The 56242-nt window shown below is 48.1% G+C and carries 54 protein-coding genes and 3 tRNA genes; 38 read left to right on the top strand and 19 right to left on the bottom strand.

Going from position 1 to position 56242, the window contains the following annotated elements; genetic code table 11:
• Window positions 1-160 precede the first annotated feature (160 nt).
• Window positions 161-727, bottom strand: coding sequence for a 2'-5' RNA ligase family protein (locus HZF10_RS17090; RefSeq protein ID WP_176007458.1), 567 nt, complete (start codon window positions 725-727; stop codon window positions 161-163).
• A gap of 137 nt (window positions 728-864) precedes the next feature.
• Between HZF10_RS17090 and HZF10_RS17095 the strand changes: the two genes are divergently transcribed.
• The 8 genes from HZF10_RS17095 to HZF10_RS17130 all read left to right on the top strand — a co-directional run bounded on the left by HZF10_RS17095 (window position 865) and on the right by HZF10_RS17130 (window position 7720).
• Complete coding sequence (locus tag HZF10_RS17095) at window positions 865-1428, top strand: RNA polymerase sigma factor (protein WP_176007459.1); 564 nt, start codon at window positions 865-867, stop codon at window positions 1426-1428.
• Window positions 1412-2083: a hypothetical protein gene (locus HZF10_RS17100; protein ID WP_176007460.1), complete on the top strand. Its 672-nt coding sequence runs from the start codon at window positions 1412-1414 to the stop codon at window positions 2081-2083. Before HZF10_RS17095 ends, HZF10_RS17100 begins: the two co-directional genes overlap by 17 nt.
• Window positions 2084-2106: 23 nt before the next feature.
• Window positions 2107-3228 (top strand): hypothetical protein, encoded by a 1122-nt coding sequence (locus tag HZF10_RS17105; RefSeq protein ID WP_176007461.1) that lies wholly within the window; start codon window positions 2107-2109, stop codon window positions 3226-3228.
• Window positions 3229-3532: 304 nt separating this feature from the next.
• Window positions 3533-5488: a threonine--tRNA ligase gene (thrS, locus tag HZF10_RS17110; RefSeq protein ID WP_176007462.1), complete on the top strand. Its 1956-nt coding sequence runs from the start codon at window positions 3533-3535 to the stop codon at window positions 5486-5488.
• Window positions 5489-5524: 36 nt separating this feature from the next.
• Window positions 5525-6082, top strand: coding sequence for a translation initiation factor IF-3 (gene infC / locus HZF10_RS17115; RefSeq protein WP_176007509.1), 558 nt, complete (start codon window positions 5525-5527; stop codon window positions 6080-6082).
• Window positions 6083-6407: 325 nt separating this feature from the next.
• Window positions 6408-6605 (top strand): 50S ribosomal protein L35, encoded by a 198-nt coding sequence (rpmI, locus tag HZF10_RS17120; protein WP_176007463.1) that lies wholly within the window; start codon window positions 6408-6410, stop codon window positions 6603-6605.
• Window positions 6606-6724: 119 nt separating this feature from the next.
• Window positions 6725-7069: a 50S ribosomal protein L20 gene (rplT, locus tag HZF10_RS17125; RefSeq protein WP_176007464.1), complete on the top strand. Its 345-nt coding sequence runs from the start codon at window positions 6725-6727 to the stop codon at window positions 7067-7069.
• Window positions 7070-7144: 75 nt separating this feature from the next.
• Entirely contained in the window at window positions 7145-7720 is a 576-nt protein-coding gene (locus HZF10_RS17130; protein ID WP_176007465.1) for a 5'-methylthioadenosine/S-adenosylhomocysteine nucleosidase family protein, read from the top strand.
• Here HZF10_RS17130 and HZF10_RS17135 read toward each other — a convergent pair.
• Window positions 7717-8088, bottom strand: a complete 372-nt coding sequence (locus tag HZF10_RS17135) for a winged helix-turn-helix transcriptional regulator (RefSeq protein WP_176007466.1) — start codon at window positions 8086-8088, stop codon at window positions 7717-7719. The two genes, HZF10_RS17130 and HZF10_RS17135, sit on opposite strands and share 4 nt — an antisense overlap.
• A 127-nt stretch (window positions 8089-8215) precedes the next feature.
• Between HZF10_RS17135 and HZF10_RS17140 the strand changes: the two genes are divergently transcribed.
• On the top strand, window positions 8216-9154 hold the full coding sequence (locus HZF10_RS17140) for an NADP-dependent oxidoreductase (RefSeq protein WP_176007467.1): 939 nt from the start codon (window positions 8216-8218) through the stop codon (window positions 9152-9154).
• Window positions 9155-9197: 43 nt separating this feature from the next.
• Window positions 9198-9767: a Crp/Fnr family transcriptional regulator gene (locus tag HZF10_RS17145; protein WP_176007468.1), complete on the top strand. Its 570-nt coding sequence runs from the start codon at window positions 9198-9200 to the stop codon at window positions 9765-9767.
• Between the two features lie 37 nt (window positions 9768-9804).
• Here HZF10_RS17145 and HZF10_RS17150 read toward each other — a convergent pair whose 3' ends face one another.
• The 3 genes from HZF10_RS17150 to HZF10_RS17160 all read right to left on the bottom strand — a co-directional run bounded on the left by HZF10_RS17150 (window position 9805) and on the right by HZF10_RS17160 (window position 11137).
• Window positions 9805-10218 carry an arsenate reductase ArsC gene (locus HZF10_RS17150; RefSeq protein WP_176007469.1) on the bottom strand — a complete coding sequence of 138 codons (414 nt, stop codon included), beginning with the start codon at window positions 10216-10218 and terminating at the stop codon, window positions 9805-9807.
• A 126-nt stretch (window positions 10219-10344) separates the two neighbouring features.
• Window positions 10345-10803, bottom strand: coding sequence for a DUF6428 family protein (locus tag HZF10_RS17155; protein WP_176007470.1), 459 nt, complete (start codon window positions 10801-10803; stop codon window positions 10345-10347).
• Window position 10804: 1 nt separating this feature from the next.
• Window positions 10805-11137 carry an ArsR/SmtB family transcription factor gene (locus HZF10_RS17160; RefSeq protein ID WP_176007471.1) on the bottom strand — a complete coding sequence of 111 codons (333 nt, stop codon included), beginning with the start codon at window positions 11135-11137 and terminating at the stop codon, window positions 10805-10807.
• A gap of 142 nt (window positions 11138-11279) precedes the next feature.
• On the opposite strand from HZF10_RS17160, the gene HZF10_RS17165 reads away from it, so the two are divergent.
• From HZF10_RS17165 to HZF10_RS17190, 6 genes are all read left to right on the top strand, one after another.
• The gene (locus HZF10_RS17165) at window positions 11280-11717 is read left to right on the top strand and encodes a carboxymuconolactone decarboxylase family protein (RefSeq protein WP_176007472.1); all 438 of its coding nucleotides are present in this window, start codon (window positions 11280-11282) and stop codon (window positions 11715-11717) included.
• 65 nt (window positions 11718-11782) lie between these two features.
• The gene (locus HZF10_RS17170) at window positions 11783-12175 is read left to right on the top strand and encodes a helix-turn-helix domain-containing protein (protein ID WP_176007473.1); all 393 of its coding nucleotides are present in this window, start codon (window positions 11783-11785) and stop codon (window positions 12173-12175) included.
• A 283-nt stretch (window positions 12176-12458) separates the two neighbouring features.
• Complete coding sequence (locus HZF10_RS17175; RefSeq protein ID WP_217703402.1) at window positions 12459-13220, top strand: SDR family NAD(P)-dependent oxidoreductase; 762 nt, start codon at window positions 12459-12461, stop codon at window positions 13218-13220.
• A 114-nt stretch (window positions 13221-13334) separates the two neighbouring features.
• Window positions 13335-14237, top strand: coding sequence for a helix-turn-helix domain-containing protein (locus tag HZF10_RS17180; protein WP_176007474.1), 903 nt, complete (start codon window positions 13335-13337; stop codon window positions 14235-14237).
• Between the two features lie 79 nt (window positions 14238-14316).
• On the top strand, window positions 14317-15156 hold the full coding sequence (locus HZF10_RS17185; protein ID WP_176007475.1) for an SDR family oxidoreductase: 840 nt from the start codon (window positions 14317-14319) through the stop codon (window positions 15154-15156).
• Between the two features lie 152 nt (window positions 15157-15308).
• Window positions 15309-16139: an SDR family NAD(P)-dependent oxidoreductase gene (locus tag HZF10_RS17190; protein ID WP_176007476.1), complete on the top strand. Its 831-nt coding sequence runs from the start codon at window positions 15309-15311 to the stop codon at window positions 16137-16139.
• 98 nt (window positions 16140-16237) lie between these two features.
• Here the strand turns inward: HZF10_RS17190 and HZF10_RS17195 are convergent, their stop codons facing one another.
• Both HZF10_RS17195 and HZF10_RS17200 read right to left on the bottom strand, forming a co-directional pair.
• Window positions 16238-17080: an isoaspartyl peptidase/L-asparaginase gene (locus HZF10_RS17195; protein ID WP_176007477.1), complete on the bottom strand. Its 843-nt coding sequence runs from the start codon at window positions 17078-17080 to the stop codon at window positions 16238-16240.
• Between the two features lie 83 nt (window positions 17081-17163).
• Entirely contained in the window at window positions 17164-18060 is an 897-nt protein-coding gene (locus tag HZF10_RS17200; RefSeq protein WP_176007478.1) for a cyanophycinase, read from the bottom strand.
• Between the two features lie 319 nt (window positions 18061-18379).
• Here HZF10_RS17200 and cphA point away from each other — a divergent pair, with 319 nt between their 5' ends.
• Window positions 18380-21004 (top strand): cyanophycin synthetase, encoded by a 2625-nt coding sequence (gene cphA, locus HZF10_RS17205; RefSeq protein ID WP_176007479.1) that lies wholly within the window; start codon window positions 18380-18382, stop codon window positions 21002-21004.
• A gap of 161 nt (window positions 21005-21165) precedes the next feature.
• Window positions 21166-23295, top strand: a complete 2130-nt coding sequence (locus HZF10_RS17210; protein ID WP_176007480.1) for a S9 family peptidase — start codon at window positions 21166-21168, stop codon at window positions 23293-23295.
• Between the two features lie 109 nt (window positions 23296-23404).
• On the opposite strand, the gene HZF10_RS17215 is transcribed toward HZF10_RS17210, so the two are convergent.
• On the bottom strand, window positions 23405-24589 hold the full coding sequence (locus HZF10_RS17215; RefSeq protein ID WP_371315665.1) for an asparagine synthetase B: 1185 nt from the start codon (window positions 24587-24589) through the stop codon (window positions 23405-23407).
• A gap of 181 nt (window positions 24590-24770) precedes the next feature.
• On the opposite strand from HZF10_RS17215, the gene HZF10_RS17220 reads away from it, so the two are divergent.
• Window positions 24771-26468, top strand: coding sequence for a sensor histidine kinase (locus HZF10_RS17220; RefSeq protein ID WP_176007482.1), 1698 nt, complete (start codon window positions 24771-24773; stop codon window positions 26466-26468).
• Between the two features lie 75 nt (window positions 26469-26543).
• Here the strand turns inward: HZF10_RS17220 and dnaB are convergent, their stop codons facing one another.
• The 5 genes from dnaB to tgt form a co-directional block, all read right to left on the bottom strand.
• Entirely contained in the window at window positions 26544-28085 is a 1542-nt protein-coding gene (gene dnaB / locus HZF10_RS17225) for a replicative DNA helicase (protein ID WP_176007483.1), read from the bottom strand.
• 141 nt (window positions 28086-28226) lie between these two features.
• Complete coding sequence (locus HZF10_RS17230; RefSeq protein ID WP_176007484.1) at window positions 28227-29180, bottom strand: acetyl-CoA carboxylase carboxyltransferase subunit alpha; 954 nt, start codon at window positions 29178-29180, stop codon at window positions 28227-28229.
• 141 nt (window positions 29181-29321) lie between these two features.
• A complete protein-coding gene (locus HZF10_RS17235; RefSeq protein WP_176007485.1) occupies window positions 29322-30209 on the bottom strand; it encodes a DMT family transporter in 888 nt (295 codons plus the stop codon).
• Window positions 30196-31281 (bottom strand): LptF/LptG family permease, encoded by a 1086-nt coding sequence (locus HZF10_RS17240; protein WP_176007486.1) that lies wholly within the window; start codon window positions 31279-31281, stop codon window positions 30196-30198. Before HZF10_RS17240 ends, HZF10_RS17235 begins: the two co-directional genes overlap by 14 nt.
• A 28-nt stretch (window positions 31282-31309) precedes the next feature.
• The gene (gene tgt, locus HZF10_RS17245; protein ID WP_176007487.1) at window positions 31310-32440 is read right to left on the bottom strand and encodes a tRNA guanosine(34) transglycosylase Tgt; all 1131 of its coding nucleotides are present in this window, start codon (window positions 32438-32440) and stop codon (window positions 31310-31312) included.
• 232 nt (window positions 32441-32672) lie between these two features.
• Between tgt and HZF10_RS17250 the strand changes: the two genes are divergently transcribed.
• The 5 genes from HZF10_RS17250 (at window position 32673) to HZF10_RS17270 (ending at window position 37460) form a co-directional block, all read left to right on the top strand.
• Complete coding sequence (locus tag HZF10_RS17250) at window positions 32673-33167, top strand: VOC family protein (RefSeq protein WP_176007488.1); 495 nt, start codon at window positions 32673-32675, stop codon at window positions 33165-33167.
• Window positions 33168-33526: 359 nt separating this feature from the next.
• A complete protein-coding gene (locus HZF10_RS17255; protein ID WP_176007489.1) occupies window positions 33527-33973 on the top strand; it encodes an SRPBCC family protein in 447 nt (148 codons plus the stop codon).
• A gap of 161 nt (window positions 33974-34134) precedes the next feature.
• Window positions 34135-35547, top strand: coding sequence for a glycoside hydrolase family 30 protein (locus HZF10_RS17260; protein ID WP_176007490.1), 1413 nt, complete (start codon window positions 34135-34137; stop codon window positions 35545-35547).
• Window positions 35547-36473 (top strand): transglutaminase domain-containing protein, encoded by a 927-nt coding sequence (locus HZF10_RS18120; protein ID WP_371315663.1) that lies wholly within the window; start codon window positions 35547-35549, stop codon window positions 36471-36473. Before HZF10_RS17260 ends, HZF10_RS18120 begins: the two co-directional genes overlap by 1 nt.
• 144 nt (window positions 36474-36617) lie before the next feature.
• Window positions 36618-37460, top strand: a complete 843-nt coding sequence (locus HZF10_RS17270) for a T9SS type A sorting domain-containing protein (protein WP_176007491.1) — start codon at window positions 36618-36620, stop codon at window positions 37458-37460.
• 6 nt (window positions 37461-37466) lie between these two features.
• On the opposite strand, the gene HZF10_RS17275 is transcribed toward HZF10_RS17270, so the two are convergent.
• Window positions 37467-38819 (bottom strand): hypothetical protein, encoded by a 1353-nt coding sequence (locus HZF10_RS17275; protein WP_176007492.1) that lies wholly within the window; start codon window positions 38817-38819, stop codon window positions 37467-37469.
• A gap of 88 nt (window positions 38820-38907) precedes the next feature.
• Window positions 38908-42309, bottom strand: a complete 3402-nt coding sequence (galA, locus tag HZF10_RS17280) for a beta-galactosidase GalA (protein WP_176007493.1) — start codon at window positions 42307-42309, stop codon at window positions 38908-38910.
• Window positions 42310-42574: 265 nt separating this feature from the next.
• Between galA and HZF10_RS17285 the strand changes: the two genes are divergently transcribed.
• From HZF10_RS17285 to HZF10_RS17320, 8 genes are all read left to right on the top strand, one after another.
• A complete protein-coding gene (locus tag HZF10_RS17285) occupies window positions 42575-43369 on the top strand; it encodes an N-formylglutamate amidohydrolase (RefSeq protein ID WP_176007494.1) in 795 nt (264 codons plus the stop codon).
• Entirely contained in the window at window positions 43366-44736 is a 1371-nt protein-coding gene (gene hutF, locus HZF10_RS17290; RefSeq protein ID WP_176007495.1) for a formimidoylglutamate deiminase, read from the top strand. Before HZF10_RS17285 ends, hutF begins: the two co-directional genes overlap by 4 nt.
• 33 nt (window positions 44737-44769) lie before the next feature.
• Entirely contained in the window at window positions 44770-45249 is a 480-nt protein-coding gene (locus tag HZF10_RS17295; protein WP_176007496.1) for a carboxypeptidase-like regulatory domain-containing protein, read from the top strand.
• A gap of 718 nt (window positions 45250-45967) precedes the next feature.
• Window positions 45968-46288, top strand: a complete 321-nt coding sequence (locus HZF10_RS17300; protein WP_176007497.1) for a hypothetical protein — start codon at window positions 45968-45970, stop codon at window positions 46286-46288.
• 121 nt (window positions 46289-46409) lie between these two features.
• Window positions 46410-46967 carry a hypothetical protein gene (locus tag HZF10_RS17305; RefSeq protein WP_176007498.1) on the top strand — a complete coding sequence of 186 codons (558 nt, stop codon included), beginning with the start codon at window positions 46410-46412 and terminating at the stop codon, window positions 46965-46967.
• Between the two features lie 198 nt (window positions 46968-47165).
• Entirely contained in the window at window positions 47166-48017 is an 852-nt protein-coding gene (locus HZF10_RS17310; protein ID WP_176007499.1) for a transketolase, read from the top strand.
• A complete protein-coding gene (locus HZF10_RS17315) occupies window positions 48017-48667 on the top strand; it encodes a hypothetical protein (RefSeq protein WP_176007500.1) in 651 nt (216 codons plus the stop codon). The genes HZF10_RS17310 and HZF10_RS17315 overlap by 1 nt, the downstream gene beginning before the upstream one ends.
• A gap of 1 nt (window position 48668) precedes the next feature.
• Complete coding sequence (locus HZF10_RS17320) at window positions 48669-49622, top strand: transketolase family protein (RefSeq protein ID WP_176007501.1); 954 nt, start codon at window positions 48669-48671, stop codon at window positions 49620-49622.
• A 74-nt stretch (window positions 49623-49696) separates the two neighbouring features.
• On the opposite strand, the gene HZF10_RS17325 is transcribed toward HZF10_RS17320, so the two are convergent.
• Window positions 49697-50740, bottom strand: coding sequence for an FKBP-type peptidyl-prolyl cis-trans isomerase (locus HZF10_RS17325; protein ID WP_176007502.1), 1044 nt, complete (start codon window positions 50738-50740; stop codon window positions 49697-49699).
• A gap of 78 nt (window positions 50741-50818) precedes the next feature.
• On the opposite strand from HZF10_RS17325, the gene HZF10_RS17330 reads away from it, so the two are divergent.
• Together HZF10_RS17330 and HZF10_RS17335 are read left to right on the top strand one after the other, a co-directional pair.
• Window positions 50819-51211 (top strand): RNA-binding S4 domain-containing protein, encoded by a 393-nt coding sequence (locus tag HZF10_RS17330; protein ID WP_176007503.1) that lies wholly within the window; start codon window positions 50819-50821, stop codon window positions 51209-51211.
• A 36-nt stretch (window positions 51212-51247) separates the two neighbouring features.
• The gene (locus tag HZF10_RS17335) at window positions 51248-51745 is read left to right on the top strand and encodes a phosphoribosyltransferase domain-containing protein (protein WP_176007504.1); all 498 of its coding nucleotides are present in this window, start codon (window positions 51248-51250) and stop codon (window positions 51743-51745) included.
• Here HZF10_RS17335 and HZF10_RS17340 read toward each other — a convergent pair.
• On the bottom strand, window positions 51737-52255 hold the full coding sequence (locus tag HZF10_RS17340) for a shikimate kinase (protein WP_176007505.1): 519 nt from the start codon (window positions 52253-52255) through the stop codon (window positions 51737-51739). The genes HZF10_RS17335 and HZF10_RS17340 overlap by 9 nt on opposite strands.
• A gap of 126 nt (window positions 52256-52381) precedes the next feature.
• Between HZF10_RS17340 and HZF10_RS17345 the strand changes: the two genes are divergently transcribed.
• The 4 genes from HZF10_RS17345 (at window position 52382) to HZF10_RS17360 (ending at window position 54357) form a co-directional block, all read left to right on the top strand.
• Window positions 52382-52454, top strand: a tRNA-Lys gene (locus tag HZF10_RS17345).
• A gap of 33 nt (window positions 52455-52487) precedes the next feature.
• Window positions 52488-52560, top strand: a tRNA-Lys gene (locus HZF10_RS17350).
• A gap of 37 nt (window positions 52561-52597) precedes the next feature.
• Window positions 52598-52679 (top strand) — tRNA-Leu (locus HZF10_RS17355).
• 919 nt (window positions 52680-53598) lie between these two features.
• Window positions 53599-54357, top strand: coding sequence for a hypothetical protein (locus tag HZF10_RS17360; RefSeq protein ID WP_176007506.1), 759 nt, complete (start codon window positions 53599-53601; stop codon window positions 54355-54357).
• 467 nt (window positions 54358-54824) lie between these two features.
• On the opposite strand, the gene HZF10_RS17365 is transcribed toward HZF10_RS17360, so the two are convergent.
• Together HZF10_RS17365 and HZF10_RS17370 are read right to left on the bottom strand one after the other, a co-directional pair.
• The gene (locus tag HZF10_RS17365) at window positions 54825-55193 is read right to left on the bottom strand and encodes a hypothetical protein (RefSeq protein ID WP_176007507.1); all 369 of its coding nucleotides are present in this window, start codon (window positions 55191-55193) and stop codon (window positions 54825-54827) included.
• Window positions 55190-56029: a hypothetical protein gene (locus HZF10_RS17370; RefSeq protein WP_176007508.1), complete on the bottom strand. Its 840-nt coding sequence runs from the start codon at window positions 56027-56029 to the stop codon at window positions 55190-55192. Before HZF10_RS17370 ends, HZF10_RS17365 begins: the two co-directional genes overlap by 4 nt.
• Between the last annotated feature and the right edge of the window lie 213 nt (window positions 56030-56242).

Here is a 56242-nt window from a genome sequence, read left to right on the forward strand (position 1 = left end):
TCGCTGATTGCGGGTGCAAAAGTAGCCACTTTTTCCGCTCCCGCAAGTTTTTGAGGCAAGTTTTTTTGAGGTTTTTTTGAAAATATTCATAACCATTAGATAACGAAACGTTTACGATTTGAAAATTTTCAAAAGATTTTCAAGGCTATCACACCAGATGTCACAATTCCAAGCTTAGCTGCTCCTCGCCTTCTGTGCGGAAGCCCGAAAAAACAAAGTCAGCGACCACGTCATACTGCATTCTGGAATGGTTAAACCTGCGTAAACTGATACGGTCGCAATCGAAAACCAGATCGGGAACGCCAGAAAACAGCTCTTTGGCCGTTTCCAATTCACCCGAAGACAACTGGCGCGCGATGCTCATATGCGGGTCTTCGGATTTCTTGGACGCGAAAGCAGCATGCATCTTATGAAAAACCCCCATGATGTACCTTATATATATAGTAGCGTCTTTATCGGGCGAAAGAAAAAAAGCACCATTGGGATAATTGCCGTATCCGTCGAAGCGGATTTCCTTCGAACCGACCTGTCCGCAAAACAATTGTACGGCCTTAATACGGCTTTCAAGTTCCCGGGCGTCGCATCGAAAAACATTAAAGGTCACATGCGCATCGGAATTGACGCTGCCGAATCTTTTCCCGAGCGCATTCCTGAGTTGCTGTTTCATATCTTTTACCTGTCCTATTATATAAGGAGGCGGACAGATGGCGAATGAGTATTGTTCCATCGGATAAAGATAATCAGAATGCAGATGACGGAAAGCAATGTAATGGCCACCGACATATCCGAAAAAAAATAAAAATTTCAAATACGAGGCAACTTCTACATTTGCATTTCCGTCTATGCAATAGAAACACGACAAAGTTGAAGATAATCACGCTACACGAATCGGAAGAAACGCTGATCAAGAAGGCGCTCAAACGCGACCCGAAAGCCGAGGAAAAGCTGTTCAAGAAACACGCGCCCCGTATGCTTAGCGTATGCCGCAATTACATTTCCGACTTGCATTATGCCGAAGACGTGATGATCACGGGCTTCACCAAAGTATTCGACAACTTGCACCGTTTTCGGTTCGAAGGAAGTTTTGAAGGTTGGATCAGGCGCATCATGGTCCGCGAAGCCATCGATTTCCTGAGAAGCCGCAAACAGATGCAGTTCGCCGAAGTGGAAGAAGCGGCTTTCGTAAGCATCGACGCGAATCCTGACGATTTCGATACGGATGCGCTCCAACTGCTCATAGATGCCTTGCCCGACGGTTATCGCACGGTTTTGGTCATGTATGCGGTTGAAGGCTACAGCCACAAAGACATAGCCGATATGCTCGGAATTTCGGAAAGCACGTCCAAATCGCAACTTTTCAAGGCGCGCAAAGTATTGCAACAACAATTGGAAAACCAAAAAAACACGGCACATGGAAAAGGATTTTGAAAAAGAACTGAGCCACAAATTGAACCAAAGGACGATCGAACCTTCAAGCAATGCTTGGGAACGCGTGAACCTACAAAGAGGAAAAACCAAAAAAAGACCTACCTATATAAGGTATTGGATAGCGGCATTATTCGTTTTGGGATTAGGTATTTTGTGGATGCAAATCGGAAATCAGGAAACCGAAATACCGACTGAGATCGTAAAATCCGAAAACAATCCATCGAAACCTGCGCAAACAAAAGCGGGAATCGAACTTCCCGAACCTTCCGCCAAAGAGCAAATCGCGACCATAACGCCGCGAAAGACCGAGATCGCCGAACCTGCCAATACGCAAACCGCAAAACCCGAACTTCCGAAACAACAAACACTGACTCTGGCTTCGGCCGATGTAAGACGTCATGGAATCGAAGACAAGATCACATCCACTGTCGTGCTCATGATCGATTCGGGTAAAAAAGTCGACGCCGACGACGTAGACCTTCTCATAGAAAAAGCGCGCAAGGAAATCGCCGCGGGCAACGGCCTTTCCAAACGCACCGACGCGACGGCACTTTTAAAAGACAGCGAATCTGAAATCGACGAAAATTTCCGCACCGGCGTATTAGAAAACCTGTTCAAACACAAGAAAATCAAAGTGGCCCTAAGCAGCCATTGATCAAACCCACTAAAACAATCATCATGAAAAAAATCATTTTCGCCTTGCTGGCGACCGGACTTTGCATGTCTGTCGCAAACGCCCAGAACAACACCGAGAACACGATCTCGAAGGACAAAGACTCGACCGCGCTCCAATTCGAGAAAAGGAACAAGGATTATGCGCTCAAGGATCTGGAAGCCGAAAAGGAACGCATCGAAAAGCACGAAAAATTCAAGCTCAAGCAAGCGCTCAACCGTATCAACGAAAAGCTCGAGAAAAAGGAAATCACGGCTGAAGAAGCCCAAAAACTCAAAGAAGACGCCGCAAAAGAAGCCGCGCTCAACATCGACAACAAGCTTGCGATCGTCGAAAACCAAAAGCAATTGCTCGAAAGAGGCAGCCGATGGACGTTCGACTACGACGGCGGAAAAACCCTAGAACTCGGTCTCGGCAATTCATACGACGACAACGGCAGCACGCTTTTCGGGATCGGATATGAAAACCGAAGCAAAAAAGTGCAATTCGACAAGCGTACTTATACGGACGTTGTCGTGGCCGGCGGGATTTCTAACGCACTTTCGGGCGAAAGGTCGCTAAAGGAATCGCCGTATAAAATCTGGAAAAGCGGATTTGCCGAACTCGGATTCACGTTCCGCACGCGATTGCTCAAGGATTCCAATTTTTGGCGTTTGGCTTACGGAGCGTCACTTCAAGTGCATGCGTTCACGCTTTCTGGCAACAGATACGTAACCGTCGACGGCGACCAAACGAATTTCGAAACCTTTCCAGAACATCTGAAGTATCAAAAACTCCGTATCACCAACCTCGTTTTTCCGGCTTATCTCGAATTCGGGAACTCCAAAAAACTTGAATATTACGACCGCGTGCGTTATTCGACGGTCAACGACTGGAAATTCGGCATCGGAGGTTACGCTGGAATGAACCTGTGGCAAAACCAGACGTTGCGCTACCGCGAAGACGGACGCAAGATCGAAGACGTTCAAAGACGTTCGTTCAACGCGAGCAATTTCGTGTATGGAGTCGGCGCATATGTAGGATTCGGTCCGACGGCGATTTACGTAAAATACGACCTGAACCCTTTATTCAAGCACGGACCTCAGAAAGAAAACGTGATATCGGTCGCACTTCGCATCGATCTTTGATTTGGGCGTTACCCAAAAACAAAAAGCAGCTTTCAACGGGCTGCTTTTTTGTTTTCGGGTCAGGCTGTCGGCACTCGCTTTTTGGTTCCTCGACTGCGCTCGGAACCAAAAGAGCTCAAACAAAGCCGCCATCCTTAACGCACTACAGTGGAATTATCGCCAAAAAGACAAATTACCAACCACATCCTCATCTCTCATCTCACATTTCACTATTCACATTTCACCATTCACCAACACTCTCACCTCTTCCACACCTTTCACGTTACCACCAAATCACCTATATTTGCAAACCTAATTTCAAATCATGATCAAGATAACATTGCCCGACGGCTCGGTAAAAGAGTTTGAAAATGGCGCAACTCCTATGGATGTCGCCAAAAGCATAAGCGAAGGTTTGGCCAGAAACGTAATTTCTGCGTCTTTCAACGGCACGACCGTAGAAACCGAAACGCCACTCACGACCGACGGTTCTTTGGTTCTTTATACATGGAACGACAAGGACGGTAAAAAAGCGTTCTGGCATTCCACATCGCACGTTTTGGCTCAGGCGCTCCAGGAATTGTATCCGGGCGTGAAGCTGACGATCGGTCCGGCGATCGAGAACGGCTTCTATTACGACGTCGATTTCGGCGACAACAAAATTACCGATGCCGATTTCAAGGCCATCGAAGACAAGATGCTCGACATCGCACGCGGTAAATACGAATTCAGGATGCGTTCCTCGTCGAAAGCCGATGCGCTTGCTTTTTACCAGAAAGAAAACAATCCATATAAGGTAGAATTGATCGAAAACCTCGAAGACGGTACGATCACGTTCTGCGACCATTCTACGTTCACCGATCTTTGCCGAGGCGGACACATCCCGAATACTGGTATCATCAAGGCCGTGAAAATCATGTCGATTGCGGGTGCCTATTGGAGAGGAGACGAGAAGAACAAGCAGCTGACACGTGTTTACGGCATCTCGTTCCCAAAACAGAAAGACCTGACCGATTACCTCGAACTTCTCGAAGAAGCCAAACGACGCGACCACAGAAAACTCGGAAAGGAACTCGAATTGTTCGCGTTCTCCCAGAAAGTAGGTCAAGGTCTGCCCTTGTGGCTACCGAAAGGTGCCGCATTGCGCGACCGTTTGGAGCAATTTCTTAGAAAAGCCCAGAAAAAAGCGGGTTACGAGCAAGTCGTGACGCCACACATAGGACAAAAAGATTTATACGTGACTTCCGGTCACTATGCGAAATACGGCGCGGATTCTTTCCAGCCGATCCACACGCCGGCCGAAGGTGAAGAGTTCCTTTTGAAGCCGATGAACTGTCCGCACCACTGCGAGATTTACGCCGTGAAGCCTTGGTCGTACAAGGATTTGCCGAAGCGTTATGCAGAATTCGGAACGGTTTACAGATACGAACAATCGGGCGAATTGCACGGATTGACACGCGTTCGCGGATTCACTCAGGACGATGCCCACATTTTCTGTACGCCAGATCAGTTGGACGCCGAGTTCAAGAACGTGATCGACTTGGTGTTGTATGTTTTCGGATCGCTCGGATTCGAGAATTTCACGGCCCAGGTTTCGGTTCGCGACCTGGACAATCCCGATAAATACATCGGTTCGGTCGAAAATTGGGAAAAAGCCGAGCAAGCGATCATCAACGCGGCTCGCGACAAAGGTTTGAACTACGTGATCGAATCGGGCGAGGCGGCGTTTTACGGTCCGAAACTCGACTTCATGGTCAAAGATGCTTTGGGTCGCCAATGGCAACTCGGAACAATTCAGGTAGATTATAACTTGCCGGAGCGTTTCGAATTGACGTATAAAGGTTCGGACAACGAATTGCACCGTCCGGTCATGATCCACCGCGCGCCTTTCGGATCGATGGAACGCTTCATTGCGATCCTTCTCGAACACACGGCAGGAAACTTCCCACTTTGGTTGATGCCCGAGCAGGCTATCATCCTGTCTTTGAGTGAGAAGTATGAAAATTATGCGAAAAAAGTTTTGGATTTGCTCGAAAATCACGAAATTCGCGCCCTAATTGACAATCGCAACGAGACGATCGGGAAGAAAATCCGTGAAGCCGAGACCAAAAAATTCCCTTTCATGCTCATTGTCGGGGAAGAAGAGGAAAAGAACGGCACGATTTCGGTGAGACGCCACGGCCAGGAAGGCAAAGGCAATGTCACCGTGACAATCGAGGAATTCGCCAAGATGGTCAATGATGAAATCAGCACAACACTAAAGACTTTCGGGTCTAACTGACACTAAATCAAAGTATAAATTTAATTTTTTAAAGCCATAGCATTAAGAAGCAACAACAGGGGTCCGGCCCGTGTAGAAAAAAAGGATGCGCACCGCATCAACCAACATATTCGTGGGGTTCACGAAGTACGTCTCATCCGTGAAGGTGCAGAGCCGATAGTCGTCAAATTGACCGACGCTTTGCGCATGGCTGATGAGCAGGAACTGGATCTGGTAGAGATTTCTCCGAACGCAGTCCCGCCTGTCTGTAAAATCATGGACTACAAAAAGTTCGTGTACGAGCAGAAGAAACGCGACAAAGCCTTGAAAGCGAAGTCTACGCAAGTGACGATCAAGGAAATCCGTTTCGGGCCGCAGACAGACGATCACGATTACGAGTTCAAGCGCAAGAACGCCGAGAAATTCCTAAAAGAAGGCTCGAAAGTAAAAGCTTTCGTATTCTTTAAAGGACGTTCGATCATCTATAAGGACCAAGGGCAAATCCTGCTTTTGAAACTTGCAACCGACCTTGAAGAATGGGGCAAAGTAGAAGCGATGCCGGTTCTCGAAGGAAAGCGTATGATCATGTTCATCGCGCCGAAGAAGAAGAAATAAGTCGCAGCAGGCAGTAGCAGAAAGCAGTAGCTGACTGAAACGAAAACTTGCCGCAACCACTAAAGCCTAGCCCGGATGGCAGCGGTTAGCCTTTTGCAGAAAACGACCAGATTTTTCGCTTTTGCGGAAGCGACCAGCGGAAGCTCTTCGCAAATGCTGAAAAAGCGGCGGTTTTCAAGAAAGCTAAAAGCGAACAGCCGGATTAGCTCCTGAAAAGAATAGCCGTAAAGAAAACGGATTTGTCTTTTCATCGGACGTAAAGCTTACAGCATAATGCTTAAAGCTTACAGCAAAAAAGTAAGTCAAACCACAATAATTAGGAATCATGCCTAAAATGAAAACCAAATCCAGCGCCAAGAAACGCTTCAAAGTGACAGGTTCTGGAAAAATCAAAAGGAAACACGCTTTCAAAAGCCACATCCTTACCAAGAAGTCTAAAAAGCGTAAGCTCGCGTTGACTCATTCAGCTCTTGTTCACAAGACTGACGAAAAAAGCGTTAAGCAACAATTGCGTCTTATCTAAGACCAAAATGTTGTCGTCAATCGATAGTCGGTTGATCGGTTAATCATTTATAACCCTGTAACGGGCTTTAAGTTCCTTCGATTCAATTCAGGACGCCTGCTGCAAAAAACAAGAAAAGTATGCCAAGATCAGTAAACTCCGTAGCTAAAAGAGCTCGCAGAAAAAAAGTATTGAAGCAAGCCAAAGGTTTCTTTGGTCGTCGTAAAAACGTTTGGACAGTAGCCAAAAACGCTGTCGAGAAAGCAATGCAGTACGCATACCGCGACCGCAAAGCGAAAAAGAGAAATTTCCGTTCATTGTGGATCATGCGTATCAACGCCGGTGCACGTTTGGAAGGAATGTCTTACTCTCAGTTCATCGGATTGGTGAAGAAAAACAACATCGAGTTGAACCGTAAAGTTCTTGCCGATCTTGCGATGAATCACCCTGAGGCTTTCAAAGCCATCGTGAACAAAGTAAAATAAACGTTTTTTATAAACTAGGAATGACTTACTCAAATCCCGCTCACAAGGCGGGATTTTTATTTATAGAATCCACACATGCTCAAAAAACTCCTTTCCCAAAATCCCCTTTTCGTTTTCGCACTCGAAATAGAAGCCGCATCGGCATTCGAAGACAGTAACAATGCCTTCGTCGGCGTCGGAAAAGTCCTTTCCACATACAATTTGATGAAGCGCCTCGAAATTGAAAAACCAAGTATTATCGTAAACCTCGGTTCGGCCGGAAGTACAGAATTTGCCAGAGGAAGCGTGATCAACTGCACTAAATTCATCCAACGCGACATGGACGTTCAGGCGTTGGGTTATAAAAAATTCGAAACGCCTTTTTCGGGAGAAGATCCGGTTTTGGAATATGGAATTTCCGTCGAAAACCTACCTCAAGGCATTTGCGGCACAGGCGATTTTTTCGAGACTTCGCACGTCAACACAGAATACAACGTGATCGATATGGAAGCCTATCCGCTCGCGCTGATTGCCAAAAAAGAAAACATCCCGTTCCTGTGCCTCAAATATATTTCGGACGGAGCAGACGGCGCAGCAGCCGAAGATTGGCTCGTTTCCGTTCACCACGCGGCATTGGCATTGCGAAACGAAATCGACAACCTGAAAGCTTAAATTTTGGCGACGGTCGCTTTTTGGGCCGCGACACCTCTTCCCCATTCCGCGATGACTTCGAGCATCGGGACTAAAGTCTTTCCGAAATCGGTCAGTTCATATTCGACTTTGAGCGGCGGTTTTGAAGTGTAGACCGTGCGTTTTATCAAGCCGTCTTCTTCGAGCTGTTTTAATTGCAGACTTAGCGTGCGTTCCGTAACGACGGGCATGAATTTGCGCAACTCGTTATAACGCAACGCTCCGTTTCTCAGATGAAACAGGATTACGGTTTTGTATTTGCCTCCGATAAATTCCATCGTGATGCTCGTACTGCACGGAAACTGCTTTCCGTCGAGGATATACTGTTCGTTTTTACAATCGATCGTCATTTTTTTTGAACCTATCCTTTTTGATAGTTATTGCAAAGATAAAAAACTATAAATATTTTTGTTACTATAATTTTTATAGTTTAAAATTTGGAGTCGGAAAAAACCGAATCCGCAAAAACACAAAACCATGAGCAGAGCTTATCTTTTATTTGAACCCGGACCGATATCGAATCTCAAACTTACCGAAGTCGACAAACCGCAACCTTTAGCGAACGAAATCCTTATTGCGACCAAAGCCATTTCCATAAACCCTGTCGATGCGAAATCTCGAGCCGGTAAAGGGATTTTTGGCAGATTCAAAGACGAATTGCCATTGATTTTAGGTTGGGACGTTTCCGGAATCGTAGAATCGGTCGGTGCCGACGTCACCCAATTCAAACCCGGGGACGAAGTTTTCGGCATGGTCAACTTTCCGGGTCTCGGAAAAGCATATGCCGATCATGTCGTCGCACCAGCCGACCAGATCGCGTTGAAACCCAAAAACATTTCGTTCGAGAAAGCGGCAGCCGCAACGCTTGCTCCGTTGACCGCTTTACAAATCCTAGAACCAAACGTAAAGCCCGGAGATAAAGTAATCATTCAGGCTGCTGCGGGCGGTGTCGGACATTTTGCAGTACAGATCGCCAAAATACTTGGCAACGAAGTAACCGCGATCACATCTACCAAAAACATCGACTTCGTCAAATCGCTTGGCGCCGACCATGTCATCGATTATCATCAAACACCTTATGAAGACGCACGCGGATTCGATTTCGCATTGGACACGCTTTCGGGTGAAAACCTCAAAAAACTTTCGGATACCGTAAGCGATGGCGGGATAATCTACACACTTCCATCGGGCGCGAATAACGAAGACCTTTCCGAAAACCTTAAGAAACGCAATGTAACGCTTGGTTTCCACATGGTACACAGCGACGGGGAAGGCATGGAACAAATCGCCGATTGGCTCGATTCTAATCAATTGAAAGTCGAGATTTCTCAGGTATATGACTTCGAAGATCTACCAAAAGCCCACGAAAGTGTCGAATCCGGTCGCACGAGAGGAAAAATCGTAGTCCGTCTATAAACGTTAGCACATAAACGTTCAAAACGATAAACTATATTTGTGTATGCAAAACCTGCTCGCACATATAGACAAATTCGTAAGCCTTGACGACAGCGAAAAACAATTGCTGTTGTCGGGGCTTTCTGTCGTACAAGCCAAAAAAAAAGAACATCTTTTGCATGCCGGACAACCGGGTGATAAACTCTTTTTTGTACTCAAAGGCTGCTTGCGGTTGTATCTCGTCAATGAAAAAGGGAATGAGCAAACCCATCAATTCGTAATCGAAAACTGGTGGATGGGCGATTATCTGGCCTACCACAACGATACCCCAAGCGAATTCTCTGTCCAGGCCGTAGAAAACAGTGAGATTGTAGTAGTCCAGAAATCACAGTTGGAACCGATTCTTGTCCAAATCCCGAAACTCGAGCGGTATTTCAGATTGTGCTACCAAAAAGCCGTCGGAGCCGCACAAAGGCGTATCCAATACCTGTTCTCGATGTCGGCCGAGGAGCGCTATCACAACATGAGCAGCCAATTTCCCGATTTCGTGCAGCGCGTCCCGCAATACATGCTGGCTTCGTATTTGGATTTTTCGGCGGAACTTTTGAGTAAGATCCGTGCGGGCAAGGTTTAAAGATGACCGTCGATTGACCTTATTTCGAATCGGGCATTTACAAATTAGCCGAAACGAAATCGCGCGAGAACGCTTTGATCATATCGCGAACACTCACGAATCCCGACCAAATTTCCGCATCGGAACCTTGTATTTTCGCAGGATCGGAAAAGTTCTGATGGAATTTCTGCGCATGAGACGGGAAGAACGGACAACTCTCTTTCGCATTGTCGCAAACCGTAATCACGAAATCGAAGTCGATGTCGCGATATTCATCGATGTGATTCGACGTATGCGATGAAATGTCGATTCCATCGTCTTCCATAACCGCGATGGCTTTCGGGTTCACGCCATGCGTTTCCACTCCTGCGCTGTAAACCTGTGCCTTACCGTTCGCGAAATGACGCAGGTAACCTTCGGCAATCTGGCTTCGGCAACTGTTGCCCGTGCACAATACCAATATCTTTTTCATGTTCAGAATAATAACCAAATGAGGTTGATGATGCAGAATTTCGCGTCCCAACCGAAAATCAGCTGCAATACGATCACCGACGACGTAATAACGATCGATCGACGGTGTTTGATCCAAAATTGACGTTTAGCAGCAGTTTCCATCGGGCGCGCAACACACGTTTTTATCGGAAAGGCGAACTTTTTTCTTTTCGGGCGAACCGCAATTGTCTTTGGCCAGGCAAGCGGTGCGTTTTGCGAGTAACAGGAATCGCGAACCGTCGAATCCGAGATCGTATTTTCCTATCGTGTCCGATTGGTATTCCACCTCAACTTCAAGATCACCCATTTCGAGGATTCGTTCAGAAAGCGCAATGATGTGCTGCAGCTTTTGCGGCTTGAGCCTGTGCTCGTAATCGTTCGCGTCCCAAAGCTGGAAATTTGCGACTTTATCCTGCCTTACTGTTCCGCCGCAATCGATGAATTTCTTATCGAGTATCCCAATTTCGGTCACGTGGAAGTGTTCGGGAACGAAAGAGCCGTCCTCGAGCATGAAATCGACCCTTTCCAGATGGTCGAGACTTTTTTTGACTTCAGATAGTTTCATATCAGCAACAATTGTTTTTACGTTTTTCAAGATGTTCCGAAATCCCGCCGAAATAATGACGCAAGATTTCAAGTGCTTTTTCGTCTATGCAATAACAGATCGCCGTGCCTTCGACGCTGCCTTTTATAAGGCCCGCGCTTTTGAGTTCCTTTAGATGTTGGGAAACTGTCGGTTGAGCGAGCGGCAATTCGTTCACGATATCGCCGCAGATGCACGAATCGGTTTTCATAAGGAATTCCATGATTGCGATGCGCGCCGGATGTCCTAGCGCTTTGAGCATAATCGCCATTTGGTTCTGTTTCTCGGTAAAATTTTCAGACTTGGTCGCTCCCATCGCATTATTTATTTATTGCAATATTACGATAAATATGATTTCGAAGTAATTTTTTTTAATAAAAATCCTTTCTTGAAGTACTTCAAGTTTTTTACGAACGAACCGTCGGAAATTTGTCGTATAAATTTTAAAGCAAATCAAAATGAGCACTAGAGTCAACATTTCGAAAACCGCCCCGGACGCTTACAAAGCTTTTGTCGGTGTAGAAAATTACATCGCTTCGACCGCTTTGACAACTACACACAAAGAACTGATCAAGATCCGCGCTTCGCAAATCAACGGATGCGCATTCTGTATCAACATGCACACGGCCGACGCACGCAAATACGGAGAAACCGAGCAACGCATCTACATGCTTAACGCGTGGAGAGAAGCCGATATTTACACCGAAGAGGAAAAAGCGATTTTGGCCTTGACCGAACAAATCACGCTGATCAGCAACCACCATGGCCTTGAAGAAGCATATGCACGCATGAAGGAACTTTTCGACGACAAATACATAGCCGACGTCATCGTCATGATCTCTGCAATCAACAACTGGAACCGTATTGCCATTTCGAGCGGATGGCGCGTCGCCTAACTTTTCATTGGATTATCCGAAGAGAGGCTGCCTGTGGGTGGCCTTTCTTTTTTGTATATTTAAGCATGAAAACCACAACGGCGCCCATCCCGAAAAAAGTCCTGTCGCGCAAAGACGAGATCACGGCCGACTTCATGAAATTGTACCACGACCATCTCGACGTATTGTTCGCAGGTAAATCGACGCACCGCATGACCACGAGCATGTATGCCGAAAAGTTGTTCATCCATCCGAGACATCTCACCAACACGTTAAAACTCACTACCGGCAAGTCACCTTGCGAGTTCATGGAAACCGCGATTGCCGACGAAGTGTGCCGTCTTTTGCTGCAAACCGACCTTTCCGTTTCAGAAATCAGCACATTAATGGCCTGGGACGAACCTACGAACTTCGTAAAATTCTTCAAGGGCATGACCGGCGAGACACCGTTGCAGTTCCGCAAGAAGCGTTTGATGTGATTTTATTGAAGCTTATTCCTGCTGCCCGCTGCTAGTCCTCGGTCTTAAGGCTATTTTTTAAGTCGCGGCCACGGCTTCCTGCGGTCGCCGCGCCGCGCCAAAAAAATCACACCTTAATACCTGTGGGCTATCCGCTTGCATCAGGGCTAGGTGTATCTTTCCGATCCAAGCTCCTAATCCTTAAGAAGTTTCCAGAATCCGATTCGATCAAATTCTGAAGTCTACACCATTTTTCGCACGCACATCGCCTGTAATTTTGTCTTGTAATTCTAAACAATTTATCATGTCAAAATCAAAAATAGCCGTTGTAACCGGCGGCAGTCGCGGACTCGGTAAAAACATGGCGATCGCACTTGCCAAAAAAGGCCTTGACGTCATCCTTACCTACAATTCCAAATCGGACGAAGCGAACGAAGTGGTTTCCGAAATCAAAAAGCTCGGGCAAAACGCCGCCACTTTACAACTCAACGTGGCCGATAGCAGCTCTTTCGACGGCTTCTTTTCACAAATCGGCACGATCCTCAAAGAAACATTCTCGACAGACAAATTCGATTTCATCGTCAACAATGCCGGAACCGGAATGTATGTGCCATTCGCCGAAACCACCGAAGAACAGTTCGAAAGCATGTTCAACGTACATTTGAAAGCGACGTTCTTTCTTTCGCAAAAAGCGCTTAAGCTCATGAACGACGGCGGTGGTATCGTGAACATCTCATCTGGTTTGGCGCGATTCAGCTTACCGGGTTCGTCGGCATACGCCACGATGAAAGGCGGTATAGAAGTATTGACGCGCTATCAGGCCAAAGAACTCGGCAGCCGCGGCATCCGTGCCAATGTGGTCGCTCCGGGCGCCATTGAAACCGACTTCGGCGGCGGACGCGTGCGCGACAACAAAGAACTCAACGATCACGTGGCTTCGATGACGGCTTTGGGACGCGTCGGTTTGCCGGATGATATCGGAGGCGTGGTCGCATTTTTGTGTTCCGAAGATGCAAGATGGGTCAACGCACAACGTATCGAAGTTTCGGGCGGAACATTGATTTGATCCGATCCATCAACAAAGGAAAATTACGGGAATCAAACAACCCTGTGATTTTCCTTTTCTTTTTATCTAACAGAATCAAATCGTTACTCTGTTTGAAATTCATAACTTTGCAAAATGAAACCAACAGAGACGCTCGAAGATTTTTATCGGCAAAAATTCAACGGCCTTCCCGAGGATTACCAGAAAGGCATTGGCCATTTCAACGTATTCCGGACCGAGGATTGCTACCATAACGGGCAAGTCACGATTCACTACAATCGTCGCGATTTCTATAAAGTCGCCCTGGTCCGCGGAAACAACCGTTACCATTATGCCGACAGAAGCATCGATATCGACGGCTCGACGCTGATGTTTTTCAACCCGCTCGTTCCCTACACTTTCGAACCTTTGGGCGAGCGAAAAGACGGCATCTTCTGCATTTTCACCGAATCGTTCTTCAAGGAAAAAATCCGTGGAAGCTTGTCGGATTGGCCCATGTTTTCAGCAAGCGGCAAACCGGCTTACCTGCTCTCGGAAGAGGAAGACAAAGAAGTCGAGGCTATTTTCGTCAAGATGATTTCCGAAATGAATTCCGATTACGCTTACAAATTCGACTTGGTCAGGAATTATGTTTTCGAACTTTCCCATTTTGCCATGAAACGTCAACCAACGGAAAACATTTACAAACATCCGGACGCCAATTCACGGATCACATCGGTTTTCATGGAACTTCTGGAACGCCAATTCCCGATTGACAATCCTTCGCAACGGTTTACGATGCGTTCGGCCAACGATTACGCAAACCAATTGTCGGTACACGTGAACCATTTGAACCGAGCGATCAAGACCACGACGGGCAAAACAACGACAACTTTAATTTCGGAACGTCTTGCAAACGAAGCCAAAGCCTTGCTGAGACACACAAACTGGAACATTTCCGAAATCGGTTACAGTTTAGGCTTCGAGGAAGCGTCGCATTTCAACAACTTTTTTAAGAAACAGACCTCGGTTGCACCTTCAAATTTCAGAAATGTTTGAATTTCGCAATTTTTGGTTTGAAACACGCTAGATTGAACCTCGATTGCTGATGTAATTTTGCTTCATAATCTCACACATTATGAAGACAGAACATCAATCAAAAGTTTGGTTCATCACCGGTGGATCAAAAGGCCTCGGTTTATCCCTGATCGTCAAGTTGCTCGATTACGGATATAAAGTGGCCGCCACCTCAAGGAACGCCTCCGAATTGCAGAAAGCCGTCGGACGTACCGAAAATTTCCTGCCGCTTACGGTAGATCTTGCCGACGAACAAAGCGTTCAAGCGGCCATTGCCTCGACAATCGGGATGTACGGACGCATTGACGTGATCATGAACAACGCCGGCTACGGGATTGGCGGAAGTATCGAGGAACTCACCAATGCCGAAATCCAACAGGCGTTCGACATCAACATTTTCGGGACGATCAACGTGATACGCGCCGTGATGCCGCAATTGCGCAAACAGCAGTCGGGCCACATCATCAATATCTCGTCGATTGCCGGATTCGACGGCGGTACCGGATGGGCGGCCTATTCCGCAGCAAAAGCCGCCGTGATCGGACTGACCGAAGTGCTTGCATTGGACGTGAAGGAATTCGGTATCAAAGCCACTGTCGTGATGCCGGGAGGTTTCCGTACGCAATTCCTCAAACCCGAATCGCTTGTGCTTTCCGAAAACAAAATCCCGGAATATACCGCGGTACATTCGTATCACGAACGTTTGATTGCGATCGACGGCAAACAAACGGGCGATCCCGACAAAGCCGCCGAAGTATTCATCGACCTGGCCGAAAACCCGAATCCGCCGGTGCGGCTTTTCCTTGGCAGCGATGCCGTGAAACGCGCTTGGGAAAAGACCGAAGCGATACAGGAAAACATCAAGAATTGGAAAATCACATCGAAATCGAGTGACGCTTGAGTTGATTTTCGATACGTTCATTCTATAAACCTCAAAGGTTTTGAAAACCTTTGAGGTTTCAAAAATAAAACGGAAAATGCCATTACAGAAAATCCGCAAAACCTTAGAATCCGTCCTGCGACGGAAACATCAATCCATTAAATAATCACATCATGAAAAAAGTATGGTTTATCACCGGAGCCTCAAAAGGCTTCGGACTGGAACTCGTACGCCAGCTTCTGGCCAAAAACGAGAACGTTGCCGCCACGAGCCGCAACAAAAAAGAACTCGCCGAACTTGTGGGCGAACACAATAATTTCCTGCCATTACAAGTGACGCTCAACGACGAATCGGACGTGAAGAAAGCGATCGATGCGACTATAGAAAAATTCGGAAGCCTGGACGTCATCATAAACAACGCTGGTTACGGCTTGTTCGGCTCTATAGAGGAATTGTCCGATGCCGAGGCGCGACAGAACTTCGAAGTCAACGTATTCGGTTCGCTCAACGTAATCCGACAAGGATTGCCGCAGATGAGAAAACAACGTTCGGGACACATTTTCAACATTTCGTCCATTGGTGGCTATTTGGGCGATTTTCCGGGATTCGGAATCTATTGCGCGACCAAATTCGCCGTAGTCGGTTTCACGGAATCCTTGGCTATGGAAGTTCGAGATTTCAACATCAAGGCCACAGCCGTCATGCCCGGATATTTCCGCACGAGCTTCCTGACGTCGGGCTCAATTGCGACGCCAACCAACGAAATCGCCGACTACCAATCGACACGCGACAGCCAGGATTTCCACCTGAACCAAATGAACATGAACCAGAACGGCGATCCTGTGAAAGGTGCCAAAGCGATCATCGACACGGTTTATGCCGAAAACGCGCCAGTACATTTGTTCTTGGGTAGCGACGCCTACAAACTCGCGAAAGACAAGGCGAAATCGGTTATCGATGAATTGGAAAGCTGGAAAGGCGTAACCGTTTCCACGGACTTCTAACCCGAATCGAAGAATTTATTTAGCCACGAATTACACGAATGTCACTAATTTTTATTGGTGAAATTCGTGTAATCGTGGCTTTTTTCTTGGTCGATATTCTATTCAAAAACCTCAATGTTTTCCCCGTCAAACGAAGCGAAAACCATTTTCGGATGCGAATGCTGATGACACATATTGCCGTGTTTGTCGATGGCTATCGCACCCGCAAAACCATCGAAAGGCTTGAGTTCATCGAACGTTTTGGCAAAAGCGTCCTTAAGCGAAAAACCGTCGGTGACACGCGTCGCGATTTTGACGGCGACCCCTCCCGAAACGATGTCCTCGCCCACTCCGGTCAAACTAACGCCGCAAATGTCGTTGGCGTAATTGCCGGCCACGGTAGCCGAATCTGAAATACGGCCCGGAATTTCATAACCTTTTCCGCCAGTTGATGTAGCGGCAGCCAGTTTTCCGTCGGCGTCCAAAGCCACACAACCTACCGTTCCCGTTCCGGTCGCTTCGAGTTTGGCTTCGTATTCTTTTCGTCTTTGCGGAATCTCGGTAGAGAATCTTTCAAATCCGTGTTGACGAGCAAAGTTCGTCGCGCCTTCTCCACCGAGCACGCGATCATCCACTTTCATGAGTTCGAGCGCGACCTGCACCGGGTTTTTGGTCTCTTCGATATTGATCACGCCGCTGAATTTTTTGGATTCCCCATCCATGATCGACGCGCTCATACGGATTTTTCCGTCCGATTGGATTTGCGAACCGATTCCTGCGTTGAACAATTCATCGTCTTCAAGCAAAGACACCGCATACACCACGGTTTCGAGCGCAGAATTGCTTTTCAGAAATTCAAATGATTGTCTCGCAATGCGCTTCAATGCTTCCTGTTTGGCGATTTTGGTTTCCTGGCTCGTAGAAGATTCAGAGAAAAATCCGCCGTGGATGATGATTTTCATGTCTCGGTTTGCTTAAAAAAAATGAGTCCGACGAAAATACGCCAGACTCATCTATAATTCATAATTCATAATTCATAATTTTTTCAATCCGTCGGAATGCCCAAATCTTCAGCATATTGAGAAGATTTGATCTGCATCTTATGTGTTTTGAGATTGAAAGTGTCGTATTTGCTCATCACGTGCGTCACGAGATGGTTGATCGAAATCGGTTGGCCGAGTTCGACTTGCGTCAGATTCGTGTCCTTGACTTCGCGTCCGTCCACGAGAATGACGAGCCCCGATCCGATGGCTTCCATTTCGGTGCCGTTCGTGATCAATAAACCCGTGTCTTCACCGAGTCCGATACCAAGTACTTTCGGATTTCCGACGACCGCTTGGAACAAACGTCCAATGCGTCCGCGCTGCACGAAATGCGTATCGATGATCACGCCGTCGATAAGCCCTAAACCGCTTGTGATCTTGACTTCGCCTTTGAGCAAAGCTTCGGAACTACTTCCTTGGTAGATCATCGAATTCGAAGCCGCGGCTGCTCCTGCCGAAGTTCCTGCGTAAATAAAATCCTCGTTGTGGTATTTCTCGAGCATCAGATCGTGCATGGCCGTTCCGCCAAGAATCGAGGTCAGGCGCAATTGGTCGCCTCCGGTGAACATGACGACGTCGGCGGCTTTGATGCGTTCCAATACGTTGGCGTCCGAAGCCTGTTCGCGCTTGTCGAGATACAGCACGTCTACGTTGTTCGCACCGAGATAACTCAACGCTTTTACGTATTCCGGACCGATGATTTTTGGTATTTTCGAAGCGGTTGTGATAATCTCTATCCGCGATTTTTCCTTATGTCTCGCTTCGTTTATGATGCGCTTGAGGATGCCCGTCTCGAAAAAATTGATATTCTTTGAGGCATTGACGTCTATGTCGTTCTCGGTAAAACTGCCCTTGTCTACAGCACCGCCTATAATGATGAGTTTTCCTTTGATTTCCATTCTATTCCGATAAACTTGGAGGCCGTAAAAATAGGAATAAATGCCAAAACGCCCCGATTTAAAAACGGCAAAAGTGGGCTTTTTGTTTTTAAGCAGCTGATTTAAAAACGGTTGAAACAACGGATTTCATGAAGATTTTACGTATAATTTAAACCTCATACCCGAAATGTGCGTAAATCCTTTCTTTAACACAGAAATAATTTTGTTCCGTTATCGAAATCCGTTATTTTAGGCAATGCTTTCAGCGATTTAACGAAAACGCTGTGTTTTTTACTCGAATCCAAAACATCCTTCGACAGAATATTAATCAACCAAACCAATGAAAATCTTAAAGATACAAGCTTTGCGCGGCCCGAACATCTGGAGCGTGCAACGCAAGAAACTGATTCAGATGCGCCTCGATCTCGAGGACATGGAAGAAAAACCCACCAATAAAATCCCCGGTTTCCGTGAAAGAATCGAGAAATTGCTGCCAACTTTATACGAACACCGTTGTTCCGAAGGCGTCCCTGGCGGATTTTTCTCGCGTATCGACCGAGGTACTTGGATGGGCCATGTGATCGAACACATCGCACTCGAAATACAGACGCTCGCCGGCATGGAAACCGGTTTCGGACGTACGCGCGAGACCAAAACACCCGGAACATATAACGTCGTCTTTAGTTATACCGAAGAAAACGTCGGATTGTTCGCGGCCGAAAGTGCCGTAAGGATTGCCGAAGCGTTGATCGAAGGTATCGAGTACGATCTTGAGGCCGACATTCAAAAAATGCGCGAAATACGCGAACGCGACCGACTCGGGCCGTCGACGGGAAGTATCGTCGAAGAAGCCGTGGCGCGCGACATTCCATGGATTCGATTAGGAACGAACTCTCTCGTACAATTAGGCTACGGTGTGAACCAGATGCGGTTTCAGGCGACGATCACTTGCAAAACCTCGAATATCGCCGTCGACATCGCCTGCAACAAAGAAGAAACCAAGCGCATGCTCGACATGAACTCGGTTCCCGTCCCGAAAGGCAGTATTTGTGTCGATGAAGAAGATTTGAAAGAGTGTCTCGACAAGATCGGATTTCCGGTCGTGATCAAACCGCTTGACGGAAACCACGGAAAAGGCGCTTCGATCAACGTAAAAACCTGGGAAGATGCGGTTTCGGGGCTTGAATTCGCCAAAAAATACAGCAGACGCGTCATCGTCGAAAAATACATCACCGGATTCGATTTCCGTGTGCTCGTCATCGACAATAAACTCGTGGCCGCTGCCAAACGTGTTCCGGCGCACGTGGTCGGAAACGGAGCGGATTCAATCCAAACCTTGATCGACGAAACCAACAAAGATCCGAGACGCGGTTACGGACACGAAAACGTGCTCACCGAAATTTCGGTCGACCGCGACACCGAAGATTTGCTTGAAAAACTCGGATATACGTTGGAAACCGTTCCTAAAAACGGCGAAATCGTGTATTTGAAATCGACCGCCAACCTTTCTACAGGCGGCACTTCGGTCGACGTTACCGACATGATGCATCCCGAAAATATCTTTTTGGCCGAACGCATTTCCAGAATCATCGGACTCGACGTTTGCGGCATCGACATCATGGCCGAAAACCTCACGCAACCGCTCAAGGAAAACGGAGGTTGCATCCTCGAAGTCAACGCCGCGCCTGGTTTCCGCATGCACCTCGCTCCTAGTGAAGGTTTGCCTAGGAATGTTGCCGCGCCTGTGATCGACATGTTGTATCCTCCCGGAAAGCCGAGTCGCATCCCAATCATCGCCGTGACCGGAACGAACGGAAAAACCACGACTACCCGACTTTTGGCGCACATCGTCAAGAACAACGGCTTCCGCGTAGGTTTTACGACTTCGGACGGGATTTACGTGCAAAACCACATGATGGAAAAAGGCGATACGACAGGTCCGCTTTCGGCAGAATATATTTTGAAAGACCCGACTGTGGAATTCGCGGTTCTCGAAACGGCCCGAGGCGGAATTTTGCGCTCCGGGCTTGGCTTCAGCCGATGCGACATCGGGATCGTGACCAATATTCAGGAAGACCATTTGGGCTTGTCGGACATCCATACGCTCGACGATTTGGCGCGCGTGAAGTCGACCGTCGTGAAAAGCGTCAAAAAAGACGGATGGGCGATTTTGAACGCCGAGGACGAACACTGCATGAACATCGCCAAGGAACTGCAATGCAACATCGCGTATTTTGCGATGGACGAGGAACATCCGACCGTTAAACGCCTTTGCAAAGAAGGAAAAATCGTCGCGGTTTACGAGAACGGTTTCATTACCGTTAAGCGAGGCGAATGGAAAATCCGCGTAGAAAGAGCAACCCATGTGCCATTGACGCTTGGCGGAAAAGCCAAGTTCATGATCGCGAACGCGCTTGCCGCAACTCTTGCCGCTTACCTTTACGGATTCAAGACCGACGACATCAGTCTTTCGCTTCAGACGTTCATACCAAGCGTGGCGCAGACTCCGGGCCGTATGAACATTTTCGAGTTCAAGCGTTTCAAGGTTTTGGTCGATTTTGCGCACAATCCGGCCGGATATTTAGGTGTGGAAGATTACCTTCAAAGCGTTGACGCGACCAAAAAAATCGGAATTATAGCCGGAGTCGGTGACAGACGTGACGAAGACATCAAGGAATGCGGGAAAATCGCGGGCCGTATGTTCGACCACATCATCATCCGTCAGGAAAAACACCTGCGCGGACGAACCGAAGAAGAAATCATCAACCTGATCCTCGACGGCATTTCTGAAGCCGGAAAAACCGTCACGCATGAAATCATCACCAAAGAAACCGATGCGATCAAGCACGCGATCAATTCGGCCGAGGAAGGTACGTATATCACGGCTTTGAGTGATGTGGTGACCAATGCGATCGAAATCGTCCAGGAATATCTCGACAAGGAAAACGAGGAAGGAAGCCTCTGATTCCGTCTTAAGTTTTAGCCACGAATGGCGCGAATGACACCAATTCATCAAATTAGTGAAATTCGTGACATTCGTGGCTTTTTTATAAATGCCTCGTAACAAATACCCGTGACACACGACCAACGTGCAATTCGTTACATTTGCATTCCAACTACAAACTTATGATCAGAAAAATAACCTTGGCGTTAAGCCTTTTCGTGGCCGTTTCCGCATCGGCACAAACCCAAACACTGACGCTCGAACAAGGCGTTTTACAACAATTCAGACAATTTCGCGCCGACGGCATGTTGGGTTTCCAATGGATTCCGAACACATCGAATTACGTGTTTTTCGGCGAAGGCGGACGCAAACTCATGACCGCGTCACAGGCCAACCAAACCGCGAGTGAGCTGGTCACTTTGGCCGACTTGAACAAAGCCACGGGAGCTGACTTCAAAGGCTTTTTCGGAATCGTTTTCAAGAATTCGGATGCGTTCATCCTCGCATCGGGAACTAAATATTACGAATACAACTTCAAGACGAAATCTGGCAAAATGCTCGCTGAAATCCCGGCCGAAGCCGAAAACGCGACGTGGAACGAAGACCACAACGGCATTGCGTTCACCGAAGCCAACAACCTGTATTTTTGGAAAGACGGAGCGAAAAAAGCCGTGACTTCCGAAAGCAACAAAGGCATCGTTTCGGGTGCGTCGATCGCAAGGAACGAATTCGGTATCAACGGCGGGATTTTTTGGTCGCCAAAAGGAAATCTGCTTGCGTTCTATCAAAAAGACGAAACCGAAGTGGCCGATTATCCGCTGCTCGACATCAACGAAACGCCTGGAAAACTTGTGAATATCAAGTATCCGATGATCGGACAGAAAAGCGAAAAACCCAAAGTCGGGATTTACAACATCGCTTCGGGAAAATCGGTTTTCATTTCTCCAAAAGGCGCGTCGGACGATTATTTGACGAATCTTTCGTGGACGCCCGATGAAAAATTCGTGCTTGTCGCCGAAGTGAATCGCGCACAGAACAACATGCATTTGAATCTGTACGATGCGAATTCGGGTGCTTTTGTTCGCACTTTGGTCGAAGAAAAATCGGAAGCGTGGACAGAACCGGAACATGCGGCATTTTTCCCGAGCGCGAAATCGAACAACTTCGTTTGGGAAAGCGAAACAGACGGTTTCAACAACTTCTACTACTATTCCATCGACGGAAAACTCATCAAGAAATTGACGTCGAATAAATTCATGGCGCGCGAAATCATCGGAAGCAATCCGGCCGGAACCGAGTTTTACTTCAAGGCGACAGGCCCGAACCCAACGAACATGCTCGTTTACAAAGTCGATCTGAAAGGCAAGCAGACGCTTCTCACCAAAGACGAAGGCGTGCACAACGTCGCGATCTCTACAGACGGGACTTTGGTTTTCGACGAGTATTCGAACCATTCGACTCCGGGAAAATCGCTGATTTGGGACAAGTCCGGCAAAGCGAAAACATTGGTCGAAAGCGCGAACAAATATAAAGACGTCATCATGGGCACGTCTGAAGTCAAAACGATCAAGGCTGCCGACGGAAAAACCGATTTGTATACGCGTCTGATCAAGCCGAGCAACTTCGACGCGAACAAAAAATATCCGGTTTTGGTTTACGTGTATGGCGGACCTCATGCGCAATTGGTCACGAATTCCTATTTGGACGGTGCCAATTTGTGGATGTTCTGGATGGCCGAACAAGGTTATCTCGTGTTTACCGTTGACGGACGCGGATCGGACAACCGTGGCGTAGCTTTCGAAAGCGTGATCCACGGACGCGTCGGTGTCAATGAGATCGACGATCAATTGGCAGGCGTGAATTACTTGAAATCGCTTCCGTACGTAGACGGCAACCGTTTGGCCGTGCACGGATGGAGTTTCGGCGGATTCATGACAACTTCACTCATGCTGCGCAAACCGGACGTGTTTAAAGTAGGCGTCGCCGGCGGACCGGTTACGGATTGGAAATATTACGAAGTCATGTACGGCGAACGTTACATGGACACGCCGGCCGAAAACCAAAAAGGTTTCGACGAAGCCAGTACGCTCAACTATGTTAAAGATTTGAAAGGAAAACTATTGTTGATCCACGGAACGAGTGACGATGTGGTCGTGATGCAGCAGAATTTCGCGTTGATCAAGAAATTCGTAGAAGCGAACAAACAGGTCGATTTCTTTGCCTATCCGATGCACAAACACAATGTGATCGGACGTGACCGCGTGCATTTGATGCAGAAGGTTTTGGATTATGTGATCGAGAATAATAAATAGTGCCTGAGTGAAAATACAAAATCAAAAAGTCGGATCACAAACGGTCCGACTTTTTTATGCTTTTTGTTGACGTGGATTTCTTTTTCTAAAAACTACCTGGATACCCTTTTCAGGTCTTTTGCTTTTTCTTTCTAGCGGCCGGAAACAACACATTGTTCAAAATCAACCGGAAGCCCGGTGAATTCGGGTGAAGATCGAGAACCGTCGGTTCGTCACCAACGCGGTGTTGGTAATCTTCGGGGTCGTGTCCGCCGTAAAACGTGAACATGCCTTTTCCTTTTTGTCCGTGGATATAACGCGCTTCTCCATCAATCTGGCACTCGCCCAAAACCAGGATGTTCGATTTGACCAGATCGCGTTCAAAAGCCGTTGTCTGCCCCATAAAACCCTTGACGAGTTGCGTGTGATTTTGGCAAAGCATGCTTGGAATCACATCCCATTTGGCCGAAAACTCCATCAAGGTGAAATAGTCTTTCTCGAATGGCACGCGACGTTTGTCGGTCATGTCGATATCTGAAAATTCATAGCGTTCGGGACGCCTTTCCAAAGTAAAATCCTTGAACGCGAAGCATTTCGAATAGTCGAGTTTGGATTGGTAGTTGGGTTCGCTCGCGTCTCCGTCAAACATGGGTTCGCAGATGTCGATGCCTTCCGATGCAAGCGCGATGTCGAAACTGTCGGTGGCCGAGCACATCGCGAACATGAATCCGCCGCCGATCACGAAATCGCGCACCTTTTTGGCGACGGCCAGTTTTTCCTGCGAAACTTTATCGTATCCGAGCTTTTTGGCCAAAGCTTCGGCGTTTTTCTTTTCCTCTATATACCAAGGTGCGTTGCGGTACATACCGTAAAACTTACCGTATTGGCCCGTGAAATCCTCGTGATGCAAGTGCAGCCAATCGTACAATAGCAATTGGTCGGAGAGTACTTCCTCGTCGTACACTTCGGTATACGGGATTTCGGCATATTTGAGAACCAACGTCACGGCGTCGTCCCAAGGCTGTTTTCCTTTTGGCGTGTACACTGCAATTTTAGGCGCTTTTTCGAGCACCACGGTTTCCATATTCTGGGACGGGCTCGAAATTTCATCGAGGATGGAATTGGCTTGTCCGTCCGACAAAACTTCGAAACTCACGCCACGAATCTGGCATTCCTTGCGGATTTCGGGCGCGTCGGGCAACAGGAAAGATCCGCCGCGATAATTGAGCAGCCAGCTCGCCTTGTATTGTTTATCAAGCGCCCAATACGTGATCCCGTAAGCTTTCAGATGGTTCTGCTGACCGGTCTCGTCCATCGGCAGCAAGATGAAGTTCGCGTTTCCGACAACGGAAAAAACCAAAAACAACGCGATAAAAATTCTCCTCAAAAACATCATGTCCATTTTGCGTAAAGATAAACGTTAATCCCTTGAAAATAATTCGTTGAGAGCTAAAAAATCCCTAATTATGCACCCGCAAATCTGATTCCCCAAATCGATGATCCGCTTCCTACTTCTGAGCCTGAGTTTGTTGGCCTTGCATTCCGCACATGGCCAAACGACCGATTTGGTCAAGGCCAACGAAGACATCCAACAACTTATTTACGACAACAAATACAACGAGGCACAAAGCCGCATTTACGAACTTTTGCGCAGCGGCAACATCGACAAGCGTGAAGAAATGGTACTTTACGTGTTCTTGAGCGACATCAAGCGCATCCTAGTCTCAAAAGACGAAGGCATGAAATTCGCGCGAAAAGCGTTGGCCGTGACCTACGAAGACAAAAAGACGGGATTGCGCGCACGGTCGTTGGCCTATCACGTGATCGCGAACATCCATTTCGAGAAACAGGAGTACGATTCGGCTTATTATTATGCCGAAAAATCGATTCGTCAAGCCAAAAAATACAGCGATTCGGAACGTTACCTGAATACGAGGATTTCGAATTTGCCGATTATCGGATATTATTTTCTCGAAAAAGGAAAACTCGACGAAGCCGAAAAAACGCTTTTCGAATCGAAACGACTGTTCGAGGAAACCGACAACGAATGCGAAATCCCGCTTCAGCTGCTGAAACTCGCCGATCTTGAAATCAAGCGCAAGAACCTTCCGAAAGCCGAACGTTATGCGTTGCGCGCACGTGAAATGGCCGATAGCTGCTCGGTGAACAATTACGTATTGGCTTCCTATTCGAAACTCATCGACATCTATCTGTTGCAAAACGACGCCAAAAAGATGTTGTTCTGCGTGCAGAAACGCGACAGCCTGAACCATTCCAAAAGTATGGACGAGCAACGCAAGAACGCCGAAGTGCTCGAAGCCCGTTACGACGCCATGATGAGCCAACAGGAAAGCAAAGTGTTCCGATTAAGGGCCGAAGCCCAGGAAAGCCGCAATTGGATGTGGATCGGAATCAGCGGGATTTTGACCGTTTCGTTGGCCGTGGCGATTTGGCTGGCCGTGCGCATGAAACAGAAGAAACGCCTGATTTCGCGTCAAAAAAACGAAGTTGAACGGCTCAACTTGCTCAACCGAAAGATTTTCTCGGTGATTTCTCACGATTTCAAAGGCCCGCTGCACAACCTTCAAGGTTCGGTCGCCATGGTCGAAGACGATTATCTCGATGCCGAAACGTTCAAGGAAATCGCGTCGACGATAGGTTCCCAAACCGAACAGGCGAGCCTTGTACTCGAAAACCTGCTCAATTGGGCGAAATCTGAAATCCACGACCCGAAAGGCGGACCGGAAACGGCTTTTCCTAAAATCATCGCCCACGAAATCGCTTCCCAGCTCGAACCTGCGATACACGACAAAAACCTGTCCGTCGAGATCGACTTGCCGCAAACGCTGCAAGTGAAAATCCAGCCCGACAAATTGCGCATCATTTACCGCAACCTGTTAAGCAACGCGATCAAATACAGTTTCGAGCAAGGAAAAATAACGTTGGGATACGAACCCGTGCGACATTGCCTTTTCGTACGCGATGAAGGTATCGGAATCGACCTTAAAACACTCGAAAAATTATTCGCGAATGCCGTAGATTCCGGAAAAGGAACACATCGCGAAAGCGGTTACGGCATAGGATTGCAGATCACATCGGAACTCGTGCGAAAATCGAAAGGGAAAATCCGAGCCGAGAACAATGACGGAAAAGGCGCTACGATCTACTTCTGCCTCGAAGTCGTAAATCTTTGACCAAACAAAAATCCCGCTCAAAAAACGGGATTTTTCTATTCTAAAGCGAAGCGTATCCAAAACGCAGTGCGTCTTTTAAAACGGTACGTCGCTGTCGTCGTCGAAACTGTTCGCGCTGCTTCCGAAAGCCTCGTTCGGAGACGGAAGGCTCTTAGGCGAGAACGGCATGTCTTCGTTCATTTTGGATGAGAATTCTCCGAATCCGCCGCCAAAATCCTCAAGGTTGTCAAATTTACCTAGGTTTCCGATGAATTTGAGTCGGATGTTCTCGAGCGATCCGTTACGGTGCTTGGCGATGATGAACTCCGCCTGGCCGGCCGTAGGCGAATGCTCGTCATCGTCCCACTCGTCGATTTTATAGTATTCCGGACGATAGATGAACGATACGATATCGGCATCCTGCTCGATCGCACCCGATTCACGAAGGTCGGAAAGCAACGGGCGCTTGCTCGAACCACGCGTCTCGACGGCACGCGACAACTGCGAAAGCGCGATCACGGGAACGTTCAATTCCTTGGCGAGTGCCTTGAGATTTCGCGAAATCGTCGAGATTTCCTGTTCGCGATTTCCGCCGCCTTTGCCTGAACCTCCGGCCGTCATCAGCTGAAGGTAGTCGATCACGATCAACTTGATGCCGTATTGGGAAGCGAGACGCCTGCACTTGGCACGCAAGTCGAAAATCGAGAGCGAAGGCGTGTCATCTATGTACAAAGGCGCTTTTTCAAGGTCTTTCACTTTCGTGGACAATTGCTCCCATTCGTGTTTCTCGAGTTTTCCGGTACGCAGTTTTTCGGACGACAATCCGGTTTCCGAAGAAATCAGACGCGTGATGAGTTGTACCGACGACATCTCGAGCGAGAAAACCGCCACCGCCTGATTGAACTGTATCGCCATATTCCTGGCCATCGACAAAACGAAAGCCGTCTTACCCATACCCGGACGTGCCGCGATGATGATCAAATCGGACGGTTGCCATCCCGAAGTGACCTGGTCGAGCTTCTCGAAACCTGTGGCGACACCGCTCAACCCTTCGCGACCCGCAATTTCCTCGATGCGTTTTTTGGCTTGTAGCACAAGACTTTGGGCCGTTTCGGATGATCTTTTGATATTGCCTTGCGTGACTTCATACAAACGCGATTCGGCCTTGTCGAGCAAATCGAAAACGTCTGTGGTCTCGTCGTAGCATTCTTCGATGAGTTCCGAAGAAATGCGGATCAAGCTACGCTGTATAAACTTCTGGAGGATGATTCTCGAGTGGAATTCGATGTGAGCCGAAGACGAGATTTTCTGCGTGAGTTGGATCAGATAGAAATCGCCTCCCGCCAATTCGAGTTTCGCGTTCTTTTTGAGCTGAGCCGAAACCGTGAGCAAGTCAATCGGCTGCGAATCGGTGAACAACTGGAAAATCGCCTCGAAAATGTGCTTGTGCGCATCCTTGTAGAACGCATCGGCGGCCAGGATATCGATGACCTCGTCGACGCCTTTCTTGTCGATCATCATCGCGCCCAGAACCGCTTCCTCGAGGTCGACTGCCTGTGGCGGCAACTTGCCTTTCTCTAGGTTGATTATGGCCGTCTTATCGACTTTGACCGGGCTTATATTCCTGAAATTTTCCATGAAGCGAAAGTAAACTAATTCTCAAAAAATCGTTACCAGAGTTATAACGACCAAGCTGTTGATAAATGATAAAAAGTTGTTCATAAGGCAAAAAAAATCCGAAACCACAGGGCTTCGGATTCGATATGGTTTTGGAACGTGTTATTCCTTGAATTCGCCCATTTTGCTGTACTTATCCATTCTTTTGGCAATGAGTTTCTCTGTTGATAAGTCCTTGAGTTCGTCATAACCTTTGAGGATGTATTCCTGTACGTTCTTGAAAGCGGTCTCGCGATCGAAATGCGCACCTCCAAGCGGTTCAGGAATTACGTCGTCCACTAGTTTTTGCTTCTTCATGTCGGTAGACGTAAGTTTCAACGCTTCGGCCGCTTGCTCCTTGTAATCCCAGCTTTTCCAAAGGATGGATGAGCACGATTCCGGAGAAATTACCGAATACCATGTGTTTTCCATCATATATACTTTGTCGCCTACTCCTATTCCGAGTGCGCCACCCGAAGCACCTTCACCCACGATGATCGCGATTACGGGCACTTTAAGACGGATCATTTCGAAAATGTTGCGTGCGATGGCCTCGCCTTGTCCGCGTTCTTCGGCTTCAAGCCCCGGATACGCGCCCGGAGTGTCGATGAACGAAACTACGGGAATGTTGAATTTCTCGGCCATTTTCATCAGACGCAACGCCTTGCGGTACCCTTCCGGATTCGCCATACCGAAATTGCGGTACTGACGCGTCTTGGTGTTATACCCTTTCTGTTGGCCGATGATCATGAACGACTTGTCGCCGATCTTGCCCAATCCGCCTATCATCGCCTTGTCGTCCTTGAACGCGCGGTCGCCGAACAATTCGAGGAACGTTTCCCCGCAAAGGGCGCGCACGTAATCCATCGTATACGGACGGTTCGGGTGACGCGACAACTGCACGCGTTGCCAGGCGGTAAGGTTCTTGTATATTTTCTTTTTGGTTTCTTCGAGTTTCTTTTCGATCTGTTTGCAGGTATCGGTGACGTCTACGTTCGATTCCTGTCCGATGATCTGGCATTTGTCAAGCTGGTCTTCAAGCTCCTTGATCGGAAGCTCAAAATCTAAATATTCCATTGGTGGCGTATTTTAGTTTAGTTGAAGCGCAAAGATAGGGAGATTCTTTTGATTGTCCAGTCGTTGATTTGCCGATTTAAGACTCAAATCTAACAATCAATCTGCTTTCTGAAAATCTGTTTTCTGAAAATCTGCCTTCTGCTATTGCTCCTGTTTCTCGAATTTGTTCTTCACGATTCCGTTAAGCACGACTACGGCAATGATCACGGCCGCTCCGAAGTAAAAAGAAGTACTCATGCGCTCGCTTTCCCCGATCAGGAACCACGCGAGCACGATGCCGTAAACCGGTTCGAGATTCGTCGTAAGCATGACCGTATACGGCGTGAGTTTGCGCATCACGTTCACCGAAGCAGTAAACGCATAAGCCGTACAGATCGAGGCCAAAAGCGCGATCAACAGCCAATCGTTTATCGACAGCGAAAAGAATTCGGCCGTAAAACTACCGGTGATAAGCAAATAAATCGTCACGAACAGGAAGCCCGCGAGAAATTCGTAAAGCGTGATGACTTTCGCGTCGTGTTCCTGTATCAGTTTTCCGTTTAGCAACGTGAACATCACGCCGAAAAACACCGAAACGAGCGCCAACACCATGCCTTGCAGGTATCGGAATTCTACATTTAATATCAGGCACAACGCCCCGATGATCACCAATCCGAACAACACTTCGTACCACAACATCTTGCGGTTGTAGAACAACGGCTCGAAAACCGCCGCGAAAAAAGCGCCCATAGAGAACATGGCGAGCGTGATCGATACGTTCGAGACTTTTATGGCCGTAAAGAAAAGTATCCAGTGGATCGCGATCAGCAATCCGACGAAAGTCAGTTTGAGCAAGACTTTGCGCGATAGTTTATAAGGCGTTTTCGTGAATTTGAGCCATCCGAAAAGGAAAACCGATGCGATCAGCATGCGATACCACACCAAATCGGTGCCTCCGATCGAAATCAACCCGCCGAGTACGCCTGTAAATCCCCAAATGAAAACAATGAGGTGTAAATTGAGGTAGCTTTTGAGATTACCGCTTGGCATTGCGCAACAGATAAACGGCTAGGATTCCGAAAAGGAAATTAGGCAACCACACGGCCAAAAACGGCGGGATGCTCGATTTTTCTGCCAACGTCCCGAAAATCTTGTCGAAGAACACGAACGTGAACGCGATCCCGATCCCGATCGCGAGGTTCATTCCCATTCCGCCGCGACGTTTCATAGACGAAACCGCAACGGCGATGATCGTAAGGATGAATGCCGAAACGGGCAAGCTGTATTTCTTGTACAACACCACGAGATACGTATCGATATTGCCCGATCCGCGCTTGCGTTCCTTGGCGATAAAGTCGTTGAGTTCGCCCAAAGTCAGCGTTTCGGCTACGTAAACCGTCGGCGTAAGGTCTTCGAGCTCGAACGGGAAAACCGTATCCTTTTTGGCTTGTGCCTGGATGCGGTCGCCCAATGGCCCGACGTCACGGCGTTTGTAGCCGAACATCGTATATTTCTTGGTCTTTTCGTTGAATTTGATACGACCTGCGGTTATTTTGTATTCGAGTTTTTTGTTCTTGTCGAACTTCTCGAGCGTAAAGTCGAAGGCCATTTTCGAATTGTGATTGAAATTGCCTACGTGCAGGAAAACCTCGTCGTTGACCTGTCGGAAAACGTCGGCACTTTTGCGCATTTTTTCCTTTCCGCCGCCTTTGAGGTATTCGTATCGGAAATCGTTGAAACCCTGGCTGGCTTTGGGAACGACAAAAAATCCCGCGAGCAGGACCACGACCGAAACGATCGTCGCGCCCACGATATACGGTCGCAAAAACCTCGTGAACGAAATCCCCGAACTCAAGATCGCGATGATCTCTGTATTGTTGGCGAGTTTCGACGTAAACCAGATCACCGAAAGGAACAGGAAAATCGGGAACAGCAGATTCGCGAAATAAATCGTGAAATTGAGGTAATACAACGCGATCTCGAGAAACGGGATCTTGTTTTCTATCATCTTGTTCACCTTTTCGGATACGTCGATCACGATCCCGATCGGAATGAACATAAGCAACATCACCGTGAACGTGGCGAGGTAGCGTTTTAGGATGTAGAGGTCGATGATTTTCATTAGTGCTGAAGTGCGAGGTGCTTAAGTGCTAAAGTCTGTTGTCCATTTGCCGGACCATTTTCTCTTTCCACTCACGGAAATCTCCCGCTAATATATGTTTTCTCGCCTCACGCACCAACCACATATAAAACCCGAGGTTGTGTATCGTGGCGATTTGTTTTCCGAGGTATTCGTCGGCGACGAAAAGGTGGCGCAGATACGCTTTGGTATATTCGATATCGACAAACGTGTGGCCCATTTCGTCTACAGGCGAAAAGTCGTCGGCCCATTTTTTATTCTTGATGTTGATCGTGCCGTAAGCCGTGAACAACATGCCGTTTCTCGCATTTCTCGTCGGCATCACGCAATCGAACATGTCGATGCCGAGCGCGATGTTTTCGAGAATATTGATCGGTGTTCCGACGCCCATCAGGTAACGCGGCTTGTCTTCGGGAAGGATTTCGGTCACGACTTCGGTCATCGCGTACATTTCCTCGGCAGGCTCACCAACCGACAATCCGCCTATGGCATTGCCCAATTGTTGCGTATTGGCGATGTATTCGGCAGACTGGCGACGCAAATCCTTATACGTGCTTCCTTGCACGATCGGGAAAAACGTCTGTTCGTAACCGTATTTGTACGGCGTTTTTTCGAGATGCGTGATGCAACGCTCGAGCCAACGGTGCGTCATGTGCATCGAACGCTGCGCATAGCGGTAATCGCACGGATACGGCGTACATTCGTCGAATGCCATGATGATGTCGGCGCCTATCGTACGCTGGATTTCCATGACGTTTTCTGGAGTGAACACATGGTAAGACCCGTCGATGTGCGACTTGAACTTCACGCCTTCTTCCTTGATTTTTCTGTTTGCCGACAACGAATACACCTGATATCCGCCAGAATCGGTCAAAATATTGCGGTCCCAGTTCATGAACTTGTGCAATCCGCCGGCTTTTTCAAGTATCTGCGTTTGCGGACGTAAGTACAAATGGTAGGTATTCCCCAAAATGATATCGGGATTGATCTCTTGCTTAAGCTCGCGCTGATGGACACCCTTTACGGAAGCCACCGTTCCCACGGGCATAAAAATCGGCGTTTCGATGACGCCGTGATCGGTAGTGATTTTGCCCGCTCTCGCCTTGGTCTGCGGGTCTTTTTGTATAAGGTCGAATGTCATGTTATCGGCCGCTGGTTACGGCTGGCAAATATAGTCGAATTAAGCCATTGGAACAGGACACTTTAGTTCGATTTTAAGAGTTGCCGAAATTGTTTGATCCTTAAAGTTTGAAGTTATGACGTATTCTGCACGGTCGATTGTCGTTTTAGGCACTTATCCAAAACGCAAAAACCCGCTAACTTTGATGTATTGCCGGGAATAAAAAATAAACAATAACCATAAAAAATACGATATGAACATCCAAACCAACAACCAAAAAGTCGAACCGTTCCTTTGGTTCAACGACAATGCCGAAGAAGCCGTAAATCTTTACGTTTCGCTTTTCGACAATTCAAAAATCACGGCCGTTACGCGTTTCGGAAAAGAAGGCCCGGGCGCCGAAGGTTCTGTGATGACAATCGGATTCGAGCTCAGCGGTGTGCATTTCGCAGCCCTGAACGGCGGCCCTATGTACAAACTCACCGAAGCCTTCTCGCTTGTCGTACATTGTAAAGACCAGGCCGAAGTAGACAAATACTGGGATGCCTTGCTCGCCGACGGCGGACAGACTTTGGCCTGCGGATGGCTTACGGACAAATTCGGGGTCACATGGCAAATAGTCCCCGATAAATTTCTCGAATTCGTGAACTCGGGCGAACCCGAAAAAATTGCGCGCATGATGCAGGCCATGATGAAAATGATAAAACTCGACATCAAGGCTTTGGAAGATGCCTTCGAAGGAAACTGAATCCGGACACCTAAACTTTAGCACGTTCGCACCCGAGCACTTCAGCACTTTTAAAAAAAATTTCACATTCCACTGTAACAAAATCCGATTTCGCTCTTCTTTATAATAAATCATCAATCGCGATCAATCAACCAAGGACCGATCATCAATCACTTCAATCAGCACCGAATGCAAAATATTTCCCGCCTAATCAGCGGGATTTTTTGTTATTTGGACGAACAGACACACGAAAACGCTCCCGTATACTCTGCCAGTCTATTATCTATCCGGCTATCCTCTATTATCTTTAATCTGTTATCTAACAAAACTTTAAACCTCCCATCCATCCAAAATCCCTACCTTTAAAAAAACGACTAATTATGGACAACACACTAAACATCACACAATCGGTAGAGGTTCACGCTCCGGCGACCGAAGTCTGGAAAGGCCTCACCGAACCCGAACTCATCAAGCAATATTTCTTCGGAACCGAAATGGAAACGTCTTGGGAAAAAGGCGCCCCGATTTTCTGGCGAGGCGTTTGGGAAGGAAAGGAATACGAAGAAAAAGGCGAAGTGCTCGAAATCGACGAAGGAAATTCGGTGAGCATGAGTTATCTCACGGCCGGATTGGAAGACATCCCCGAAAACTATTCGGTAATCACGTTCGAAATCGAGACGCTCGATGACGAATTCTCGAAACTAACCGTTACGCAGGAAGGTTTCCGCAACCAGGAAGCCTGCGACCATTCACAGGAAAACTGGAAAATCGTGCTCGACGGATTGCGTAAAGTCGTAGAGAACCAAACCGATGAACAACTGAGTTGACCTGGTCATAACCGAATGAAATCCGGCGTTTCTGAATACAGAGCCGCCGGATTTTATTTTTATGGATTCCGGATTTCAGACACGGAATTCCCAAAACTTCAAACATTGCTGAAACAATTGCGCGCATCTTGCTAACTTTGGAAAAAAGACAATAAACCAACATGAACCTCTTAAAAACAACTGCGATTGCAGCCTTGATCGTCACTTCGGCGGCGGTTTCGGCCCAAAAAAAACAAACCGGAAAAGTCGAATCCTGGCTCACCAAAGGCGATAAGACGGTACTTTTCCAAAAACAACAGGATTTCGCGATGGTCGCCGCATCGGGGCTTGCCAACCGAAACAACATCACGGTCGACGCGAGCCAAACCTTCCAGACCATAGACGGTTTCGGGTATTGTCTCACCGGAGGAAGCGCCCAACTGATCTCGAAAATGGACGAAGCTTCCCAAACCGAACTTCTCAAAGACCTGTTTTCGACCGAAGGCAACGCGATCGGCATCAGCTACCTACGCGTAAGCATTGGCGCATCCGATCTGGACGACCATGTCTTTTCGTATGACGACATGCCTGTCGGAGAAACGGATCCGAACCTCAAAAAATTCAGTCTCGAGAACGACCGTCGCACCGGATTGATCCCGATCCTCAAAAAAATCCTCAAAATCAACCCCAAAATAAAAATCATGGGATCGCCGTGGTCGGCTCCCGTTTGGATGAAAACCAACGGAGACACACGCGGCGGCAGTCTCAAACCCGAATGGTACGGCGCCTATGCCGATTATTTCGTGAAATACATCCAAGGCATGAAAGCCGAAGGGATTGCGATCGACGCGATTACCGTCCAGAACGAGCCGCTACATCCCGGAAACAATCCGAGTATGTACATGGAAGCCAAAGACCAGGCGGTTTTCGTACGAGATCATTTGGGTCCGGCGTTCCAAGCTGCGGACATCAAAACCAAAATCATCGTATACGACCACAATTGCGACAAACCCGAATATCCGCTCGAGATTTTGGCCGATGCAAAAGCGAAACAATACGTAGACGGTTCTGCTTTCCATTTGTACGGAGGCACGATCGATGCCATGTCTAAAGTGCACGACGCCCATCCCGACAAAAATCTTTATTTCACCGAACAATGGACGGGCGGCCCCGGCGATTTCCCGAACGATTTGAAATGGAACGTCGAGCATCTGCTTATAGGCGCGACCCAAAATTGGGCAAAAACCGTTTTGCAATGGAATTTGGCCGCCGATCCGAACTACGATCCGCATACCGACCGCGGCGGTTGTACTTCTTGTATGGGCGCGGTGACGATAGGAGGTTCTAAAGTCGTCAAGAACGTAGCGTATTACCACATGGCGCACGCGTCGAAATTCGCGAGACCGGGTTCGAAAAGAATCAAGACCTCGACCATCGACGGATTGCCCAACGTCGCTTTCAAGACGCCCGACGGAAAAACCGTGCTTGTCGTCGTGAACACATCGGCCCAAAAGAAAAACTTCTCGGTATCGTACCAAGCCCAGTCGTTCGGCGCGAAACTCGATCCCGGTGCCGTGGTCACGTACATTTTCTGATGAAATTACGCGTCGCGAGACATACCAAAAATTTAAGCCCGATGATCGGATTCTACACCGAGGTCATCGGGCTTGAACATTTGGGAGGATTCGAAAACCACGACCGTTACGACGGCGTTTTCCTGGGTTTACCGAATGAAAATTGGGAAATCGAATTCACCGTTTCGGACGAACTTCCGGGGCATACTCCGGACGAGGACGACCTTTTGGTGTTCTATTTCAATTCGCGATTCGAAATGGAAGCCGTCATCAAACGCGCGATCAACAACGGGATTCTTCCAATCAAGGCAAAAAATCCGTATTGGAACAAGAACGGTATGACTTTGCCCGATCCCGACGGGTTTCTGGTGACTTTGGCGTTGCGTTCTCCTAAACTTGATTCGGATAAATTATTGTCGAAACAAGCCATTTCGTCGGGAATTCAAGATTGGGATTCATTGCTCGATCATGTACGCAACCTGCCTTACGGAAGAAATGCGAACCGTCACGACCTAAGCCTCGTCCTATCGGAAGCGAAAGGCAGCTGCAGCTCGAAGCACGCGTTGCTCAAAGCCATAGCCGACGAATCGGGAATCGATGCCAAACTTGTGATCGGCATCTATAAAATGAACCGTGAAAACACGCGCGGGATTGGGAAAACACTTGAAAATTCAGGGCTTGAATATGTTCCCGAAGCGCATTGTTATCTGAAATTCGGGCAACATCGATACGATTTTACGAATCCGCATTCCGACATTTCAAAAATTGAAACCGATCTACTGGAGGAAATCGAAATCACGCCGTCTCAAGTCGCCGATTTCAAAGTCCAATATCATAAGAACTTCATTAAAAAATGGATTTCGGATGAAAAAATCGCACTTAATTTCGACGCCGTTTGGCAATTGCGCGAGCGTTGCATCGAAGCGCTTTCCGAAAATAAATCCTAACCGTTTTACCCATTTCTTTTTTATCCGCATCGGCGTATTTTCATGCTTGCCTATGTCGGATTTTGCCTTTCCTAAAACAAAAGCCGCAAATCCTCATTGGCATCGGCACCGATTTCGGAAATACGTACCTTTAAGAAAAAAAGTATGAAAAGAACTTTACTCCTTTTGATTTCACTTGTGGCTTCTATGGCTGCATTTGCACAGTATCATCCGTTCCTTGACAATTCGGCCTGGAACGTGCGCATGTACAATTTCGGCGGATATTCCGACCATTACATACAACCCGGAACGCCCGTATCCGTGGACGGCATGGATTATATGCAATTCACCGACGCGGCTTTCGGCAACCAGACCGTCCTGATCCGCGAAGACATCCCTTCCAAAAAAGTCTACCGACGCATAGACGGTTCAGATGTATTGTTGTACGATTTCAGCCTTGAGGTCGGCGACACGTTCACGTTGCCCAACGGACAGACGCTCGCCATCGTCGAGATTTCGGAAGTTCCGACGGCCGACGGAGGCACGACCCGACGTTTTTTCATGAACAGTTTCGTGTTCAGCGAAGTGGTTTATGAAGGCGTTGGCGGCGACAACCATCCGTTCCGTTACCAATCGGAAATGCCTGCCGATCCGGCGCTTTACAACTATTGCAGTTATCAGGACGGCGTCAATATCTTCAATTTCGGACTGGCCAACGGAGGCACGCCGACCGATTGCAATTCGCTTGGTTTGCCGACTTCGCGCATCGCCGACGTGAAGTTGTATCCGAACCCGTTTTCGCGACAGTTCACGATTTCTAACGATTCTGGATTTTCGGATGCCGATATCAAGCTGTTCGACGTCACCGGACGCGAAGTGCGCACTTTGAAACATATGAGCGGAAACCAGATCGAGATTCCGCGCGCGAATTTGGTCTCGGGAATTTACGCGTTGCAAATCGAGGAAAACGGAAAAGTCATTTCGAGAAAAAAATTGGTCGTCGAGTAAGTCGCGTCACATTTTCATCAACGCAGGATACAACCTGAGATATACTTCGAACGCCATCGGATTTTTGCCGTAAAGCGCATCCAATCGGCTTGAACTTGCATAAAAACTGAATTGACCGCCAGCCGCGAGATTCAGTTTTTTGAGTTTTAGCACGTCGTAACTGCTGCCGATCGTAAGTGCGTTTACAGGAAATACCGTGTGTTCTCCAAACTCCTCTTCATCGAGATTCAATTCTTCGACGGATTTCTGCACGAATTCGTATTTGCCGTAAACGGCCAGCCTTCTTTTATTCCAGGCGGCTTCAAACAAAGCGGCGTGTTCGGCATCGTGCCCTTTGGATTTGTTCATGCCCCAAAGTGCGGTCGCGTTGAACCAGCCGTCGTCGGTCAAAGGCAAACTATAGGTTGCGGATGCGGTAGTCCGGTTCACGTCTTCGTCGGGATGCAGCGCTTCGGGCTCTTTGATGAAACCGTGTGAAACCTGCAATGCCCAGTTTCGGTTCGGATTAAACGACAATCGGCCCGAATAACTGTCGAATTTCGGTTTGTCGAAATCGTAACGGTGTTCGTTAGGTTCGCGTCCGGTAAACGACGAGCCTTCAATCTTGAACTTCCCATATCGCAAACCGATCGTTGCGACCCCGAACGTAATGTGCGTCGCGTCTACCCAATGATGGCTCAAAGGCGCGTCGGGATTGTAAAGAGACGAAGGCCGATGCATGAACGCGACGGCTCCGAGTGCGGGTTCTCCGGGATAACCGACGTAGACGAACGCATCCATATCTTTTGTGAACGAATGCGCATAACTTACCGACAATTCCGAAAACAGATCGTGCGGATGCTGCCTGTCTACAAGCGGATTGCCGCGATACGCCTCGCCGCTTTGAAAAAGCAACGGATAGCCGTCGTTTCCGCCTGTGGCCGCATCGAACGAAAACATCGTATTGAAATGGAAAAGTCCTTTTTTGCCGATGGGTTTCTGTCCCATGAACATAAGCCAGTTCGGAGCGTCGAACTCGTCATCGCCTCGACTTCCGCGATCGGTGAAATCCTGGTTGTTATAGCGCGCAAAAAGATTGCCGTGTGCCATGAACATCCAATCGTTTTCATGGAACATCAAGCCGTACATGGGCGATGCATCGGGCAACCAACCCGTTCCCGAAGCGTTTCGGTTCATCGGTAAATTGCGTGAAAAAGCGTGCGACATTTGATGCATTTCGTGCATGGTTTCGGTTGAGTCCGATTTCATTTCGTGCATCTGGTGGTTTTGCGGCACGTCTTTTTTCGTTTGATGATGGTCGTGTTGCGCGAATCCGGCAACGCCCACAAAGAATAAGAGTGTAAAGAATATTTTGGTCATGACGATCGGTATTTAGACATATCCAAAACTAAAAAAGCCGACTCGAAAGCCGGCTATACAATTGTGGAAAGGATTTGCAGGATTTTGGTTATTTCCTCATGAATTTCCCGCTGATATCATCGTACTCAAGCAGCAACTCATTCGATTTCCCATCTCTGTCGAACACTTTTTCCCAAGTGGAAAGCGGTTCCCAGATCGCCGTTCCCTTTCCGCGTCCGTTGGGAACTTCGAAAGCGATTTTGTTGACTTCCTGCTTCAATGCGGAATATTCCACGACGATCACATCTTTGTCGTATTGCTTTGACAAAGCCGCGAGATTGTACTCCAGGTCGTTCAAAGTGCCGTGCCATTTCGGGTAATACGACAGTCCGATCACGTCGAAATGTGCGCCGCGTTTGAGCATCTCGTCTATGCATTCGACGGTTTCGAAATGTTGTCCGCCGAGCGCCAGGTGAAACAGCATTTGCGTGTTCGGATTCACGGCTTTTACGGCAGCTACTCCGGCGTTGTACAATTGCGCCATGCCGTCGGGATTCGCGATCGAGCCTTCGGGCCAGACCAATCCGTGGTTGATTTCGTTACCGACCTGAACCATGTCTGGTAAAGTTCCTTGCGCTTTGAGTTCAGACATCACTTTGAACGTCCAATCGTAAAGCGATTTTTTGAGTTGGTCCGTCGATTGGCCTTCCCAGGCTTTCGGTTTGTATTGCTTACCGGGATCGGCCCAATAATCGGAATAATGGAAATCGAGCAGCAGTTTCATTCCGGCCGCTTTCACGCGCTTTGCCATGGCTTTGGTGTGTTCCAGATCGCAGAAACCTTTTGCGGGCGAATATCCTTTTTCGTTCGCGGGTTCGTTGAAAATCCTGAGTCGCACGTAATTGAACCCATGGTCTTTGATGATTTGGATCGCATCTTTTTGGACGCCTTTGTCCGAAAACTTGATGCCGCGCGCCTCGAGTTCGGGCAAAAACGAAATATCCGCGCCGAGCATTTTGTCTATGGGACGCGATTTGGCCGCTTCGCCTTTGAGTTCGTATTTCCTGTCGATGGAAACGACGGCTTTTTTAGCGGGTTCGACCGTGATGAAATCGGTCGCGCCCGTTTCCAATCCGGCCGCTTTCGCATCGAAATGGATGAATTCCGATTTTGTCCCCGCCTGAACGATCACCTGGCAATGTCCGTTGAACAACGATCGCTGCCACGCGCCGTCGATACATTTGTCGGGTTCGTGCGAACTCGGATCGCCATTACCCACTCCGATGATTTTCGCATCGCCTTTGATTTCGAAACGGATCATGTTGTCGGCATCGGGAACTTCGCGTCCTTCTTTGTCTACGACCGAAATATTGACGATCGCGACGTCTTTTCCGTCGGCGGTCATCGTGGTTTTATAAGGCGTCACGACCACTTCATACGCAGGACCTGTCGTTTCCACTTTGGCCGTTAATTTCTTTCCTTTTTTATACGCGACGGCTTCGAGTTTTCCGGGTTCGTACTGCACGTTCCAATTCAAATGTCCGTTGCGCGGCATGTCTTTTTTGCCCAGGGATTTTCCGTTGAGGAACAATTCGACGTTGTCGGCATTCGAGTTCACCCAGACTTCAACGAAATCGCTCGGTTTGTCCCAATGTTTTTTGTCGGGCCAATTCCAATGTGGAGAAATGTGCAACACGTCTTTATCGGTCCACCAACTTTGATAATAGTAATAGAGATTTTTGGGGAAGCCGCATACGTCCATGATCCCGAAGTGCGAATTCACGTTCGGCCACGAATACGGCGTGGGTTCGCCTCTGTAATCGAATCCCGTCCAAATGAATCCGCCGAGCCAATAGTCGTTTTCGGCAGCGAGTTTCCACCAGGTTTCGGCCGTACTCGCCCACCATGGCGCGGTGATGTCCTGATCGGGAACATAAGCGCGGATCGAATCCTTGACGTAAATGCCGCGGGTCGTGACCGTGCTTCCCATTTCGGTTCCAATAAGCGGTTGATCGGGATGTGCCTTGTGATAATCGGCGACCGCAAATTGACGATAATTGAAACCGCGAACCGGAATCACCTCGTTAACGCCTTCGTATTCCGTACCTAAATCGGCGGCATACGTCGAAGTGCGCGTCGGGTCGTATTGTTTTTGGATCGAAAGCAGCGATTTTGCGATCCTGTTCCCGAATTCGTTCTTTTGGATCCAACCTTCTTCATTACCGATCGACCAAAGGAAAACCGACGCGTGGTTGCGGTCGCGCTTAAGCAACTTCTTGAATTGGTCGGTGTATTCTTTTCCCGAATTCAACAGACGTTGCTCGTCTAAAACCAGCATCCCAAGCGAATCACAAGCCATGAGCAAAACCGGATCGGGCGCGTTGTGACTCATTCTCCACGCATTCACGCCCATCTGTTTTTCGAGCATCACGCGATGGTAATGCAAGTGGTCGGGAATCGCCGCACCGACGCCGGCGTGGTCCTGATGGTTGTTCACACCGTAAATTTTGTGCTTCTTGCCGTTGACGAAAACGCCGTTTTTATTGATTTCGATGTTTCGGATACCGAACGGGACTTTTTGTTCATCGATCACCTTATCGCCTTGCTTCAATTGTACGACGACGCGATACAGATACGGATCTTCGAGCGACCACAACCGCGCATTGGCGACCGGAATCGAATTGAACGCTTTCTTGGTTTCTCCGGGATTTATCGAAATCTTGCCCGCATTCGATTTGGAAACGATTTTGCCGTTTCGGTCTTTGAGCAATGCGTATACATCGACGGTAGATTTTGAAAAACCATCGTTCGAGACTTCGGTTTCCACGGTCAGATTCGCTTTCTTGCCCGATATTTTGGAATGGGCGAAAACCCCGTCGGTCGCGATGTGCGTATTGGCATATTGGTTGAGCCACACATGACGGTAAATGCCCGCGCCTTCGTAAAACCAGCCTTCGTATTGGGTCGCGTCGACACGTACGACGACTACGTTTTCTTTGTCGAACGATACGAAATCGGTGATGTCGAAATTGAAGCCGAGATAGCCGCTTTCGTTTCTTCCGCAGTAAAAACCGTTGACCCAGACTTGCGCATTTCTATAAATCCCATCGAATTGGAGTTCGAATCTTTGGCCTTTATCTTTTGGGTCAAGGTTGAAATGTTTTCTGTACCATCCGATGGAAGTCTCTGGAAACAACCCACCGACGGGTTTGTAACCGTGCGATTGCACATCGAAATTATCGACATATTTGAACGGAAGCGCGACCGCCCAATCGTGCGGCAAATCTACTTTCGCCCAAGTCGTGTCGACGAACTTCGCGTCAATTGCCGTTTTCGCTCCGTTTCCGGATTTCGAAAACGTCGTCGCAATCGAATAATTGAAATCTTTTTCGGCATTTGAAGCGTGCCCGAAATGGAATTTCCATCCGAAGTCGAAATCGGTCTTTTTTCTGGGTTGTGCAAAAACGACCGTCGCAAAAAGCAATATCGGTAAAAGTAAACGGGATTTCATGCGTGGGATTTTGGTATCGGTAAAAATAACGAGAACGTTTTCTTTATCCTACCGAACCCTACCAGTTTGGGAATTTTGGGATAATAGATAATAGATGATAGACGGATAGATAATAGACTTTTCAGAGTAAAGCGGAAGTGTGTTTTCCAATCCAAAAATTTATACCCATAAATAAAAATAGGTCTGTGCGCAAGACACCAGAGCGTCTATCATCTATCCGTCTATTATCTTTCGTCTATTTATTACCTTTGGAAAAACTCATCAAATGCAACTTTACAACATCATAGAACCGACGGCAGCGCAAGTTCCGATCATCATCAGCTCACCTCATTCGGGCACGTATTTTCCCGACCACATCAAATCGCGCATCAAACCCGAATTGGCTTCGAGGCCCGACGATGCCGATTGGTTCATCGACAAATTATACGACTTCGCGCCTTCTATGGGCGTCACAATGATCACCGCGAATTATTGCCGTTGGGTGATCGATCTGAACCGCGATCCGCAGCAGAAACCGTTGTACGACGACGGACGCGTGATTACGGGTTTGTGTCCGCTCACCGATTTCAACGGGTTGCCTTTGTATTCGCAAAATCCGCCTGACGAGGCCGAAATTGAACAACGATTGGAAAATTACTTCCTTCCGTATCATCAAAAAGTGGATGAAATGCTCGCCGAAACGAAAGCGAAATTCGGAAAGGCGTTGTTGTTCGACGCACATTCCATCCGCAAAGTCGTTCCCGGCATACAAAAAGACGCGTTTCCCGATTTGATTTTGGGCGACAACGATTTGACTTCGGCCTCGGCTTCGGTCATCGCGGCGGCTTTCGACGAACTCAAGACGGGCGATTATCACATCGAGCACAACCATCCGTTCAAGGGCGGTTTCATTACGCGTTCGTTCGGGAAGCCTGAAAACAACATACACGCGCTTCAGCTCGAAATGGCCAAAACCAATTATATGGACGATTCCGAAACCAAATACGACGAAGCGCGAGCGAACAAAATGCGTGCTTTGTTGCAAAATACTTTCCGAAAACTAATCGAAGCGCTACAATGAAAACCTACACTTTCAAAGGATTGCTGACCGAAAACGGCTGGCTCGTCAACGCTTCGGTTGTTGTTGACGAAAACGGAAAAATCGCGTCCGTTTCGCAAAATACTGAAGGCGAAAAAGTCAACGGATTTGCACTTCCTGGTTTCCAAAACGCCCATTCGCACGCGTTCCAATACGCGATGGCCGGACTTGCCGAATTGCATGAAGGCACGGGCGTTCCCGACGATTTCTGGAGTTGGCGCACCGCGATGTACAATTTGGCGTTGACGATTTCTCCCGATCAATTGGAAGACATCGCCGCGATGTTGTATGCCGAAATGTTGCGTCACGGTTACACGTCGGTGGCCGAATTCCATTACCTGCATCACGACAAGGACGGGAAACCGTTCGCGAACCTTTCTGAAATGGGCGAACGTTTGGTCGCGGCAGCCAAAAAAACGGGAATCCGCATCACGCTCGTACCGATGTTTTACCAGCAAGGCGGTTTCGGGCAAGCGCCCGTCGAAAAGCAGAAAAGGTTTATTTCTGAAACCATCGAGGATTATTTAAAGTTGCTCGAAGCGACGAAAAAGTCGGTTTCCGTATACGACGGCGCGAATTGGGGAACCGGAATCCACTCGCTGCGCGCCGTGAAGCCTCAAGATGCCGTGCGCCTGACGAAAGAAATGGATCAAAACCAACCGTTCCACATCCACGTTTCGGAACAATTGAAAGAAATCGAGGATTGCCTGGCTTTTCACGGCAAACGCCCGGTGCAATGGCTTTTGGACAATTGCGATGTGAACGAAAACTACCATTTGGTGCACGCGACGCATCTCGACGACCCGGAAGTTTCGGGAATCGCGAAATCGGGAGCGAACGTCGTGATTTGCCCAAGTACCGAAGGCAATCTGGGCGACGGATTGTTCCGATTCGAAGCGTATAAAAACCAAGGCGGAAAATGGTCGATCGGAACGGACAGCCATGTCGGGTTGAATCCTTTCGAAGAACTTCGCATCCTGGATTACGGCCAACGCCTGATTTCGCACAAACGCACCACTTTTTACGAATCCGGAAAAGGCGACAGCGGCTTCAACGCGATCAAAATGGCTTGGGAATCGGGACGCAAGGCCATGGGCGAACAAAACGAGACGTTCTTCAAGGTAGGCGATTCGTTCGATGCTGTCGTGATGGACGCCGATTCTGCTTTGGTCGCGACGGCTTCGACCAAAAACCTGTGTAATACGTTCGTATATTCGGCGGACGTTTCGAACATTTTGGGAACGATCGTCAATGGCAATTGGGTTGCGAAGCACGGAAAGCATCTGAATCATGACCAAACGGTTTCGGACTTTAAAAAGACGATGGCCCAATTGAAGTCGAGACAATAGCGACAACCTTATCAAGCGATGACCATGAAAAAAATGATGCTGATTTTACTGATTTTGAGTTATCCAACGATACTCGCCCAAAGTTTCAGTACGATAAAGGGAACGGCCAAAATCTTTACCGACGGCGAAATGGAAATTCCGCTCGCGCAATTGCTTCAAAATGGCAAGTATACCAATTATGCGGCCCAAACCGATTTAGACGGAAACTTCAGCATTCCGAACGTGCCCGTCGGACGGTATTGCCTGATGTTGTCTACCGTCACGACGCCAAAACATTTCTACGATCTCGAGGTCACTCCCGGCGAGACCTTATTTTCGGTCACCGTACCCGGAGCTTGCGTGAGTTACAGCAGGAAAATATGCCCGTTCGGCCACAAAGACAAATTGATTCCGATCCTTTACGGGGAATTGACGGATCAGGAATTGCGCAAAATCTCTAAAGATAAAGCCAGGTCGGGCTGGACAGGCCGTTGCGAACGATGGCATTGTAAAAAACACGATATAGATTTCTAAAATTAAGTCAAATCTAACGCCTTAAATCGCGGGGCTTTCAAAATAATGCGTAATTTCGCGCCAGATGAAAACACAAAACCATATTCAGCAAGCATGCAATCTGCGTTCGGACGTAAAACCGTTCGTAAGCGCGGGAGTTTTGTGTAAACCCAAAATTTGATTCAGCAATTGAAACAATATAAAACACAAAGCGTCCTTTTTACCGAGGGCGCTTTTTTATTTTAAACACATTATCAGATAATTTGATGGAAGTCGATTTTAACCGAAAAAACCGTTAGTCCTTGAATCATCAGCCGATGACGGGAAACAATTGAATCTTGAGAAACCTGCAACGCATGCGGACAGGATAACTATTGCTTAATATTTTCGTAACACATTGATTTTCAGTAAAATAATTTATTTTTTTCTTGCAGATTCAAAAAAGAGTTTCTTTCTTTGCAAAGTCGCAAACAGAAATATAACGACGCAAAACACGAATAGAAAATAACATGAAAACGTTGAACCACATCTCGATTTCGCAAACATGGATGAAGCAGCCTAAACAGGCCGAGCTCGTCTTTGTGTGTGACCGAAATAGGTTCGCCGGCAAGTGTATAAGTAAGACGCGAAAGAAGTAATCCTTCTTTTTTGAAGCATACGAAAAGCACTTGCCATCACGCAGGTGCTTTTTTTTTGCGACCACAATAAAAAATCATCAACAAATAATCAAATAGAAATCATGAGACAAGAAATTTTAAGACGCTTCCTCACCAATACCGACGAGACCGGAAGATTCCTGATGAAATCGCGAAAGACCGGCATCGTCTATTTTGTGGAACCGATCTATAACGGAAAGACGCCCGTGTGGGGCGACCTCAATCCGGCGACGAAACAGCTCGAAGGCAATTACGGTTCGAAGTACACGGGAGCCGTGACCAAAAAGGAATCGATCATCACCGAGGAAAACGGTTTTGAGAACATCGGATTCTTTAAAGGAAGCCCGTTCGGCGAAATCGACCGAAGAGACCGCGAACACGAAGCACGCCTCAAAGGCGGATAATAGGGTCCGACGAAGGGATAAGGGACAAAAACAGCGCCCGATTCCCTTCGCGGACAAACGAAAGACAATCATCAATCAAAAAATAAACAATCATCAATAATCACAACAACACAACACGATCATGAAAGCACTAACCCTAAAATTCTTCGATGTACTCGAAAGAAACCTATCGCTCAAAGAATTCGAAAACTGGCTGTACTCGCTCGAAAACAGCGACGGCCTCAAGAACAACGATTTGTGGAAAGCGTTCTTCAACTTCAATTATACGAGCAAAAGCGGGAGTTACGAATTCTCGAAACTGCTTTCGAATTTCGATACGGACGAATACGCCTTATATAAATTCGAGAACACGCTCAAGCAGATCCTCGCCGACGGCAACCTGTTCCGCGTGGTTCGCTCGGCCCACGATTTCAGTTTGAGGTACGATTATCCGCTGTTTGCCGCCATAGGCGATTACGATTACGAACTGCAGAACGAATACCTGTCGTACGAAAGCACACGCCAGAAACTCGCCGCCACGGCCGAAAACCTGTTGCAGCAATGGATTTCGTTGCGCACGGCCGAAGCCAGGTTAGATTTCCTGAAAGGCAAGATTCCGGTCCAGGGCAAAATACGCCTCGCTCCCGACTCGTCTTACTTCAGGTTCTCGGGCAAACTGTGGAACTTCTGGAAAAATTAAACTCTGAAAGGAAACTGCCATGTTTCAAATCCCCGGGCTTAGGTTTGGGGATTTTTTTTGAAATGATTTGCTAAAGTGTGTTTTTAACACTTATTTTGTCAAAAACACACTGCCCGATGTTGATTATTAATTGACGAATGTGCTTCTATCCCTCGTCAATTACGATTATCTTTGGGGCAGTTTAATCAAACCCTTATAATGAAACGTAACACACAACAGTTAAACGCTTTAGCCATTCAGGTGCGACGCGACATCCTTCGCATGGTGCACGCCGTGAACTCCGGCCATCCGGGCGGATCACTTGGTTGCACCGAATTCTTCGTGGCACTTTACCAGAACATCATGGAACGCAAGCCGGGTTTCGACATGGACGGTATAGGAGAAGATATTTTCTTCCTTTCCAACGGTCACATCTCGCCTGTTTTCTATAGCGTTTTGGCCCGAAGCGGTTATTTTCCGATATCGGAATTGGCGACTTTCCGCCACATCAATTCGCGTCTTCAAGGTCACCCGACCACACATGAAGGATTGCCCGGGATACGCATGGCGTCGGGTTCATTAGGACAGGGATTGTCTGTAGCCATCGGCGCAGCCCAAGCGAAAAAACTCAACAACGACAACCATTTGGTTTTCACGCTTCACGGAGACGGCGAACTGCAGGAAGGCCAGAACTGGGAAGCCATCATGTATGCATCGGCCAAAAAAGTCGACAACCTGATCGCGACGGTAGACCTTAACGGCCAGCAGATCGACGGACCGACCGACGAAGTGTTGAACATGGGAAGCATCGCTGCCAAATTCATCGCTTTCGGATGGGACGTGCTCGAAATCCAGCAAGGCAACAACATCGAGGCCATCATCGCCGGATTGACCGAAGCCAAATCAAGAACCGGAAAAGGCAAACCGGTTTGCGTGTTGCTTCATACCGAAATGGGGCACGGCGTCGATTTCATGATGCATACGCACGCCTGGCACGGAAAAGCGCCTAACGATGCGCAGCTCGAGACAGCTTTGTCGCAGAATTATTCGGAAGACGAAAAAGATTATTGATGCGCAAAATCCTTACATCGATAGTGTTGCTGATGAGCTTGGCCAGTTGGTCGCAAAAGACCTATGTCTTTGACTACTCCACGCTTTACGAGTATACCAAGGATGGAAAGGAAAAACAATTGTCGCACGAATTGACGTTTTCGAATTCGTTGGATCCAGACGTACACCTTATCGTGCTGGAGGAAAAAGGAGAAGTTTTCAAGACGTATCTCGTAGATAAGAAGAACAACATCTATTATGAGTTCGAGAATCCTTCTTCGCTTTCGGAAGCGGAAAATGCCAAATTGAAGTTTCAGAAATCATCCGAACTCAATTTCGATATGTGTAAGGAAAAGTCGGATTTCTATGAATTCTCGACCAAATCGGACACCATACATTTGAAGCGCTTCAAGGATTCGGAAAAGAAAAAGCCGATCAATGAATGCGTCGTCGCGATCGCCCCGACTTCGATCACCAAATCGCAGAAATTCAATTTCGGGCCTTTTCGCAATCCGTTGTGGTGCGGCAAATTCAATTTCGATAGCGAAGGATTGATCACCTATTGCTATTTCATCGAAAAAGGCAAAAAAGTCCACTTTCGCAAATTGCAGCAAATCAAGCAGACAAATTTTACAGTAACTGTCCCAAATTCGGGCAACACAAAGAAATAACATGAAAAAATACGAAAATACAGGCAGTAAAGACACGCGTTCGGGATTCGGCGCCGGACTTACTGAACTAGGCCAGAAAAATGAAAACGTCGTGGCCCTTTGCGCCGATTTGATCGGATCGCTTAAAATGGACGATTTCAAGAAAAACCACCCCGAGCGTTTCTTCCAGATCGGTATTGCCGAAGCGAACATGATCGGGATCGCGGCCGGACTTACGATCGGCGGGAAAATCCCTTACACGGGAACGTTCGCCAACTTCTCTACGGGGCGCGTGTACGACCAGATCCGCCAATCGGTTGCCTATTCTGACAAAAACGTGAAAATCTGCGCGTCACACGCCGGATTGACGTTGGGCGAAGACGGGGCGACGCACCAAATCCTTGAAGACATCGGCCTTATGAAAATGCTTCCTGGTATGACTGTGATCAACACTTGCGATTACAACCAGACGAAAGCCGCGACGATTGCGATCGCCGACCACCACGGGCCGGTTTATCTGCGTTTCGGGCGTCCTGTAGTGCCGAACTTCACGCCTGCCGACCAAAAATTCGAAATCGGGAAAGCCGTGCTTTTGAACGAAGGAACAGACGTAACCATTGTCGCTACAGGCCATTTGGTTTGGGAAGCGCTTTTGGCTGCCGAAACGTTGGAAGCGAAAGGCATTTCTGCCGAAGTGATCAACATCCACACGATCAAGCCACTTGACGAGGAAGCGATCCTTACTTCACTTAAAAAGACAGGTTGTATCGTAACTGCCGAAGAGCACAACATCCTTGGCGGATTGGGAGAAAGCGTTTCACGTGTGCTGGCGTTGAAAAACCCTGCACCTCAGGAATTCGTCGCGGTTTTCGACAGTTTCGGCGAATCGGGAACACCGGAACAACTTATGGAAAAATACAAGCTTAACGCTACCGCAATCGTAGCGGCAGCCGAAAAAGCGGTTTCGAGAAAATAAGAATCCCAGCTAAATCCAAATAAAAAATCCCGCTCTTTGCAGAACGGGATTTTTTTATTTCGTCGGATCGCGTTTTATGGCGCAACTCCTGTACAACTTGAATCGTAAACCCTTTTCAGGCGGTTCGGGTCGGTCGTGTTTCCGCTGCAATCGGGCACTTCGTCCCAGGTAAGCGTCGCGGAATCCGGGTTGTTCGGATCGCTGAGCATCTCAATTTCGGTAAGTACGTTATCGCCGTCGTCGTCCTGGTCGAGATAATTCGGGGCGCCGTCTCCGTCGACGTCATCGGGACGCACGTCTCCCGTTCCTTCGTCGTTGAGGATAATATACATGTAACGGTCGTTATCGCGGTCTTCGAGATAATTCATGATACCGTCGCCGTCGGAATCCACGCGAATCGTGTTGTAGAGCTTGAAGGTAAAGATCAATGGCGAATAAGCCGGTATCGAACCCGATGCCTGGTTGTAATAACCTAAAGCGGAAGGAATGAACATCACGCCTGCCCCGAAATCGGTATACAACGTCGGTTCTCCGGTTACCTGAGTGGCATCGCCTCCTTTGAATTGCGGAAATATTTCACTCCAACCCTTGATTACGCCCTGCAAATCGAAATTGGATTGCGGGTACGGATTGGTCTCGAACTCGTAATATTTGAGGGAATCGATGACGGTACCGCTATCATCGGTACTTTCGTAGTGGAACAGGTACTTACCCGTATAAGCGGCCAAAACCTTGTCGGTATTCGTCGGGAACGGTTTATCGAGGGCAATTCCGCCGCCTTCGCGCAATTTGAGGTAGTACAACTTGTATTCGATATCTTCATCGGCATCGCGATACGTTTTTACCGTTCTGAACGTAAGCAAGGGACTGCTCCAGATTGCATCGGGATCGCCTTCCTCGACATCGTGGAAAATCACGTCCTGATCGTCGTGGAATCCCGGATGGTTCACCACTTCGTAGCTGTGCGTTTTGAGGAACTGCTCAATGTCGACAATATCCTTGGCGTATTGTTCGGTATAATCCCTTGGTTTGGAAGGACCGATATCGTCGTTTTTATTACAGCCGATAAAGGTAAGGGCCAATCCGAAAAGGATCGAGAGGATAATCTTCTTTTTCATGTCAGCAACATATTTTTAAGGCCGCAAGATACAATATTGATTTATTTTTGTGAGTACTTTAACGCCGTTTTTACAATTATGAGAATCGACAAATTCCTTTGGTGTGTGCGCTATTACAAAACCCGCAACATGGTCACCGAGGCCGCCAAAAAAAACCATATCACGGTCAACGGGAACGTGGCCAAACCGTCTAAAGAAGTTTTTCCGGGAGACAAGATCACGTTTCGGAAGGACCAGATCACCCACATCGTTTCGGTCCTCGATTTGCCGCCGAGCCGCGTGGGCGCGAAATTGGTCGACATTTACCGGAAAGACGAGACGCCGGCCGAGAGTTTTGCCCATCTCGAAATGCTCAAGCTTTCGAAAGAGCACTACCGCAAATCGGGTGAAGGCCGTCCTACCAAAAAGGACCGTCGCGACATTGACGGCTATACGGGCGATTTTGATGAATTCGACGAATCGGATTCCTGATTAATGCGTAAATTGCGGCTGAAAAATCACCTCGGAATGGCCAAGAACATCATCCTCAACCACGAGGAAATCGAACACAAGATCAAAAGGATTGCTTATCAGATTTACGAAACTTTCATCGACGAGCAAGAGATCGTGATTGCGGGAATTTCGTCGAACGGATTCATTTTTGCCCAAAAGCTCGTCGATGCCCTCGAACAGGTTTCGGATTTGAAACCGCTGTTGTGCGAGGTGAAGATCGACAAGAAAAATCCGAACGCGCCTATCAAGACTTCATTGAAACCTGAAGAATACACGAATAAAGGCTTGGTTTTGGTCGATGACGTACTCAACTCGGGTACGACGCTGATTTATGGGGTACGCCACTTCCTCGACGTGCCGCTCAAGAAATTCAAGACGGCCGTCCTCGTAGACAGGAACCACAAAAAATATCCTGTTAAAGCCGACTTCAAAGGCATTTCGCTTTCCACGGGTCTTATGGAACACGTGAAAATCGTGTTCAAGGAAAACGCGAACTCGGCTTATCTAAGCTAGTTTTTCGAGTATTTCGTCGGCGACCTGTTCTGCCGATTTCCCATCGACCACGACCGTATAAGTAGCCTGATTGTAATAGTAATTGCGATCGAAAAGATGCTTGGCGATGTGTTCTTTGAGCTCGTCGGATGCCTTGCCGGCCACAAGCGGACGGTTTTCGTTCTCGTCGATCAATCGGTCGTGAAGCGTTTCTATAGACGCGCGGAGAAAAAAAGACGTGACGCCTTCGCCATTCATTAGCAGGTGATTGTTGGCGTATGCGGGCGTTCCTCCACCCAAAGCCAAAATGAAATCGTCGGGGCTTCCCATAAGCTGCGTAAACAACCGATGCTCGAGTTTCCTGAAGTACACTTCCCCGTTTTTTTCGAAGATTTCGGGTATGGACATCCCTTCGTTTTTCTCTATAAGATCGTCAAGGTCAAATTGGGGAAGGTCGGTTTTATGGGAAAGAATTTGGGCCACAGTCGACTTTCCGCAGCCCATATATCCGCACAGCAATACTTTTTTCATGAAGCAAATCCCTAGTAAATAAGGCGTTAAGGGTGAGTTTTAAAAAAAGGTAAATTTAAAATAAAATAGGTTTGAAAATTTTAAAATAAGACTGTATATTTGCACCCGCATTGAAGAAATGTTAACGACTCGATAGCTCAGTTGGTAGAGCACAACACTTTTAATGTTGGGGTCCTGGGTTCGAGCCCCAGTCGGGTCACAAAGACCTTAAAAAACATTTTTTCAAAGCATCGACTCGATAGCTCAGTTGGTAGAGCACAACACTTTTAATGTTGGGGTCCTGGGTTCGAGCCCCAGTCGGGTCACAAAGTCGAACGGTCTCGTTTGACTTTTTTTGTTGAAGGCCACGTGGAGAAATTGGTAGACTCGCCATCTTGAGGGGGTGGTGTCGCAAGACGTGTCAGTTCGAATCTGATCGTGGTCACGAATGGAACAAAAGAGTTCAAAAAAAAATGCCCAAGCTCGCTTGAGGCATTTTTTTTTGAACTCTTTTGTTTCTCAAAGCGGAGCTTTGAAGGATGGCGCGAAGCGCAATCTCATTCGTGAAAACCAAAAACTCCTTTCCAAAGCGAACTATGAAGGATGCAGCGCAACAGCATCCGATTATGCGAAGCCAACATACACTTCATCGAACTGCTCTCTTCCCTTTTTAACAAACTGCCTTTATCCATTCCTTTGACTACACTTTGAGTGGGTTTTGCCGTTACTGAAAACTTACCCATTTGTTATAACGAATTTGGTTTCGCAGAGGATGTAAAGGTGACTCTTTGCTTGCGCAAAGAGTGGTAATGTCGCCTGCAGCGGGCCTTCTTTTATCTGGCAACAAAAGAAGCAAAAATGCCTTTGGCGCGACCGCACAGACGACCTGACAGCCGCAAGACTTGGAAGCGAAAAAAACTCGAACGGCCAACGCGCCTCCTGGCTCCTTCGCTAAAACAGTCCACTGGACTGTTTTTTCACGCTCGGCCCTGCTCAGACAGTTTTTCGCTTTTTCCAAGTCTTGCGACGTCAGATGCCCGCCTGTGCGCTCATGGCGCGGGAAGGCGGAAGTGTTTATTGACATTTTGCTTGCGCGCTGCGCAAAATGTGTGTCCCGGGAGGTTTCGTTTGATTGGATAAGATGGGCTTGCTTGGGGTTTGTGGTTGACTTGGATTTCGGGATAGTTGGGAGATTTTACTTACAAATGGGGTTGCGGGAATGGGATCTATTGGGACATTATGGGCCGTTTGCGACATGGTGGTTTGGCTTTTCAGTGGGGGCTTCGGAAACTTGTCTTCCCTACCCGGGGAAACGTTGCAACGGACGGGTTTCATTTTTTGTTTCATTTTTAAATTTTTCAATCATGGCAAAACAAAAAGGCCTAATCAAATTGAAAGGCACTCTAAGTGACGTGACTTTTTACAAATCGCAGGACGGATACATCGCACGCGAAAAGGGAAGCCTTGACGGCGACCGCATCAGGAACGATCCTGCTTTCCAGCGGACAAGGGAGAACATGTCGGAGTTCGGGAGAGCCGGAAAGGCGGGCAAACTTTTGCGTAACTCGCTGCAGGCGTTGCTCATCAACGCGGCCGACAGCCGCATGGTATCGCGTCTTACCCAGAGCATGATGAAGGTCATCCAGGCGGACGCGACCAACGAACGGGGCTTGCGCAACGTTATCGACGGCGAAGCGGAGCTTTTGGCGGGTTTCGAGTTCAACATCAAAGGAAAGTTGGGTACGTGCCTGTACGCGCCTTATACAGGGGCGATAAACCGCGTCACGGGTGTGATCACACTCGATATCCCTCCTTTCGTGCCGATCAACATGGTAGCCGCGCCTGCGGGTGCGACCCATTATAAGATCACTTCGGCCGGAGCGGACGTGGATTTTGAGGCGGAAACGTTCACCGTGACAACTTCGGAAACCGCGATACTGCCGTGGGATGCGACGCTTACCGCAGCGATAAGCCAGAGCAACGCGGTCACGGCCGCGAGCACCAAGCCGCTTTTCCTGGCCGTCGGGATGGAGTTTTTCCAGCAGGTGAACGGTCAGATGTACCCGCTCAAGAACGGGGCGTTCAACCCTTTGGCGCTTACTGCCGTAAGCGGAATGCCGTAATGCTACTTTTTTATGCAACCGGTATTTACGTTGAGGCTTGGAACCGTGAGTGGTTCTTTGCTTAGCCTTGTGCCGAATGTTCTTTGTGAGGATTTGGTACGGACGGTGGTGTTGGCGGTCGTTGGGACGACGGTCAGTTTTTTATTGAGTCTTTTTTTGAAGAGGTTTTCGAAAAAAGAGTGAGGGGAGCCCGGCTTGCGCCGGGCTTTTTTTGTTTCGCTTGCAGTGGGCCTTCTTTTGTTTGGCAACAAAAGAAGCAAAAATGCCTTTGGCGCGACCGCGAAGGCGACCTGACAGCCGCAAGACTTGGAAGCAAAAAAAACTCGCTGCGCTCAGACAGTTTTTCGCTTTTTTCCAAGTCTTTGCGGCGTCAGGTGCCCGCCTTAGCGGTCATGGCGCTGGAAAGCGGAAGTGTTTATTGACATTTTGCTTGCAAGCTGCGCAAAATGTGTGTCCGAGGGAACAATTTAGTTGATGGGAGGCGGGGAGAGCGTTACGGTTTGGAGGATGAAGTTCCAGTCGGGTTCGGATGGTGAGAGGATTTGGTGGCGGAGTTTGTCGAGCAGGGCGGCTTCTTCGTAGGGAAGCAGGTCGAGGACGATGGAGAGGACGCCTCGGATGTTGGCCTCGGGTTCGGGGAAAGGGGAATTGGTGTCGAGTGCCATCATAGAGACTTTTAGCAGGTCGGCCGTAAGGTCTATAACATCGGCGTAACCGGAAAGGCGGATGCTTACGGAATCGAGGTTCTTTTTTGGGTTTTCAGACTGAAGCAGTGTGAAGTGGTTTTTTACTAGATGGTTTAGCTCGGGGGACTGGAAGAAGGTATCGGTTTTCATGATATGGAGGTTTTGGTTCGCAAATTTTCGAGGGTTTCCAGATGTTTGAGGGCAAGCTTGCGGGATTTGCCGAAGAAACGGGTGCAGGCATCGAGCAGGGAATCGAAATCGGCTTCGGGTGCTTCGAGCTTGTCCCAATGGCGCAGCATTGAGGGAGGCGTGCAAACCATCTTTAACCGCTTCTGTCCTACCTCATCTGCTATAGGGAAACAATGCGATGGCAGGTCGGTAAAATGGCCGCATAACGCCAGCAAGAATTTGAGGCCGTATTGATTCGGTGTATAGCCCAAAAAGACGCGGATCAACCCTAAGGCGATAAATTCGATTGCCTGGGACAAGAAGGCTATTTTGCCTAATTCGACATCGAGGTGTTGTGATTGGGCGGCGCTTTCGAGGTAGAGGCCTGCCATGGCTTCGCATTTGTACCAGTGTGTCCTTGCGCCTTCGTAATCGCGACGTACCCAGCCGTAGTTGCGCAAATACGGAACATCGATGCCCAAACTTACGGGTTCGCCGAGACGCAGGGCTTGATAGAAGAACCAACGCTGGTCTTGGGATTTGGTACCGAGTGATTGCAATGTGTGTTGAAGTAGCGTGACCGATATTTTGCCGTCGGATCGTTGGGATATCGAGTCGGTTAGGTTGGTGAGCGCATTGGTCGATTCATTTGTGAATACCAACAGGTAAAAATGTCCATTCGCGTGTGGCGGAACGGATTCGAAACCGAACGCACTTTTGCTTTGGCCGTTTATGGAATTGTAACCGAATACGATGACCGCGCATGGGCCGGCGGTCTTTTCGATTTGGGGAAGGACGGACTGGAGTTGTGTTTCCATGGCTTGCGTTTTTGGGGCAAGTTAGGAAGGTGTGGATTTGTAGGGAACTGGTTTGGGTTGTAAGGAACTGGGAATTGGGTGTTTTTTACTATTGCTTGGATATGAAGGAGTGAGATGCGAATTTTGTCGCTTTGCAGCGGGCCTTCTTTTGTCTTGCAACAAAAGAAGCAAAAATGCAAAAGCGCGACCGCACAGGCGACCTGACAGCCGCAA

This window comes from Flavobacterium agri (assembly GCF_013401995.1).
Lineage (GTDB): Bacteria > Bacteroidota > Bacteroidia > Flavobacteriales > Flavobacteriaceae > Flavobacterium > Flavobacterium agri.

Bases quoted from the DNA above. Each gene is read 5' to 3' on its own strand.
- HZF10_RS17090 (WP_176007458.1), bottom strand. From the start codon at position 727: ATGGAACAATACTCATTCGCCATCTGTCCGCCTCCTTATATAATAGGA.
- HZF10_RS17100 (WP_176007460.1), top strand. From the start codon at position 1,412: ATGGAAAAGGATTTTGAAAAAGAACTGAGCCACAAATTGAACCAAAGG.
- HZF10_RS17105 (WP_176007461.1), top strand. From the start codon at position 2,107: ATGAAAAAAATCATTTTCGCCTTGCTGGCGACCGGACTTTGCATGTCT.
- thrS (WP_176007462.1), top strand. From the start codon at position 3,533: ATGATCAAGATAACATTGCCCGACGGCTCGGTAAAAGAGTTTGAAAAT.
- rpmI (WP_176007463.1), top strand. From the start codon at position 6,408: ATGCCTAAAATGAAAACCAAATCCAGCGCCAAGAAACGCTTCAAAGTG.
- rplT (WP_176007464.1), top strand. From the start codon at position 6,725: ATGCCAAGATCAGTAAACTCCGTAGCTAAAAGAGCTCGCAGAAAAAAA.
- HZF10_RS17130 (WP_176007465.1), top strand. From the start codon at position 7,145: ATGCTCAAAAAACTCCTTTCCCAAAATCCCCTTTTCGTTTTCGCACTC.
- HZF10_RS17135 (WP_176007466.1), bottom strand. From the start codon at position 8,088: ATGACGATCGATTGTAAAAACGAACAGTATATCCTCGACGGAAAGCAG.
- HZF10_RS17140 (WP_176007467.1), top strand. From the start codon at position 8,216: ATGAGCAGAGCTTATCTTTTATTTGAACCCGGACCGATATCGAATCTC.
- HZF10_RS17145 (WP_176007468.1), top strand. From the start codon at position 9,198: ATGCAAAACCTGCTCGCACATATAGACAAATTCGTAAGCCTTGACGAC.
- HZF10_RS17150 (WP_176007469.1), bottom strand. From the start codon at position 10,218: ATGAAAAAGATATTGGTATTGTGCACGGGCAACAGTTGCCGAAGCCAG.
- HZF10_RS17155 (WP_176007470.1), bottom strand. From the start codon at position 10,803: ATGAAACTATCTGAAGTCAAAAAAAGTCTCGACCATCTGGAAAGGGTC.
- HZF10_RS17160 (WP_176007471.1), bottom strand. From the start codon at position 11,137: ATGGGAGCGACCAAGTCTGAAAATTTTACCGAGAAACAGAACCAAATG.
- HZF10_RS17165 (WP_176007472.1), top strand. From the start codon at position 11,280: ATGAGCACTAGAGTCAACATTTCGAAAACCGCCCCGGACGCTTACAAA.
- HZF10_RS17170 (WP_176007473.1), top strand. From the start codon at position 11,783: ATGAAAACCACAACGGCGCCCATCCCGAAAAAAGTCCTGTCGCGCAAA.
- HZF10_RS17175 (WP_217703402.1), top strand. From the start codon at position 12,459: ATGTCAAAATCAAAAATAGCCGTTGTAACCGGCGGCAGTCGCGGACTC.
- HZF10_RS17180 (WP_176007474.1), top strand. From the start codon at position 13,335: ATGAAACCAACAGAGACGCTCGAAGATTTTTATCGGCAAAAATTCAAC.
- HZF10_RS17185 (WP_176007475.1), top strand. From the start codon at position 14,317: ATGAAGACAGAACATCAATCAAAAGTTTGGTTCATCACCGGTGGATCA.
- HZF10_RS17190 (WP_176007476.1), top strand. From the start codon at position 15,309: ATGAAAAAAGTATGGTTTATCACCGGAGCCTCAAAAGGCTTCGGACTG.
- HZF10_RS17195 (WP_176007477.1), bottom strand. From the start codon at position 17,080: ATGAAAATCATCATCCACGGCGGATTTTTCTCTGAATCTTCTACGAGC.
- HZF10_RS17200 (WP_176007478.1), bottom strand. From the start codon at position 18,060: ATGGAAATCAAAGGAAAACTCATCATTATAGGCGGTGCTGTAGACAAG.
- cphA (WP_176007479.1), top strand. From the start codon at position 18,380: ATGAAAATCTTAAAGATACAAGCTTTGCGCGGCCCGAACATCTGGAGC.
- HZF10_RS17210 (WP_176007480.1), top strand. From the start codon at position 21,166: ATGATCAGAAAAATAACCTTGGCGTTAAGCCTTTTCGTGGCCGTTTCC.
- HZF10_RS17215 (WP_371315665.1), bottom strand. From the start codon at position 24,589: ATGGACGAGACCGGTCAGCAGAACCATCTGAAAGCTTACGGGATCACG.
- HZF10_RS17220 (WP_176007482.1), top strand. From the start codon at position 24,771: ATGATCCGCTTCCTACTTCTGAGCCTGAGTTTGTTGGCCTTGCATTCC.
- dnaB (WP_176007483.1), bottom strand. From the start codon at position 28,085: ATGGAAAATTTCAGGAATATAAGCCCGGTCAAAGTCGATAAGACGGCC.
- HZF10_RS17230 (WP_176007484.1), bottom strand. From the start codon at position 29,180: ATGGAATATTTAGATTTTGAGCTTCCGATCAAGGAGCTTGAAGACCAG.
- HZF10_RS17235 (WP_176007485.1), bottom strand. From the start codon at position 30,209: ATGCCAAGCGGTAATCTCAAAAGCTACCTCAATTTACACCTCATTGTT.
- HZF10_RS17240 (WP_176007486.1), bottom strand. From the start codon at position 31,281: ATGAAAATCATCGACCTCTACATCCTAAAACGCTACCTCGCCACGTTC.
- tgt (WP_176007487.1), bottom strand. From the start codon at position 32,440: ATGACATTCGACCTTATACAAAAAGACCCGCAGACCAAGGCGAGAGCG.
- HZF10_RS17250 (WP_176007488.1), top strand. From the start codon at position 32,673: ATGAACATCCAAACCAACAACCAAAAAGTCGAACCGTTCCTTTGGTTC.
- HZF10_RS17255 (WP_176007489.1), top strand. From the start codon at position 33,527: ATGGACAACACACTAAACATCACACAATCGGTAGAGGTTCACGCTCCG.
- HZF10_RS17260 (WP_176007490.1), top strand. From the start codon at position 34,135: ATGAACCTCTTAAAAACAACTGCGATTGCAGCCTTGATCGTCACTTCG.
- HZF10_RS18120 (WP_371315663.1), top strand. From the start codon at position 35,547: ATGAAATTACGCGTCGCGAGACATACCAAAAATTTAAGCCCGATGATC.
- HZF10_RS17270 (WP_176007491.1), top strand. From the start codon at position 36,618: ATGAAAAGAACTTTACTCCTTTTGATTTCACTTGTGGCTTCTATGGCT.
- HZF10_RS17275 (WP_176007492.1), bottom strand. From the start codon at position 38,819: ATGACCAAAATATTCTTTACACTCTTATTCTTTGTGGGCGTTGCCGGA.
- galA (WP_176007493.1), bottom strand. From the start codon at position 42,309: ATGAAATCCCGTTTACTTTTACCGATATTGCTTTTTGCGACGGTCGTT.
- HZF10_RS17285 (WP_176007494.1), top strand. From the start codon at position 42,575: ATGCAACTTTACAACATCATAGAACCGACGGCAGCGCAAGTTCCGATC.
- hutF (WP_176007495.1), top strand. From the start codon at position 43,366: ATGAAAACCTACACTTTCAAAGGATTGCTGACCGAAAACGGCTGGCTC.
- HZF10_RS17295 (WP_176007496.1), top strand. From the start codon at position 44,770: ATGATGCTGATTTTACTGATTTTGAGTTATCCAACGATACTCGCCCAA.
- HZF10_RS17300 (WP_176007497.1), top strand. From the start codon at position 45,968: ATGAGACAAGAAATTTTAAGACGCTTCCTCACCAATACCGACGAGACC.
- HZF10_RS17305 (WP_176007498.1), top strand. From the start codon at position 46,410: ATGAAAGCACTAACCCTAAAATTCTTCGATGTACTCGAAAGAAACCTA.
- HZF10_RS17310 (WP_176007499.1), top strand. From the start codon at position 47,166: ATGAAACGTAACACACAACAGTTAAACGCTTTAGCCATTCAGGTGCGA.
- HZF10_RS17315 (WP_176007500.1), top strand. From the start codon at position 48,017: ATGCGCAAAATCCTTACATCGATAGTGTTGCTGATGAGCTTGGCCAGT.
- HZF10_RS17320 (WP_176007501.1), top strand. From the start codon at position 48,669: ATGAAAAAATACGAAAATACAGGCAGTAAAGACACGCGTTCGGGATTC.
- HZF10_RS17325 (WP_176007502.1), bottom strand. From the start codon at position 50,740: ATGAAAAAGAAGATTATCCTCTCGATCCTTTTCGGATTGGCCCTTACC.
- HZF10_RS17330 (WP_176007503.1), top strand. From the start codon at position 50,819: ATGAGAATCGACAAATTCCTTTGGTGTGTGCGCTATTACAAAACCCGC.
- HZF10_RS17335 (WP_176007504.1), top strand. From the start codon at position 51,248: ATGGCCAAGAACATCATCCTCAACCACGAGGAAATCGAACACAAGATC.
- HZF10_RS17340 (WP_176007505.1), bottom strand. From the start codon at position 52,255: ATGAAAAAAGTATTGCTGTGCGGATATATGGGCTGCGGAAAGTCGACT.
- HZF10_RS17360 (WP_176007506.1), top strand. From the start codon at position 53,599: ATGGCAAAACAAAAAGGCCTAATCAAATTGAAAGGCACTCTAAGTGAC.
- HZF10_RS17365 (WP_176007507.1), bottom strand. From the start codon at position 55,193: ATGAAAACCGATACCTTCTTCCAGTCCCCCGAGCTAAACCATCTAGTA.
- HZF10_RS17370 (WP_176007508.1), bottom strand. From the start codon at position 56,029: ATGGAAACACAACTCCAGTCCGTCCTTCCCCAAATCGAAAAGACCGCC.